Genomic DNA, 57,671 nt, shown 5'->3' on the forward strand with positions numbered 1-57,671 from the left:
TGCATAGCGAGACTGCTTCCATAGAGGACTTGAGTACATCATTGCGCGTAATATCTCAGGCAATGTTCACACACTACCACCAGAAAGTCATCATCCTGATAGATGAATATGACGTCCCTATGCAGGCGGCTTATCAAAATGATTACTATGATGAGATGGTTGGTTTTCTAAGAAGTCTCTTTTCTTCATCTCTCAAGACCAATGATGCACTAGAGAAAGGCATCATGACAGGCTGTCTAAGAATATCCAAAGAAAGCATTTTTACAGGCCTCAATAACTTCTCATCCTACTCAATCCTTGACAATATCGCCAATGAGTATTTTGGCTTCACCACAGAAGAGGTTGAGCAGCTCTTATCTGACTATCAGTTATCTCAGAGCATGAATGAGGTCAGGGAATGGTATGATGGATACAGGTTTGGAGATCTTGAGATCTATAATCCATGGAGCACCCTAAGCTATGTGAAGTACAGGATAAGGGATGTCTCCTTCAGGCCTGTATCCTTCTGGGCCAATACGAGCAGCAATAGTATTGTTGTGCAGTATATCCAGAGTGGTGACAGGGGGCTAAGAAACGAGTTTGAGCAGCTCATGAACGGTCAGTCCATCATCAAGGACATCAAGGCGGAGCTGACATACCGTGAGATGGACAACATCAACAATATCTACAGCTTCCTGCTGCTTACAGGCTATCTCAAGGCCATCAATCACCTGGGTGACCACCGCTATGAACTCGTCATCCCAAACAGGGAAGTCTATGAAATCTATAAGCAGTCTTTCATGAGCTACTTCAGGGACTATGCAAGTGCAAGAAAGAGCACACTCTATCAGGAACTCATTTCAGGAAATGAAGGAAGCGTGAATGAGATACTCAATGACATATTAATGAGAAGCATCAGCTACTATGACAACCAGGAAAGCTTCTATCATGGATTCCTGGTAGGGCTGCTGAATGATCATGAAGTCGTCTCCAACCGAGAGGCAGGAGAGGGCAGGTTTGACTTGTGCATCTTGCCTGATTCGATACTTGGTACTGTAGTCATTATTGAATGCAAGCATTCAAAGGGTATTAGGGATCTTAGAGATGATGCACTTATTGGGGCAAGACAAATACAAAAGAATCAGTATCTTAAAGAAGCACTTAATGACGGCTATAAGAATGTGATAGGCTATGGTATATCCTTCAATAAGAAACAATGTTATGTCGTAAAGACGGATGAACAATGAGCACTTCGGTGCTCTTTTTAGCTTTTTCAAAATATATTGATTTATGTGTCGTATTTCAATATAGTCATCTTGTGGTAGAAATAGATACGATAGAAACACAATGGCTTAAGTGTCATCTATAGCTTGCGCAAGTGACTCTTGACAGTAAAAACATTGGGGCAACGACTGCTTTCTTGTAGAAAACAGACCTCCATCCTATAGTGAAAGCGCAAGGAGGAAATGAAATGGAATTCAGTGAATCAATAAAACAATTAAGAAAAGACAACAAGCTTACCCAGGAACAACTTGCTAGTAAACTTCATGTCACAAGACAAGCAATCTCAAACTGGGAGAACAACAAGAATCTCCCTGACATTGAAATACTTATTGAGATTGCTACAACATTTCATATCTCCTTGGATCAGTTAATACTTGGAGGTAATGATATGAATAAAATGACTGAAAAATTAATTGAAGATGGTAATACAGGAAGAAGTGCAAAGATGAATCTTATCGTAACAGTTATTGGTGGATTCTTAATGCTTGGCGGACTTGCCTGTTTCATTATCAAGTCACTATCTGTTGAATACATTGATGCACAGGGCATTCTTCACGAGAACTTCTTCTTAATACCAGTTGGGCTTGCATTCTTGGCAACAGGTATATTGGTGATTGTTGTCACCCTTACCGCCTATCTCTACAACAAGAAACGCTTATCAAAGTAAAAGAAAACTGTGGGATATACAATATATCTCACAGCTTTTTTAAGTATAACTCAATATGGTATTATAGCTTTTATAAGAAAAAAAGATGCCGAAGCATCTTGAAATTTCCATGGCTGGGGTAGTAGGATTCGAACCTACGAATGGCAGATTCAGAGTCTGCTGCCTTACCGCTTGGCTATACCCCAATCGCAGTGCTTTATTAATATAACGCAGGTTGGGACGTTATGCAAGTAGAAATTTGAAAAGTTCTTCATAATGCATTAAAATAAGTCATAATGAATGAGAAATGAGGTTGTTTTATGTCAAGGGTAGGAGTTATTTTTGTATCAGTACATCATGAAAATACATTAAAAATACTTCAAGCTATGAAAAAAGAGATAGAGATGGATTTGATACCTATTAATTATGTAAAGAGTGCTGATCTTTCACAATATGACTATTTAGGATTTGCATCTGGTATATATTATAATAAGTTATCACCTGCTTTACTTAAACAAATACATAAACTAGATTTAAAAGACAAGAAGACATTTATTGTCTATACTTGTGGGAGTCATTATAAGAAATATGAAGCTGAAGCAGAAGATATGCTTAAAGCGAAAAGTACATATCTTGGAACATTCTATTGTAGGGGATATGATACATTTGGGCCATTGAAGTTTATTGGTGGTATCGCAAAAAAACATCCTAATATCAAAGATGAAAGATTAGCACAGGCATTTATAAGTGACATTGTCTTACGATAAAACGACAGCATGACATGAATATCATAAATGTGGAGATTTGGGTTGAGATAATTCTTAAAAAATGTCACAATAAAGTATATCGAAATAATTTAGGGAGGGGATTATATTGAGTAAATCGAAGCTTTTTTCATTATTACTTACTGCTACTTTAGTTCTTCCACTTACATATACACAAGTTTCTAGCGTTAAAGCTACTAACTTTTCAGGCAAAGAATCAAAATATTATAAATTATGTTCTTCATCAACATTAAGTTCTGGAGATAAGAAAACATGTAAAGAATTCAATAGTTATTTAAAAGATCAATCATCGAATCTTAAAGATCAGATTGCGGATGCAAAGAAAGCTATTGAAGATACACAAAAGAGTGTTGATGATATCGTTAAGTCATTAGATTCTATTAATACTCAGATTGCTGATAACACTAATAAAATTAATTATGTATCAACAGCAATCACAAATACACAAAATGAAATCGATATAAAGAAAGAAGAATTAAAAGCAAGATTATATTCTGTACAGAGTCAATTAAATACAAATATGTATGCTGATTACTTATTAGGGGCATCTTCTTTTGGAGAATTCTTCTCTAGAGCTGCAACTCTAGGTGATCTCACAAGTTATGAAAATGACTTAGTAAATGAAATTCATGCAAAAGAAGAAGAACTTAAAGCAGAACAAGCAACACTTAATTCTGCCAAAGAAGCATTAGCTGTACAAAAACAAGCAGCTACAAAACAACAAGCAGAATTAGTAGCTAAAGTAACAGGACAAAAAGCTGCATTAGATGCCACACAACAACAATTAAATCAAAATACAGATAGTATTGAAGTTATTGCCAAGAACATGGCAGATATCGAAAAAGCTGATAAATTAGCAGAAGTCAAGGGTGTTACACAAGCTGTTGAAGACCATCCAGCTCAACAACAACAACCAGCAGCGCAGCAGCCTGCTTCAAAACCAGCTCAGTCAAATACAACTTCAAATTCTAATTCTAATAAGAATACAAATACTAATAACCAATCATCATCAAATAATGCTGCTGCACCAGCACCTACACCTGCTCCTAGTCAGCCTGCTACATCAGGCAATCAGTCAAAAGGTATGGCAATTGCGAATACCGCATTAAGTAAACAAGGATCAAATTATGTATGGGGTGCTTCTGGACCTAATACATTTGACTGTTCAGGTTTAGTATGGTGGGCACATAAGCAGAATGGTGTTAACTTTGGTCGTTGTTCGACAAAAGTACTTGTCGGTATGGGTCAATCCGTAGCTCGTGGTAATCTACAGGCTGGTGACATTATTCTCTTTAGTAGTAACGGAAAGGCAAGTGGCGTTCACCACGTTGGTATCTATGTTGGTGGTGGTAGAATGGTCCATGCACCTAGAACTGGTGAAACAGTTAAGGTTGTCAATATCACAAGCGGCTACTACAACAACCAGTACTACACGGCAAGAAGACTTTATTAATGAATACTAAGGCATAAGTTCTCACTTATGTCTTTTTTTATGTCTTGATAATAAAGTGTTATATGACTATAAAAGTTACCAATGGTAATTAAATAGGAGGAACAATGAATAGTACAAAGACAAAAGCATTACTTGATAGCTTCTATATGGCAAGAAGAATACTTGATTTATTGCCAGAGTTACCTGAAGGGGTATTACCTTCTTATATACGTTATTTAGAAGCAATTATTAAACTCAAAGAAAACCAAAACAATGTGAAAATTTCTGAATTAAGTTCGGCTTTGAATTTACCAAGGCCAGGTGTGACACGTACTGTGAATAGTATGGTTGATAAGGGTTATTTGAAGAAGGATATATCATTAGATGATGGTCGTGTTGTATATATTTCTTTGACACAATCTGGTTATGATCTTTTTGAGAAATTTAATAAGATTTATTTTGAAGATCTATCGAAAGACCTCAATAAGATTTCTTTAGAAGATGCGGATATTACTGTTGAGACCATTACAAAGTTTTATCAAGTTATGTGGGAAAGGAGACAAGGTCATCATGAGTAGTAGTGCAGCTGATTTCACGCAAGGAAGTATAGTGAAGAAGTTATCTCTCTTTATGATGCCTATATTAGGGGCATTGGTATTACAAGCAGCCTATGGAGCCGTTGATTTAGTCGTTGTAGGACGTTTTGGGACGACAGCTGGGTTGTCTGCTGTTTCAACAGGTAGTCAGGTGCTCAATTTAGTAACGTTTGTCATTACACAATTATCAATTGGTATGACAGTACTTATTGCCCGCTATCTTGGTGAGAGAAAGGTGAAAGAGATTGGACCAACGATTGGTGGTTCGACAATAATCTTTACACTTATCTCAATAATCTTGTTTATGATCATGTTCTTCTTCTCATTACCAATCTCAGGACTTATGCAAGCACCCCAACAAGCCATTACCCAGACAAGTGCTTATGTGCGTATATGTGGTTCTGGTATATTCTTTATTGTTTTCTATAATCTCTTATCAGCCATCTTTAGAGGATTAGGGGATAGCCGTTCACCATTGCTATTTGTGGGGGTGGCTTGTATTGTAAATATATTTGGTGATTTGTTTTTGGTGGCAGGGATGCATATGGACGCTGCAGGTGCCGCACTTGCGACAGTCTTTGCCCAAGGCATAAGTGTATTATTTGCCCTTGTCTTGTTGGTGAAAAGAAAGAGAGAGTTCACAATCACTAAGTCAGATTTCACAATCAATAGTCAAAGCTTAAGAGCATTCAAAATAGGTGTTCCTCTTGCCTTACAAGAAAGCTTAACCCAGATCTCTTTCTTAGCACTTTGTGCTTTTGTGAATAGATTAGGCTTAGAGGCATCATCAGGATATGGTGTTGCTTGTAAGATTGTTAATTTCACAATGTTAGTGCCAAGTTCATTAATGCAGTCGATGGCATCATTTGTTGCCCAGAATGTCGGTGCAGGAAATGAAAAACGTGCTAAGCAGGCAATGATAACAGGTATGGGTATTGGTTTAGCGATTGGTATTATTGTATTCCTCTTTGTATTCTTCAAAGGCAATCTTCTTACAAGTATCTTCACAAACCAAAAAGCCGTTATCCAACAAGGCTATAAGTATCTTAAAGGCTTCGCATTTGAAACAGTTGTAACAGCAGTACTGTTTAGTATGGTTGGATATTTTAACGGACATGATCAAACATTATGGGTTATGATACAAGGATTAATACAAACCTTACTCGTACGTCTTCCTCTTGCTTACTTTATGTCCATCCAGCCCCATGCAAGCCTCACTTATATTGGCTTAGCTGCTCCCGTCGCAACAACATGTGGCATTATCTTAAATGTCGGTTTCTATATCTATCTCAAAAAACATACGATGCAAGCATAGGCATAAGCTTATGCTTTTTTGTGATATGAAAGTAAAATAGATGTGTGTATCACTTTTATTTGACAACTTTAATAAATAAATGAGGAAATATGCGTAAATTAGGTGATTTTTCTTTTCAAATTATGAAAATACTACTATAATGTAGTTATAGAGGCAGGCAATAAGAGAATGTCTTCATTACACCAATACATTCTTATAACCACAAGTCTCTATATCATCTCATGTACAATCATTCTTACAAGGAGGGTTAAACAAAAATCACGGTAAAAGGCATAAAAACACAAATAAAGATGATATATAAAAGCCCATCATTCTCTTACTTGTTGTAATCCCCAAATAGACAAGTATTCCTATAAATAATAGAGAATGCATATATCATATAAACAAATGACAGCGCTTACCTAATTCAAACAGTTCTCATGTTGATTTCAGATACTGTTTATCAATGTCCATAATAGAAGATGGAATCTGTAATAGTCTATTTGTGTTTTCTTTGTATTACATCTTGTCATATTGTAATACTGATATGTCCTTATTCACGAAACAAAGACGCCTCATAAAGTCAGAATATCCCTTAAGGATACCCCACTTCATAGTATAAAGACCTGATGTACTATAATGAAAATGTGCTTTGTCATTGGGAATGCCAAAGCAGTCATCCCACTACCTGCTTTGACATGACAAGGTATGATTGTTGTCGAATATCATGATTTGTAGTATATATCCATTATAGATAACATAAAGGTCTTCCAACACTTGGAAGAATATTGACAAAGATGAGTATATTGTTGTTGATCAAAGATAAAGCATTCCTCCCCAATAATGTTATTATTGGTAGTTTCTTAGTAGGCTACATGGTGAACAATGATATGTGGTATTAGGTCGAGCATTTGTTCGGCCTTTTTGCATGTGACTTGTTTTTCGTCAAATAAATGTATATCATAGTGGCAATAGAGGAAACGCATGATGAAAAAAATAGTAATATACTGTATGACATTGGCGTTGTTAGTGGGCTGTAGTCATAAGACTGCAGAGACAAAAAAGCCAAAAGAAACATCTATACAGTTAAAGACATATACATATCAAACATCATCAATAGTTGGAGATAACCAGCCTTATCGCTTTATTGAAGTTGTAAGAGATGTAAAGAGTAATAATAAAAATGTAGAAGTTAAAAAGACAAGTTCGACAGACTATAGCTTAATAGCGAAAAAAGTAGGCAAAAGTACTATTCAGTTTATTTTCAATAAAAGCATCTACAAAGTGACAATGCAGATTTATGACAAGGATAATCAAGCTTTGTTTTCAAAGATGCCTGCTCAGTTACAGGAGTATGGTAATAAATATCCTGAAGTGAGAGCATTTGTCTTAGGCTATTTACCACAAAAGCATAATGATACTTCAACACCGGATATTTCCTGGGAGATTGATGCTTATTTAAAATATCATCAAGTGCCTTATTTCTATCAATATGATGAGCGTTGGGGTTATCGTGAATATGGACAGAATTATATGGCCATTAGTGGTTGTGGGCCTACTGCTATGAGTATGGTTTATACCTATCTTACACAAAAGACGGATATGAATCCTTTAACCATGGCTGATTGGGCTAATAAAGAAGGCTATTATAAACTTGGTTATGGGACCAACTATAACTTCTTTACACAGGGAGCTGCTAAGTTAGGGCTTAAGTGTGAACTTATTCAAAATAATGCGAAGGGCTTGGATGAAGCTTTACAGGCGAATAGACTTGTGGTGATGAATGTTAAGGAGGGTGATTTTACCAAGAGTGGGCATTATATTCTCATTGTAGGTAAGCAGGATGGTAAGCTGGTTATTCATGATCCTAATAGTCGCCTTCATTCACATCAGTTATGGGATGAGAATAGAGTCATCGCTCAAAATAAACAGATGTTTGCCTATTATCTATAGACACGGAGATGATCTCTGTGTCTATTTTTATGATGTTTGTGGTATGATGAATGGGAGGTGAAATGTGATGTTGTTGAAGGAAATGAATAGTTATTATAAGTTTCATAAAGAGCGCTTAAAACAATGGCTTATTGAAAATAAGTATCTTGATCAAGATTATGATGGGGATATTTATGATCTTGTCTTTGATAGTAGTTTTATGAATGTGCTTGAAGAAAATAAAGCTATGATTAAAACAACACCAATACGTAAGAAATATCAAAATATTGATCAATATGAACCACCATATATGATACCTATGACCTATTCCATTCTTGATCTTGATGACTGTGTCATCTTAGATACAGAAACAACAGGTTTATATAAGGATGATGAAGTGATTGAATTATCAGTAATTGATATGTTGGGAAATGAAATCTATCATTCACTCTATCATCCCCAGAAAAGAATTGGTCAAGCGGCAAGTCGTGTCAATGGCATCACCAATCCCATGCTCAAAGATGAACCTTATTTCGTCAATGAGTGGGAAGCTATAAAAGAAGCCGTTGGGCATAGAAGAATTATTGGGCATAATATAGCATTTGATTATCGCATTACCTTATCAACAGCTTTGCGTTATCATATACCTGAAAGTGAAGTCAAAATGCTTTTTAGGAATATGGTTGATTCAAGACTTATTGCCAAGAGATATATCAAGAATGTCGATAACTACAAACTCAGTACACTTTGTGAAATGTTTGGTATCACTGATCCCCAGAAACACCGTGCAACATATGATTGCCTCATGACATTAGAGTTTCTCCGGGCGCTCGAAAGCTATTTACTCAACAATGATCAATATAATGGATATAGGAAGGAAAGGAAGAATATGCCAGATTTAGAACAAGCCATTCTCTATGGATATAAGGCCGGTAAGTCGATTGAAGATCTTTCCATCTTCTATGGCATCAGCCGTCTTGATATAGCGAAAATGGTCAAAGAACATCACTTAGAGATACACGTTGATCCTGAAGTAAGACAAAAACTTGAAATCCTCCAACAAGCTTACAGTGATCAGGATGATGAACTGCTCATTCAATTCTGTTTAAAGTATGCTTCACGAGAAGATATCTATTTAATTTTAGGTAAATAAAAGCCAATTCTCATATTGAGAACTGGCTATTTCTTTACACGAATACTTGTGATAACAGGTTGTTTGTCTTTAGCGACAGTTCCATTATCATCTAAAACAGGCGTATTCCAGGCAATCTTGTCAACGACATCCATACCTTTGGTCACTTTACCAAAAGCGGCATATTGGCCATCAAGAGATGTATCATCATCCTGCATTATAAAGAACTGGGAACTTGCGGAATTATAATCAGAACTACGCGCCATAGAGATTGTCCCTCTTGTATGCGAAAGAGTATTATCAACACCATTCTGACTAAATTCACCTTTGATTGTCTTCTTGCTGCCACCAGTACCATCACCCTTAGGATCACCACCCTGAATCATAAAGGTATCAATAATACGATGGAATGTTAGCCCATCATAGAACTTATCATTCACCAAACTAATAAAATTATCAACCGTAATAGGTGCCTGAGTACGATCAAGCTTAACAGTTATATCACCATAATTCTTCACCTTAATCACAACAACAGGATGATTATTTACAGAAGCCTTTTTCTTAGAACTACAAGCAGTTGTCATAACAAGCATTAAACATGTAAAGAGAATTGTAAGTATACGTTTCATAGCCTTCCTCCATAAACACTATTATGTCATATTTTACAATTATCATCTAGAAAAAAGAATTCCAACAAGGTATCCTAGTTGTGGTGATATTATGAAAAAGAAAACAAAGATAGGGTTATTGTGGGAACTCTTTCTCAATACGCTCTACTTATCAGCTTTTACATTTGGTGGAGGATATGTCATTGTTTCAATGATGAAGACAAGATTTTGTGATCAGCTTCACTATATTGATGAAGAAGAAATACTTAATCTTGTTGCGATTGCCCAGTCCGCACCTGGTGCTATCGCCGTTAATGGAGCGATTGTCCTGGGGTATAAAATGGCCGGCATTCCAGGCATATTTGTCTGTGCATTAGGGACAATTATTCCACCTTTTGTGATTATCTATGTGATTTCTATTTTTTATAATGCCTTTATCACAAATATTTTCATCAAGAATATGCTTGTAGGAATGCGTGCTGGTGTGGGGGCTTTGATTGTCTCTGTTGTCTATGATATGGGTAAGGGTGTTATGAAGGATCATCGGCTAAGAAATGCCTTGATTATGATAGGGGCATTTGTATTGAATTATTATGGTCATGTGAATATTGCTTATATTGTGATTGGTTGTATTGTCTTGAGTTTGGTGGATACATTTCTTATTAAGAAGGTGAAAGTATGATATTGTGGGAATTATTTGTGGCTTTCTTTAAAGTAGGCATACTCTCATTTGGTGGTGGTTATGCCTCAATGCCCATTATGATCGAACAGGCCATTACAAAACATCACTGGATTAATATGTCTACTTTTACTGACCTCTTTACAATCTCACAAATGACACCTGGTCCTATAGCTATTAATGGTTCTACCTTTGTCGGAGAAGCAGCGGCCGGGATGCCTGGGGCTATTATTGCGACTATTGGTTGTGTATTGCCATCAGCAATCATCGTCAGTTTTCTAGCTTATCTCTATGTGCGTTATAAAGATCTTACGATTATGGATAATGCCTTAGCTTTCTTAAGACCAGCTGTAGTCGCCATGATAGCGATCAGTGGGATCACAATCTTGTTGGAAGCATTCTTTATAAAGAGTACAATATCTTTAACAGCGATTAAATATCATGCGATTGTCATTTTTGTGATTTGTTTAGTGTTGTTGAGAAAATATAAATGGAATCCTGTGCTAGTGATGTTTCTAGCTGGATTATCTGAAGTCATCATACAATACATATTTTAATAATGAGTGAGGGTAATATGGAAGAAAGTAAGAAAGAAGGATTAGTATTTGCGGTTGATGTCGGGGCGCTCATGCTTTATGCAGGGGCTGAAGTCTATCGTGTCAATGATACAATTATACACATGTTGAAAGCTTTAGAAATAGAAGACGTTGAAGTCTATGTTCTCTCCAATGGCATCTTTGCCTCAACAAACGAACAAAGTATTGTCCGTAATGTTACATTGGGACCGATACATTTAGGAAAAGTCTCAGCTATTAATCAGCTCTCAAGAGACCTTAGTGCCCACAAAATCAATCTAGAAGAAGCTAAACAACGCTTCGAAGAGATCAAACATATCCCTACAGCCAAAGATTATGTCTTAATTCTTGCAAGTGGTGTAGGGTCAGGTGCCTTTGCATATATCTTTGGCGGTAATGCCTTCGATGGCCTTTTTGGCTTTATCAACGGTGTCTTACTTGAAGCATTCTTTCTGGCCAGTGTGATGCGTACACGCAGTCGCTTCATCCGCAATATTTTTGGGGCAGCCTTTGTCACTATTCTGACAATTATCTATATTAAGGTCTTCACCAATCTTCATATGGGAAAGATTATTATTGGTTCAATTATGCCCTTAGTACCTGGTATCGCTTTAACAACAAGTATTCGTGATCTCTTTTATGGTGATTATCTCTCTGGGGCTATTCATCTATTGGATGCTTTATTAACAGCGATATGTATTGCGGTTGGGGTAGGGACAGTGATGAGTCTCTTTAGAATGTTGGGAGGATTATTATGATTATTCAGTTCTTGGTGGCAATGGTTGCCACAGCAGCGTTCTCAATATTATATAGCGTTCCAAGAAAGAATATACTAGCTGGAGCTGTTGCAGGTGGAGTAGGATGGATTATCTACTTCACGCTAGAAAAAGTCGGGGCAGATACCATTGTCTATGCCTTCACTTCAGCCTTCTTCCTAGGTGTCATTTCAAGAATCTGTGCGGTGCTCTTTAAAACACCTGTGACGCTCTATCTCCTACCTGGTATCTTTCCCATTGTCCCAGGTGCCGGGATCTACTATACAGCCTATTACTTCTTTATGAATGATATGGCTTCATTCACAAGAAATGGTCTAGAAACAGCTAAAATAGCTTTGGCAATAAGCTTTGGGATTATCTTTGCCCTCTCCATACCCCATGAGATATTTGGCTTATTACGCAAACTACAAAGAGAAGAAAAATAGCGGTGGAATCATAGGATTTCATCGCTTTATTTATTATATTCAAGAAAAAGTCATCTCTATTCAAATATATTATTATTTTCATTTTACTCTTATTTGACATTTAAAGAAGAAAAAAGTATATTAGGTAGGCTAGAGGCAGAAAGGAGAGATTATGGTTCATCAATATTACATAGAATACGTCTTAATTAATATCATGTGCTTAGTCATATCCATCATTATTGCCTCAAGAGTCAATAGTGATGTTGGTAATGATTTAGAAGTCTATTGGTATCATTTTATTATTTCAATGGTCATTCTTTTCATTATGACTGATGTCACATCATTCATTCTTAAGCATCAAGTCATACATCTCATAAATGGCTTTATCTTTAAATATATACGTTGCATTATATCAGTCATCATAGCTTATGGCTGGTTTCGTTTCACACTAGTCAAAGTAAATCGTAAACTAGCCGAAACAACAATCATAAAATATACATCCTTCATCCCAGTCATCATAACAGCTATCATCGTATGTTGCACTGATGCCATCTACAAACTCACAACAGATAACCATGTTATTCATGGTGACTATTATAGGCTACAATGGGTTATACCAGGGATGTATTTCCTGATGATTGTCATAACTGTCATCGAAGCCGCAAGAAAAACCAAATCACTAACCAAGAAAAAAGAATACTATTCACTATTGCTTATTGGATTAGGGCCATCATCAGGAGCCATAGTCTCCTTTTTCATGGATAGCTTGCCCGTAGTCGTACCAGCAACACTTGCCAGCATGTTGATGATCTTCATGAATCTGCAAGATGGCCGCATTCATACCGATGTCCTGACATCACTCTATAATCGCCGTGCAACAGATGAGTATTTGATTGAACGACTCGCTAAAGCTAAAATGAAACCCTTTATCATCTATATGATTGATGTCGATAACTTCAAAAACATCAATGATACACTCGGACATAAAAATGGCGATCTCGTGCTTCAAATCGTTGCTGAAGCGATGCGATTTACTACAAAACATTATGATGGCTTTATTGCTCGTTGGGGTGGGGATGAATTCATAATCGTGCTTGATGAAGAAAAAGTAGATCAGGCTGAAAATATCATTAATCTCATGAACTACTTCTTCAAATACTATCTCTTCCAGCATCATCTCAGTGAGGATTTCTCATTATCCATAGGTTATAAAAAATGCCAACAAGAACTAAAACTTGCTGAACTGTATCATCAAGTTGATCAAGAAATGTATCAACAGAAAGAGGCAAAGAAATGATTCATTACATCTTATCCTATTTAATTGTTGATATATCTTGTGGATTATTTGCGTTAATACTATTGAATCATGTTGGATATGATTATGGGAATACATATTCAATACGTACATTTAAGCTGATGTTGATGTTTTTTATAGGTTATTTGGTATGTGATGCAGTATGGGTCTTAAGTCAATTTCATTATCTCCCTGTAATACTTAATCGCATAAGTGTGATTGGGGCGATGATTACGATATGTTTGTTTATTTATAGTTGTTTTATATATGGAACAATACAAATGGATTTACAATATATTGGAGTATTCAACTTTCATTTCTTAACATCCTTTAGCTACAACGTACTCTTTGTCTTCATATTGACTTCAGTTAAGACAGGTTGGTTATTTAGTTTTGATGAACATGGATTAGTAAATTTCCATTATAGCTTCATCATTATCTTTATTGTCAACTGTAGCTATCTACTCATAATTTCAGCCAAGGCTGCTTTTCGTGCCTATAAAGCTAAGAATGATGATGACAGAAGAACATACCTATCACTTACATCCTTTATGTTGATACCAGTATTAAGTGGATATTTCTATTTCAAAGACCAATATCTTCCCATTCAGCCACCAATTATTATTTGTATCCTCACGCTCATCTTCACGCTAAGACAGGACCATCGTATCTATAGTGACGCTTTAACCAAGCTCAACAACCGCCGTAAATTACGCAAATACTGTGATGAACGATTAGAAGATGCGCAATATAAGCCATTCTATTTCTGCATGATTGATATCGATGACTTCAAAAGCATCAATGACACTTACGGACATCATATCGGTGATGAAGCCCTCAAGATCCTCAGTCTTGCCTTAAGTCAATTGAGTCGCAATAAGCATTGTTTTGTCGCTAGATGGGGTGGTGATGAATTTGCGATTATCATCGACAAACAATTCTTCACCAGCCCACAACATATCTGTGAAGAAATCCAACAAACCTTCTATAAAGAAAACACCAACCCAGTCCTTAAAGACCTTACAATTTCCCTAGGCACTTATTATGTCAACAACAATCAACTCACCCTTGAAGAACTTTATAAATCAAGTGATCACAACATGTATATTCAAAAGAGAGCCTATCATAACAAGAAATAGTATCATGACTATTTCTTTTTTGTTATGATGGGTAGGGTGAAGAAAATGTTGAAAAGAATTATGCATTTGGTGTTCTGTCTATTAATGGCACTAACCATTCTTACAGGCTGTACAACACCAATAAAAACAACCAAGCCAACACATCAAGAAACTGTTTCAATTGATGTCAATGGCAGCTATACAACCAAACATGATGTTGCGCTCTATCTCCATACCTACCATAAACTACCAAGAAACTTCATTACCAAAAATGAAGCACGAGAACTTGGCTGGCATTCAGGAGGGCTGGATCGCTTTAAAGAATCGGCATGCATTGGGGGAGATTACTATGGGAACTATGAAAAACGACTTCCAACAGATCAAACCTATCATGAATGCGATATCGATACAATGCATCAAGACAGCCGAGGGACTAAGCGCCTCGTCTACGGCAATCACTTCGATATCTATTATACCGAAGACCATTACAATAGCTTTATCAAACTCTATTCAGGAGAAAAATCATGAACACATACTATCTTGATCTATCAAGCTGTAAAGAGAAGCAAGATCTCTATAAACGCTTTCTCGCCTTACCAGCAGATATCCATCCCGATAACCTCGATGCACTCTATGACATGTTGACAAGTATAAGTGAGAAGACAAAACTCATTATCAATAACTATGCAGGCTATCAAGCTCTCTACCCAGAATACTTCAACGCCTTTATGGAATTATGCCATGATGCCCACAACAATAATCCACTCTTAGATATACAATTTCTCTAATAAGTATATATTTCATACAAAATGAATATGAGTATTTGAGAGCGCTTTAAAAATGTGCTAAAATAACCTATAGTTTTGATTGGTAGGAGGGTATAAAGGAGTGAAAAGAGAAGAAGCTGAACGCATCATAATGGATACAACAATGAAGCTCATTGCGAAAAATGGCTTAGCATCCTTCTCCATGCGTCAGATTACAGATGAATGTGGAATCAATGAATCATTAATGTATCGCTATTTTGAAACAAGAGAGAACCTGCTTAGACAATGTTATGAGGTACTTTATCAAAAGATTATAGATGTACATAAAGACGTAGATTTAGAAAAACTACGTCAGGGAGATGTGCTTGAAGCTTTTCATAAGATGTATATAGAGATGATTGACTTATTGATCAGTGAAGACTATCGTACATTATTCTATTATGAATATTGTGAATACTTAAATGTAAAAGCAAATCATGATGCCTTTAAGAAGAACGCGGTACTTAAAGATATCATGAAGGCATTAAAGACATCCGTCCCTACATCTATTACTGATAAAGAGGGTCGTATTATTATTTATTATGTTGTTGATGTAACAAGTTGTTTTGCGAAAAGAATTATTCGTAATAATTTACCTAATAATGAAGAAACAAAAGAATATGTTTGGTGTATATTAAAAGCAGGTTTAATGAATTTATTAAAGTAGAAGGAGATTATTATGGAATTTGATATGAATGTATTTGATTGTTTTGTGAATCAGGCATTATTAGGTGTAGGGGACAAGGAACACTTTAATGCCATGACGATAGGATGGGGAGCACTGGGCACAATGTGGAGTAAGCCATGTTGTACAGTCTATGTCCGTCATAGCCGTTATACACATGAATTACTAGAAGACAATGATATCTTCACAGTTTCATTCTTCGAGCCAAAATACAAAAAGAACATGGTTGTCTATGGACAAAAGAGTGGTAGAGATACAGACAAAGAAGCAATCTCAGGCTTTACATTAGAAAAGAAAGGTGAAGGTGTAGGCTTTAAAGAGGCAAAAAAGACACTTGTATGCCGTAAGCTTTATAAACAAACACTGGATACAAAACTCATGCCACAGGATATTGTTGAAAAGCATTATCCAGATGGCAATGTCCATGATATGTATATAGCTGAAGTGCTAGAGATTATAGATTGACCTGGGTAAAACCAGGTTTTTTTTGGTTTTATAGGTTTTTGGTGAAATGGCATTGTGGGTAGTGATCGCAGCCAATAAACTTCCCATGCTTACCCGTTCTCACCACAAGTCTTCCGCCACATTTAGGACAAATATCACCTGGTTGTAATCCATTAATTGCAGCTTTCCTATTTTGAATATTTGTGATATGTTCATTTCTTGTCTCTTCTTGATCAATATTATAGGACTTAATTTCAAGTGTGAGATGAAGCATCTGGACATGTGTAAGAACAGGTTGTGTAGAGAGTGCTTGAATGGTAGATAAAAGATTGAAGAAATAGACGACATGCTCGTGTTGGAGATTGAGTTTAAGTGTTGCGTTATTTGAAAAGGTAATAATGGAATAGAAGGGTATTCCTTCTTTTCCTATAAGTGCTTCTAAGTTCTTGATATGGCCATAGTTCTGATGAATGGGATTCATGAAATGATGCTTCGTTGTCTTAAAAGTTTCTGTCCATTGATGATCTCTTTCTGATCCATAAATCCATCCACTATAATTCTTTACTTCAATCACAAAAATACCATATTGTGAAACAACAACATGATCAATTTGCGTAGTACCATTAGGTGATTTAAGAAGAATGTTATTGAGTACCATATAATATTCAGGATCTAATGAACTGAGAATATGGGCAACTCTTTCTTCCCCATGCTTACCTTTTCTCTTAGGGGCTGAACGCCTCCTCTCAATACATACTACGATATAAATGAAGATAACGATAATACCAATACTCATACCCATAATAAAAACAACTCCTCATACAACAATACTATAACAAGGAGTTGTCTTAATCTAGATAAAGTCTTAAACGAATCACATTGATTTCTTTAATATACAATTCAACCAACGATTATCTCTTTGAAGATTATCACCAGTTATCTTTGTCTCAACAAGATGAAAATCACCAATATATTCCATAATAGATTCTTCTGTTAAATCAATATAATAACGATCATCACGCATACCTACATAATCCCCATATTTAAAAGATACATACATAATACCATCATCCTTTAGAATCTTAAAACATCCAAGAAAGACTTCTTTTAAGTTGTCTTTATGAATATGAAGGAGTGATGCGCAAGCAAAGATTGCATCAAAGCTATTATAGAGCTCTTCATGTTTAATAATATCAAGTGCATCTATATTCAGCTTATTTACATTCTTGGGAACATTATTGAGGAAGGCTTTAACTGGGTCTAAGGCTGTTACGTTGTAGTTATTGATAAAATGCTTTGTATCACGACCTGAACCACATCCTAAATCTAGGATATGTGCATGAGGTTGAAGATATTTTTCAAACATCTCATATGTTTTTGTCATATTCGTATTTATTGTTTTTTTACTATATTCTAAAGCATGTTCTTTATAGTATTGAAGGGTCTTATTCATTTTATAAACCACCTTTATCTTGATAATAGTCTTCTAGGAAGTGTTGTTCTTTGTTTTTTATGCGCTCTTTATAAGCACTGTCCATCTGTGACCAAAGTGTAGGATTAAATTCAACAATATTGAGATCCTTAGAGTACATGACAAAACGCTTACGTTCAAACTTTTCAAATGGGTTATCTAGAAGACTTTTTTTGATCTTTGTGTCGTTATTTAAATAGTCTAGAGTATAGGCACAGTTCGCTTTATCGACAGGAAGTTGTCTATTTATACGATTGAGATAGAATTGTCTATATTCTTCGACAAGTGCATCGAGGTGTACTTCACCTTCTTTATCTGCCAATTTCAACATCGCCAGCATGAAGACAAGTTTAAATGAGAAGGTTAATGTATTCTCGTCAATAAAGTCTTCAAAGTCTTGTAAGAGTGTTTCATCATTATGTATTTTAAGATGCTTATCTGTACGTATATGTTCAATATCACTTGGGGAAAAATAAGGCATGATACGATTACCAATCGGTAAAGCTAAAGATGAATATTCTTTATGACTTCTCACCCATGATCTTAATGTTTGTGTACCAATATATAGTTCTCTAGCTGCCTGTTCGAGAGAAAGATAGTCTTTGTATTTCTCTTCAAATGTCTGTATATTAACTTCCTTCATAGCGATTTCCTGCTCAGATAAACCAAGAATCTTTAAATAGTCATTATTTGTCTTTTTTAGACCCATAAATGGTGAGTAAGTAGAGAGATGGAAGAGGGAATTGAAATTCCAGGGTGTTAGTTTTCCTTCATAATTATCCACTACATCAATCACATACAGACATTCTTTACCAGGATAATGACGAACACCACGCCCTAATTGTTGGAGATAAAGGACTTTGGATAAAGTAGGCCTTGCCATTACAACGATTTCTGTTTGAGGCGAATCCCAGCCTTCACTGATTTGTTGGCAGGAAGTGAGAAATTGTATTTTCTTGTTTTTATAGTCTTCAAAGATCTGGTCATTGTCCTTATTTCCACCATAGACAGCTCTTGTAGTTAAGCCCGCATTATTAAACATCTCTGCAATCTTCTTGGCATGTTGGATATTGACACAAAAGACAATCCCTTGTTTATAGAAATTATCTCTAGGCGCAAAGTACTTTTTGATAGTTTTGGTAATCAATTCATTTCTTGAATCAATAACCAAACTTCTTTCCAAATCAGCATAATTATAATCTTTACCATTATATCTCACTTCACTAAGATTAATATTACTTTCTACTCTAAAACACCGAATGTTGGTAATGATATTCTTCTTAACAGCTTCTTCTAAAGACATATATTTATCATATTCACCAAATATTTCTTGAAGCTTCTTCATATCTAAACGTTCATCAGTAGCAGTTAAACCAATAAGATACTTTGGCTCAAAATATGTCAATGTCTTATGACAATTCACTGCTTGAGCATGATGTGCTTCATCAAAACAAATATAATCATAATAATCACTAGGTAAGCTATTTCTTGATATAAATGTCTTATTATAATATTCAATAGTTATATCAAGAGGATAATGGATATCTTGAACTCTATTTTCCCAGTCTTCTTTGACTCTTTGAGAAGGCACCATAATCAGTACTTTATGGATCTTTCCTTCACTTGCTAGATTATTAAGATCTTCTAGGACAATCTGTGATTTGCCTGTTCCTGTTGGTAGTACAACAAGTGCGGTCGTATCACCATTAGCACGATGTTCCTTGAGTTCCTCAAGTATTGTTTCTTGGTGTTCATAGAGATGGACTTTACGTTTTTCTTTAATGAGGGTTGTAGGCTTAAAATGGGAAGACTTGCCAAAGTAATGCTTAATACGCTCAATAACACTATTCTTAAATATCAGATTTTCAGCTGAAAAACGATAAACTTTATAATGATATAAAGTAAGCGTATTTTGTTTCTCTAACTGTCTTGCATATTGTTCATTTCCAATAATCACAGGATGGTGATAAGTCACACCATTCTCTTCAATCGCAATATTGCCATTATCTCTTTCTAAGACATAATCAATAGAACCGGTATGACCATTATTGAGAGACACAGGCACCTCTTTACTTAAATAAGCTAAAGCATCATTCCCATAAATATCCGTAAACACATCTTCAAACTTCTTCTCTAAAGGTGTGTTATCTACATGCCCTTTAGAAAATGCATTACCCTTATCTTCTAATTGAATATCATCAACCTTCTTATTAAGCCATTCTTCTATCTGGGAATAAACACTTTCATCGATCTTATTAAAACGATAAAGCTTATCATATAAATCTACATATTTATTCTGCATCTCACAATACTTAGAATAATCAAATATATGATCACCAATCTTCTCACAAAGATTATCATCAATAATTACACAAACATGATCATGTTCATAAACATAAGAATGATGACCATCATCATATCTATAATCTTCTACTTCATGAAGTTTTAAAGCCCTTAATCTTTCCTTATCCATACACTACTCCTATGAACTTATTCTATCATACTGTGAATGAGGTAAGAAGAAAACACCGTCCAGTTAGGAAATGCATATTAAACCTTATTATCTGATTGGTACAATTATCAATCTGTCGATAATGAAACATAGAATGTATTAGATGTTATTTGTAAGTGAATTAAATTAAAACGATGGTTTGTATTTGAGCTTGAATTGGAATTTTTGTAAAAACTGATGAGAATGATTATAGACATTAGATGTGATTATATGTTGTTAACACATACTATAGTTTATGTTAATATACAAACTATAGTATGTATTTCTAATTAGAGTTAGTTGTGTTTCACTGGTGAAACAATATGGAGTGGAGATGATGATAGGTTGTTTGTTGTTGAAATTCATGACTATTTGCATTTTTATGACAATAGTGTTATAATATAGACAACAAAAGAAGAAAGAACACGTAAAAAGGCGATCAGATATATTCTGGTCGCTTTTTACTTAGGAGGAAAAAATTATGTTAAGTGATTATGCAAGAACAACACCTATTTTTAAAATTAATCAACCATTAAGGGAAATTTATCCAGAAATGCATGATATTAGAAGCCTTTTAGTAAAAGCATATGACATTATTGAAGAATGCCTTACTCCTGAAGGTATTTATACAAAGGAACCATTGGATTTAGAAAATTTACCGTTTTTTATTGGTGATCAAGAATATACAAGGAATAGAACATCCATTTATGCATATTGTCATTTTGAAAGTGAATATTTTCAAAATCATGTGATTAAATATCCTCAATACATATTTATTAATCGTTATTTATTGGAAAATACTGTAGATGAAAATGTGTGTTTAGGGATATTGATTCATGAAATCTTACATGCGACGATCTATGATGTGGATAACTATAGTTATGACGATAATGGAAATATAATAGGAGCACATCATGGAATATGGAGGGAAAGGGCAAATCTTATTCATAGTTGTTATCCGGATATTGATGTTCTTTTTGATTATTCGGAAGATGAACTCTATGAGCATGGTGTAAATCGTCATTCGTGTTCGCAAGTCATGTTTGCCTATAGTAATACTAAAAGTGTTGATGATTACATATTTATTGATGATCGCTTTTACCATATAAGGGATCATATTAAGGCGTTTGTTGAGAGTATTGGCATGAGTGATATGTTGAAATAATATGGGGGAGATGAAGAAAAATGATTACAAGACGTAAATGGTTTGAAATCTACGAGGGAAAGTATTTAAGACCCAAAGCAATCATACCAATAAATGATGAAAAGAAGTTATATATCATGACTATAGACAAAAATAAAGTAGTTGTTATTGAGAAATATGATGGTTATGAGATAGAAGATAGGGATGTTCATTTACATAAACTGGATTATACATATGATTGTGTTGGTGAAAATGAATATGAAATTAATTTCTTTATTGTTTATCGAAAGAAGAGATACTTTCTAAGAGATTATTTTGAAAAGAAAGAATAATCATGAATTATGGTTGTTAAAGAAGAGATTGTGTCTTCGGTTAGTGTGATGACTATATTCTGTATTAACGATTATTCTTATGAAAGAAGTAGAAATGAGACTAAAACATGAATTTATTATCCATAGTAACTCTTGTTGCTATGGATATTTTCATTTGACTGAAAATAGTTTCAGAAAAAACGCACTATTTACAAGCGCTTTCATATTAAAACTGAAAATATATTCTAAATATACTTTGCTTATTGATGTGATATAGAGATCGATTATTATTGAACTATAAGATAAGTGTACATAAGTCTTAAGTCTAAAATGAGGAGGAAGGTATTGTGGTTGCTTTCTAAGCAACACGGAATATATCGAAGAGAAAATGTTAGAAGAATTAAAGGGAAAACTTATTGTATCCTGCCAAGCATTACCTGATGAACCTTTGCATTCAAGCTTTATCATGTCGAGAATGGCCTTGGCTGCTTTAGAAGGAGGTGCAGCAGGAATAAGAGCACAATCTAAAGAGGATATTTTAGAAATTCAAAAGACTGTCGATTTGCCTATTATTGGTATTGTCAAAAGAAATTATGATGATTCAGATATCTACATCACTCCAACAAAGAAAGAAATAGATGAATTATTAGAAACGAGAAGTGAAATTATTGCCCTAGATGCAACTTGCCGTAAACGTCCTCATGGAGAAAAAGTAAAAGATCTTGTGGCTTATATTCATGCGAATAATAGACTTGCGATGGCTGATTGTTCGACTTTTGAAGAATGTCTTGAAGCTGAAAAAATAGGGTTTGATATTGTTTCAACAACACTATGTGGTTATACACCATATTCAGCGAATATTGATGGCCCTAACTATGATCTTATTAAGAAATGTGTAGATGAATTAGATGTACCCGTTATTGCTGAAGGAAAGATACATTATCCAAATGAACTGAAAAAGGTCTTAAAAGAATGTCATGCCTATGCTGCAGTAGTAGGCGGTGCAATCACAAGACCAAAAGAAATTACTGAAAGATTTGTGAAAGAAATTCAAGATTAAGTGAATAAATATGCAGTTTCAAAGGGGAATGAAATTTGAATAGTGTACTAGTGGTTTAAGAAATAGCATATTTAGACAAATAAATGAACATGTAAAGAGGGAGGAAAAAAATATGTTCAAAAAGTTACAACAAATTGGTAAAGCTTTCATGTTACCTATTGCCATGTTACCTGCTGCTGGTTTGCTGCTAGGTATTGGTGGTGCCTTTAGTAGTAGTGCTACAATTGCTGCTTATCCTTTTTTAAATATTGGTTGGCTACAAACAATATTCAAAGTTATGAATGCAGCTGGTAGTATTGTCTTTTCTAACTTGTCACTACTTCTATGCGTTGGCTTATGTATTGGTTTAGCTAAGAAAGATAAAGGTGTAGCTGCTCTTGCGGGTGTTGTAGGTTATCTTGTTATGACTGGCACTACATCAGCTATTCTTGCGATTGCTAATCCTAAAGGAAATGCTATTGATACTGGTGTCATTGGTGCTCTTGTAATGGGATTAATTGCCGTTAATCTCCATAATAAATACCATGATATTCAATTACCTGATGTCTTAGGATTCTTTGGTGGATCTCGTTTTGTTCCTATTATTACTGTTGTTTGTGCTATTTTTGTAGGTGCTGCATTCTATATTGTTTGGCCACCAATTCAGCAATTATTATTGGCAGCTGGACATGCTATTTCATCTGCTGGTGTCATTGGTACTTTCTTCTATGGTTTCTTAATGAGATTGTGTGGGGCTGTTGGTTTGCATCATATGATTTATCCAATGTTCTGGTATACAGAATTAGGTGGTGTTGAAAAGGTTGCTGGTAAAGAAGTAGTTGGTGCACAGAAAATCTTCTTTGCCCAGTTAGCAGATCCACATCATACTGGTTTATTTACATCAGGAACTAAATACTTTGCTGGACGTTTTGCTACAATGATGTTTGGTCTACCTGCTGCAGCTCTTGCTATGTATCATTCAGTTGATAAGTCAAAGAGAAAGAAATATGCAGGCTTATTCCTTGGTGTTGCATTAACATCATTTATTACTGGTATTACTGAACCTCTTGAATATATGTTCTTATTTGTATCACCTGTATTATATGTTGTTCATTCATTCTATGATGGTCTTTCATTCTTAGTAGCAGATTTATTAAAAATTCGTATTGGTAATACGTTCTCAGGTGGTTTCATTGATTTCTTCTTGTTTGGTATTATGCAAGGTAATGCTAAGACAAACTGGTTATTAGTTTTACCAGTAGGTGCTGCTTGGGCTTGCTTATATTATTTTACTTTTAGATTTGCGATTGCTAAATTCAATATTGCAACTCCAGGTAGAGGTGGAGATGATATTGTAGTCAATGAACCAACACCAAAAGAAAACAAAAATACAGAACTCGAAGAAAATGCTGTGAAGATTATTGAATATTTAGGTGGTGCTGATAATATTGAAGATGTAGATGCTTGTGCAACAAGATTACGTGTAGGCGTAAAAGATTCTAAAAAAGTACAAAAAGATAAATTTAAAACTTTAGGTGCTATTGGTGTCCTTGAAGTAGATAATGGTATTCAAGCTATCTTTGGTGCAAAAGCAATACTCTATAAAACAGTTATTCTAGATTTATTAGGAATGGATGATTAAATAAGGTAAGTAAAGTAAATGTATATTAATTCGATAATATCAAAACTTGTTGATCAATATGATGATTTCACAGAGACAGAGAAAATCATAGCTGATTATTTCTTAAAGAATAAGAAGATGGATGATTTTTCAATAAGGAATATGAAAAGAAAAATCTTTGTGAGTGAGGCATCCTTGTCTAGGTTTGCCCAGAAAATAGGATTTAGAGGATACCGTGAATTTGTTTATGAATACTCACGTATTTTTACAACCCCACAAGATAAAGATTATTCATCCTCTTCAGTAATCAATGTCTATGAACAAATACTGAATCGATTTAATACAATTATCGATATCGATCAAATCAAACGTCTTATTCAATATTTCAAAGCTTATGATCATATACATGTTATTGGCATCGCAAGCTCCGGGTTAGCAGGCGAAGAAATGAAAAGACGTTTTACAAGATTAGGTGTATTAATGGAGTCTTGTAGTGAAGGCGACTTGATGAAAATTCAATCATTACTCATGACACAACGAAATCTTGTTATTGGGATCAGTATCTCTGGTACGTCGGATGAAATTGTATTTGCGCTTAAACATGCTCATGAGCGTAAAGCTAGAACGGTATTGATTACAGGAAATACTGAGAAAAAAGAATATGTTGATGAACTTGTATGTATTCCTGTTTTGGAAAATCTAGATACTGGTAATATCATTTCACCACAGTTTCCTGTTTTGGTATTTATTGATTTACTTTATAATTCCTATCTCAACGAGAATCAAAACACATTAAAGCTACAGAAAGAAACAGTAGAAATACTGAAGGGGAAATAATATGAAATTCGCATTCAAAAGATGGCTTTCAGCTTTGATAGATTATGTTATTACTGGCGGAGTCGTAAGTTTATTCTATTTTTGCGCTAACGTATTCTTTCTAGAAGGTACAAGTTGGAAGGGAGAACTTATGTTGATATCAGCATTAATTAGTATTCTCTTCTTCACTTGTTATATTCCAACAGTACAAGGACAAACCATTGGTCAAAGATTGATGAAAGTGAAAGTTGTAAACAAGAATAATACAAAGAGAACATATTTACAGAATTTTCTAAGAGAATGTGTTCTTAAATTTGCTTTAGGACCAGTATTTCTTCTCTTTTCTATAGTCTATTTCATCATCAATAACGTCTTCTTACTTAAAGACATAAATGTAGAAATGCCCTACGATACACTTTTAAAAACAAAAGTATTAAATATGGCTTCATAACTATGACTTAGCACTATCAAGTGACCTCTTACAACAGGTAAGGGTCACGAGATAGTGCTTTTTATATACCAACTCATTTCCAATAAGATATCTTTACATCATATTTATGCTTTTTGATGTAGCGAATACATACTATAGTTGTTATAAAAAATAAACTATAGTATGTATTTGGATGTGAAGTATATGTGTTTTGTACTATTGATTATTAGAAGCTTAGTATTGAAATATGATCGTCAGTAGCTCTTTCATGATGTTGATTGTTTAATAGATTTAACATGTTGTTTATTATAAAATATAGGAAAGGGGGAATGTATTTATGAATGATGCTGATTTGACAGCTGTATATGGTGTGCTTTCATTTATGTGGCTATTCGCAATGGCAATAGGGATTATCCAAATTATTGGTGTATGGAAGATGTATAAGAAAGCGGGGATACCAGGTTGGCATTCTCTTATACCTATACTGAATATTTATGACTGGTTGAGAATGGCTGGCTATAATGTAGTGTGGTCATTAATTGGATCAGTGGGCACTATTTTGGGGATTATCTTTGTGGTTGTAGAGAGTGCTTCCAACAATGAAAACACAATGGCAGTCAGTGTAGTCTTAATGGTCATTCTTGGTATTATTGCAGCTGTTCTACAGATTATGGGTTGCTTCAAGATGGCTAAGAGATTTGGCCAGGGGATTGGTATTGGCTTCTTATTCTTGCTTTTTGCGCCTATTATGTGTATGGTAGCAGGATTTACTCATGACTGGACTTATCATCCTAAGATGTAATACTATTAAGTAGAAAACAAATATGAAAAAACAATCAGAGAAATTCTGGTTGTTTTTATATAGAGAAAATAAAGTGCTCATGAAAAACAACACTTATTTTAAATTCCCCAATTCACAACAACAATCTTTTCGTAGAACTATCATTTCAGGAATCTTTTGATATCAATCTTATAATGAACCAAAGGATATCAATTATTATGTTTATTGTTGGTTGCTAATGACTGCTTTTCATGATTACTACATATTATAAAGAGTAGTATAATTGTAGAAGAATGCGAGTTTAATAAAATATGGAGGTAAATCATGAGACAATTAATCATAAGAGCAGATGACCTAGGATATAGTGAAGCTGTTAACTATGGTATTGAGAAGACAGTCAAAGATGGACTTGTTTCATCTGTTGGCCTGATGCCCAATATGCCAGTAGCAGAACATGGCCTAAAGTTGTTAGAAGGTACACATATAGCTTTAGGACAACATACAAACATCTGTTTAGGTAAACCATGTGCGAATCCTGACCTCATTCCCTCATTGCTTGATGAGAATGGTTATTTCCATTCTTCTAAAGCCTTTAGAGAGGCTTATAAAGAAGGCAGGGATATTATTGAGTTAGATGAAGCTGTAATTGAGATTGAAGCACAATATCTACGCTTTAAAGAATTAACAGGACAAGACCCAGATTACTTTGAAGCACATGCTGTAATAAGTGATCATCTTGTGAAGGCTTTAGCTATTGTCGCAAATAAATATCATTTGCCATTTAATGACATCAATCCAATGGTAGAGGAAGGTACATTCAGAGGAAAGCCAATACATACTTTACCATTTGGAGCATTTGCCAAGGAATATGATCCATTATCATGCTTACAAGATGGAATACTTCATCACTTAAGTGAAGAAATGCCCAATGTTGCTATCTTCCATCCTGGCTATCTAGACGACTATATTCTTACGCACTCTTCATTGACTATAAATCGTACTAAAGAAGTCACTATGCTTACAGATATCAAGACACGCGAATGGCTCAACAAGGAAGATATTGAACTTATTAATTATAAACAAGCAAATCTCTAAATAAATGCTAGAATGTGTTCTCTTTCTAAAAGTAGGGGACAAATGGTAAAATTGATGTTATTATCAAATTATTATGGGAGGATGAATATGAAGTTTGCAATAAGAAAATGGTTATCAGCACTTATTGATTTCGTTATTGATATTGCTGTTATGGGATTATTTTATCTAGGAGCAAGAGGTTATGTAGCAGATGGTGATGTTGGTAAAGGAAATATCATGTTAATTTGTGCGCTTTTATCCATTGTATTTTTAACTTGTTATGTACCTTATAAGCAGGGACAAACTGTTGGTCAAGTGATCTTTAAAATCAAAGTCATCAACAAAGATGATTCTAAAAGAACAATCATGCAAATCTTTTTAAGAGAATGTGTGTTGAAATTTCTCTTTGGCCCACTCTTCCTTGTTCTTTCTGCAGTTTATTTCTTAATCAATAATGTCATTGTAGTTAAAGACTACAATGTACCATTACCACATGATGCCTTGCTTAAGACAGAAGTCATTGATCTTTCAAAGAAATAGAATAAATGAAAAAGAAATACTATAAAATATTCATCATACCAATTATATTCATCATCATATTAATCATTGGTATGAATACATCCCATAAACCAACTATCAATAATACCAGATATACAAATAAGACAAAGATGACAAAGAAAGATACAGGCAAGAAAGTGAGTTTTGTTGCTGTTGGTGATAATATTATTCATGATAAAGTCATGGATACAGCTGACTTAGCAGCTGGTAGTGTTGGTGATGGGCAATATGATTTCAAACCTATTTATCAAAATGTCAAAAGTGATATTCAAAATGCAGATATAAGCTTTGTGAACCAGGAGACAATTATTGGTGGAGGTCAATCTGGCTATCCATCTTTCAATTCACCTGATGCTGTCTTTGATGCTTTAAAAGATACTGGTTTTGATGTTGTAAATGGGGCAAGTAATCATGCCATGGATACGGGAGTTGCAAGTATCCAACATATGATACAGCTCTTTAAGAATTCAAATATGAAGCTTTTAGGCCTCTATGAGAATCCACAGGATGCTAATACAATCCCCGTCATTGAACGTAATGGCATCAAGATTGCTTTTTTAAGCTATACCTATGGCTTAAATAATTCTACAGATAGCTCGCATGTTTCTCTCTTTGATCAGACTAAAATTACTAACCAAGTCAATCAGGCAAAAAGCCAGGCTGATTTTGTTGTAGTCAGCGCACACTGGGGTGATGAATATCAAGACAATATTAATACAATGCAAGAAAACTATGCCAAATTGATGACGAACTTAGGTGTAGACCTAGTTGTAGGTACACATCCACATACGATTCAGCCAGCTCATTGGTATACCAATACGGAAGGTCATAAAACACTAGTACTTTATTCATTAGGAAATTTTGTCTCAGGACAGAAAGAAGAAAAGAGTATGTATGAAGGAATGTTTGGCTGTGATTTTGTCATGAAAGATGGCAAGAAATCTATTGAGAATACAAAGTGGATACCACTCATTAATTACTATCAAGCTCATACAAAAACAGCTAATACTATTGATGGTTTTAGTGATGTCCGTGTCTATAAGGCAAGTCAGTTTACACCAGAACTTTCAAATAGTTGTGGACTTACTGGTTATAAGAATATGGTAGTTTCTAAAGAACGCTGTCTAGCACATACAAAACAAGTGATTACAGAAATACCAGTTGTGGAATAAGAGGATCCTGATGGATTCTCTTTTTTAAAACAAAATACACTAAGAGAATTCTTAGTGTATATAACGATAGATAAGAATAAGCTGGATAATCATGAGTAATGGAACAGGGTAACGGAATTTGTTTTTTCTGATCTTGTGATGAAAAGAAAACATGCCTGCAAATCCTCCAAAAGCACCACCAATGATACAAAAAAAGAGAAGTGTTGCTTCAGGAATACGCCATTGATGTGTTTTAGCTTTAAGTTTATCTATGCCAAATAAGATATAAGTGATGATATTAATAATGATGTAATAAATCAATATTGGTTGCATTGTCTTTACTCCTGTTGTCATTATTCTAACGAAATACTGTTTATTTGTCTAATAGGGATTGTTGTTGGTATAATGGAGGTGAAAGAAAGTGGTGATCGTATGAAACATGCCGTATTAATTACAGGTGCATCTAGTGGGATTGGTCAGGCAAGCGCAAGATTGTTTGCGAAAAAGGGTTATGATCTTATTCTTATTGGTAGAAATAAGGATGCGTTGAGAGAATTGGAAGATGAGTTGTCTTTTTGTGATATTGAAGTATTAAGTGTTGTGAAGGATTTGAGTAAGAAGCATGCGGTTGAGGAATTATATGAAATGTTGAAAGATTATCCAATAGAAATCCTTATGAATAATGCAGGCTTTGGGGATTATGGGAAGTTTCTAGAGAGTGATTATCGTAAGAATAGAGATATGATCAAAGTCAATATTCTCGCCCTGACAGAAATGACATATCGCTTTGGCAATCTCATGGTAGAAAGAGGAAAAGGGAAAATCCTTAATGTCGCTTCAGTCGCCGGCTTGTGTCCAGGTCCCTATATGAATGTCTATTATGCTTCAAAGGCTTATGTGCTCTCTTTTAGTGAAGCAATGGCAGAAGAACTCAAAGGTACAGGTGTGACTTGTACATGTCTATGTCCTGGACCTACACAAACCAACTTCTGGCAAAGAGCCAATGTGACAGCTTCACCTATTATGAAAATTTTCAAACCTGATACTGCTGATCATGTTGCTTACAAAGGCATAGAAGGCTTAATGAAGAATAGGATCGTTGTATTTAATAATATATCAGGACAGTTATTGAATTTAGCTGTTAGAGTGATGCCAAGAGCTGTGATAAGAAAAAGTGTCGGATTTATGAATGGGAGACGATAATGAAAGAAGAGCGTGTTGTTCATCCATTAGCACCCATTGTTGATGAAGAATGTGAAATATTGATATTGGGCAGTCTACCGTCAGTAAAGTCACGAGAAGAACATTTTTATTATGCCAACAAACAAAACAGGTTCTGGAAAGTCATCAGTGCTATCTATCATGAAGACTTATCCACAAATAAAGAAAAAGAAGAAGTTCTTCTCAAACACCATATCGCTTTGTGGGATAGTATTCATAGCTGCATCATTAAAGGCAGCAGTGATGCATCTATTAAAGATGTTATTCCCAACGACATACCACAACTCATCAATCATACCCATATCCATACCATCATCTGTAATGGTAAGACAAGTGAAAAGTATTACAAGAAATATCTCGAAGACAAAACACATATTACCCCTATCACTTTACCCTCCACATCATCAGCTAATGCATCCTACTCTCTAGAAAAACTTATTGAACTCTATACGAATGCATTAAAACAGGCTTGAAATCACCATAATTTCCTATATGATAGTAATATGATGTAAGGAGAAAAAATAATGATTGCGAAATACTTATGGATCTTTTTTATTTCAATGGTTCCCATTGTTGAACTACGTGGAGCTATTCCTGTATCACAGGGATTAGGTCTACCAATGGTTACATCTTATATTATATGTATATTAGGAAATATGCTTCCTGTTCCTTTCATTTATTTATTTGCAAGAAGATTACTTGAATGGGGAAAGGATAAGCCTGTTGTTGGAAAGTTCTTTACGTTCTGTCTTGAAAAGGGTGAGAAGGGCGGAAAGAAGCTGACTGAGAAAGCCGGTAGAGGGACTTTTGTCGCACTGATGTTATTTGTAGGTATTCCACTACCTGGTACAGGTGCCTGGACTGGTACACTTGCGGCAAGTATTCTTGATATGGACTTCAAGGAAACAGTTGCGGCTGTCATGCTTGGTGTATTGCTTGCAGGTATTATTATGATGGTGGCAAGTGCAATTGGATTTAGTTTGGTTTAAGGTCACATTTGTGGCCTTTTTCTTTTTGTAATAGAAGCTAGTCTTTAGACGGTTGAGTGTGCGAAATAATAAACAACCTGCTATGCAGGTGGATGACAAGAAAAGTACACAAAAACATCACCGTTCCTTCTATAATGGTAAGTGTTCAAGTTACCGCAAAAAGAAAGGAACGGTGATGTCTCATGGCTCATAAAGCCAATTCACTATCGCATACAAAAGTATAGACGAAAAGAAATATATGGTCAATATCGAAAAGACCTAAAGGAAATCATAAAGGAACTCTGAAGGTAAAAGGGAGTGGAAATAGTAGAAGGACATCTCATGCCGGACCACGTGCATCTTCTTCTCGAGATTCCTTTAAAGCTGAGCGTAAGCTACCTGAAGGGGAAGTCAGCGTTGATGATGTTGGACAGACATGCAAATTTGAAGTACAAGTTTGGAAAAAATTTTTGGCCTAAAGGATTCTATGTGTCGACAGTAGGACTGAATATAGCAACTGTGGAAAAATACATCCGAGAGCAGGAGATGCATGACCAAATGGTGGATAAGCTGAGTGTCAAGGACTATGGGGATCCATTTTCAAACGCACGAAGAGAAAAGAAGAGAAAAAGGAAAAATAAGAGACAAGAAAACAAAGTAGTGAAAAAAGTAAAAAAGAATCCTTTTGAGGGAAAGCAAGCGCCTTTAGACGCGAGCAGGTATTACAGGCTTATAGCCGCAGTTCAAACCACGCCTTTTAGGCGTGGTTTTGATTATAACATAAAAACGAATCAGCCTTACTGATCCGTTTCGATAATATCATGAAAATATGTTTTAAAAGCTGTTACTGTCTCTTGGGAAATATAGTGTTCAAGACGACAGGCATCTTTACGGGCAATATCTTCAGCTACACCAATATGAAGAAGTATTGTTGTGAGTAATTGATGTCTTTCATAAATCATTCTACCAACACTTAAGCCACTAGGGGATAAAGAGATATGTCCCTTTTCATCTATTTCAACCAAGCCTTTCTCTTTGAGTCGTTTCATTTGTTGGGAGATGGTTGGCTTGGAATAATGCATTTCATGAGCTAAATCAATACTGCGTACATAACCATTACGTTCTTTGAGTATTAATATTGTTTCTAGATACATTTCTGTTGATTCACTCATTGTCTTCACCTCACTCTTATTTTATCAATAATAAGTTAGGCAGGTCAAACATTGTGCACTATCGAATTAGTTTTTACTAACTTTAGGCTTGACAGGCCTAGTAAGTTATACTAAACTAACAGTAGTTAGTAAAGACTAATTAGAAAGAGGGCATACATATGTTTCCACTCACAATGGCTAAAGTAGGCGAAAAAGGGCAAATAAAGCGTATAAGTGGCAGGGATGAAGTCAAGGTTCATCTCGCAGAATTAGGCTTTGTTGTGAACAACGAAGTGACTATTGTCAATCGTATGGGGGATAATCTCATTGTTCAAGTTCATGATAGCCGCATAGCGATTGATAGTACATTAGCGAAACGTATCTTTATTTAGGGGGATGTAGAAGATGACTTTAAGAGAAGTACCAATTGGTAGCAGTGTGACAATTAAGAAATTAAATGGTACAGGTGCCACGAAGAGACGCATTATGGATATGGGATTAGTTAAAGGTGTCGAAGTTTTTGTCAGAAAAGTTGCACCTTTAGGTGATCCGATAGAATTAACAGTAAGAGGCTATGAGCTTTCTATTCGTAAAGCGGATGCAGAGCTTATTGATGTAGAGTAGGGGGCAAAAAAGATGATTATTGGTTTAGCAGGCAATCCAAATAGTGGTAAGACAACGCTCTTTAATGATTTAACAGGTTCATCACAATATACTGGTAACTGGCCAGGTGTTACAGTTGAAAAGAAGGACGGTAAGCTTAAAGGCCATCCTGATGTCACAATTCAGGACTTACCAGGCATCTATTCTCTTTCACCTTATACACTAGAAGAAGTTGTTTCTCGACAATATCTTGTCCATGAACAACCAGATGCTATCATCAATATTGTCGATGGTACAAATATCGAACGTAATCTCTATCTCACAACCCAGTTACTAGAATTAGGTTTACCAACCCTTATTGCAATCAACATGGTTGATGTCTTAGAAAAGACAGGCGTGACCATCGATACAAAGAAGCTTGAAAAAGAACTTGGCTGTAAAGTCATGACAATTTCAGCCTTAAAAGGCAAAGGCACAAAAGAAGCAGCTAAAGAAGCCATTCGTCTTGCGAAAGCTCATGAAGTGGGCAAGCGTCCGGAAATCTTCTCTGGCGATTTACTCAAAGCCATTCAAGAAATTGAAGGTAAGCTTGATGGTGATATGAAACGCTGGTTTGCGATTAAGCTCTTTGAACGTGACAATAAAATTATTCAAGACAACAATCTTAATCCCGATTTAAAGACTGTTGTTGAACCTATTATTAATAAGATTGAAGATGAAGAAGACGATGATGCTGAATCTATTATTACATCAGCACGCTATGAATATATTACAAATCTTACAAGACAATGTGTTGTTGCTTCTAAGAAACAAACAAAGAGTTTGTCAGACAAGATTGACAGTATTGTCACAAATCGCTATTTAGCTTTACCTATCTTTGCGATTATTATCTTTATTATGTACTACATCTCAGTAACAACAGTTGGTACATGGATGACGGACTGGACAAATGATGTTCTCTTTGGTGAAATTGTTCCAAATGCATTAACAGCGTTATGTAGTACATTAGGTGTAGCTGACTGGATGCAGCATTTATTAATTGATGGTGTTGTTGGTGGAGTAGGTACTGTACTTGGCTTCGTTCCACAGATTCTCTTGATCTTTGTCTTCTTATCCATCTTAGAAGATACTGGTTATATGGCACGTATTGCCTTTATTATGGATAGACTGTTTAGAAAGTTTGGTCTTTCAGGTAAATCATTTATTCCTATTCTTATTGGTTCAGGTTGTGGTGTTCCAGGTATTATGGCCGCACGTACAATTGAGGATGAAGCAGACCGTAGAATGACCATTATGCTTTGTACATTTATACCTTGTGCAGCTAAGACAGAAATTATTGCGATGATTTCTTCTGTCTTCTTCCATGGCTCAGCATGGATTGCTACTAGCATGTATTTCTTATCTTTAGCAGTTATTGTATTATCAGGTATTGCTTTAAAGAAGACACGTTTCTTTGCCGGAGAAAGTGCACCATTCGTTATGGAATTACCTGCTTATCACTTACCACAGGCTAAGACAGTATTAATGCGTGTTCTTGAAAGAGGTAAGCACTTTATTGTCAAAGCGGGAACAATTATCTTTGCCGTATCAGTTATAACATGGTTCTTAATGAGTTATACACCAACATTACAATATATTGATCCAGAAAGCGCAGCCGTTTCTAAATCTATATTGCGTTATATTGGTGAATTCATTGCTCCTATCTTTGCTCCTCTTGGCTTTGGTAACTGGGAAGGTGGCGTATCCGTACTAATCGCCTTATCAGCCAAAGAACTTGCTGCTTCAACAGTTGTTGTATTAGCTGGTAAAGCAGGTGTCGCAACTCTCTTTACAACAATGGGTGCCTTCTCCTATATGATTTTAAACCTCTTCAATCCACCATGTATTGCAGCTATGGGTACAATCTGGCGTGAAATGGGTTCTCGTTTCTGGGCAATCTTCGCCATCAGCTATCAGCTTGTCTTAGGTTATGTGTTATCATTCATTACATATCAGTTAGGTAGTTTCTTATTCTATGGCGCAAGTCTTGGTATTGGACAAATAGTGGCAATTGGTTTAGTATTAGGTATCATATATATGGTTGTTCGCCCTGGCTATAGAGAACCAGTTGGTGAACTTGTGAATGCATAGAAAGAAGGCATCATTATGGCAACACTCATTATTGCAGTTATTATTGGTATATTCTTTATCTTTGGGATTAAACATATGTTGATGACATCTAAGGAAGGTTGTTGTTCAACAGGTGATCATATTGAAAAGATCAAACCAGAAGATCCCGATAAGAAGCATTATCCTTATACAACATCATTTACTGTACAAGATATGCATTGTGCCAACTGTGCTATAAAAATCAGTAATGCTTTAAATAAACAAAAGGATACAATGGCTTCCATCAATCTCTCAAAAAAAGAAGTCACAGTCTTCACAAAACAAGAACCACATATCAATACAATCACATCAGCTATTCATCAAGCAGGATATAGCTGTCAATTAAAATAAAACGGACCTCCTAGGAGGTCCCTATACAAGAGTACCTCATGATTTACACACACACATACACATATTTCAAACCTTTCCATGGGATACTCTTGTATAGGTAAAGAAAGAAGGGATAGCATGTGGACATTTATTATTTTAGGTATCATTATTGCTTATAGTTTATGGGTGATTGTAAGACAAGTTATGGGTAAGAAGAATGGTGCAAGCTCTTGTGGTGCAAGCTGTTCTGGCTGTGCCTCATCAGCTATGTGTAATAAGGATCTTTATAAAGAGTTCAAGAAAGACCATCCCATCAAAAGCACAAATCCATAAAGATCAGTCACAACAATATTCATTCGATAAAAGACATCAATACAAATATTTGTGTCGATTTAGGTCAGGACAACAGTTTAACTAAGGCTAGGCTGTTGTCTTTTTATATGTAAAAGGGCTAAACCTATATATGCGAAACAATCAACCACATATTATGGGGCAGCGATACAACCTCATAAAATATTCATAATAAACGTAAAAAGACTGTGGGATCGGTATGAACCTGATTCCACAGTTGTATTTTGTGGTACATTATTGTTTCTTAATGAGACTGCTATGATAGGGTCTTTTTTTATTCAATATATCATCATAGAGTTGTTGTTTATAATCAATGAAATCAATAGAGGCTTGAATTTCTTGCTGTTTGAGAAGAAGGGCATCACGCTTATTTGAAAGCATGACTTGACGTTCAGGAATAGTACTTTCTCCTTCTAAACATAAAGCAATATAAGCCTTAATTTCCTTTAAAGACATCCCGCATTTCTTCAAACAAGTAAGACTATTAATCCAGGTAATATCATCATCATCAAAGACACGATAATTATGTTCATCCCTACTCACATTGGGCACAAGACCAACATTACAATAATATTTCAGTGTTTCATAGGACAAATGACATTGTTCACAAGCTTCTCTCATCGAATACATATTTTTTCTCCTTTTCTCTTGACCGGTAGTTACTACCGGAATGTACAATTTTATTGTAAAAGAAAGTCAAGGTGAAGTAAATGAAGAAAACATTATATTTAATGCGTCATGGTCAGACGTTATTCAATGTGGAACATAAGATCCAGGGATGGTGTGATTCACCACTCACAGAACTAGGCATCAAGCAGGCTGAAATCGCCTCCCGTTATTTCGAAGACAACAATATTACTTTTGATCATTGTTATGCAAGTACAAGTGAACGTGCATGTGATACGCTCGAAATTGTCACCAAAAACAAATATCCTTATACAAGACTTAAGGGACTCAAGGAATGGAATTTTGGACGATTTGAAGCGATGGATGAATTCTTAAATCCACAAGCACCTTATGATGACTTCTTTGTCTATTATGGTGGAGAAGGACCAAAACAAGTCCAAGAACGTATGGTTAAGACATTAACAGAAATCATGGAGAAAGATGATCATGAAAGTGTATTGGCTCTTTCTCATGGGGGTTCATGTTATGTCTTTGTGGATGCTTTTGAAGATTATAATGTTGTACATAATCATATGGGTATTAAGAACTGTACAATATTCAAGTTTGAATACGAAGATGGCATCTTTTCATGTGTTGATATGATTGAACCTGATTTTAATGAACTAGAAAAACATTAATATGATGTTATATATAGAGATGAGTAGAAGAAGGTGAAATCAATGAAGAAAACATTATATTTAATGCGTCATGGTCAGACATTATTCAATGTGGAACATAAGATCCAGGGGTGGTGTGATTCACCACTAACAGAACTAGGCATCAAGCAGGCTGAAATCGCCTCCCGTTATTTCGAAGACAACAATATTACTTTTGATCATTGTTATGCAAGTACAAGTGAACGTGCCTGTGATACGCTCGAAATTGTCACCAAAAACAAATATCCTTATACAAGACTAAAGGGACTCAAGGAATGGAATTTTGGACGATTTGAAGCGATGGATGAATTCTTAAATCCTAAACTCCCTTATGGTGACTTCTTTGTCTATTATGGTGGAGAAAACCAACAACAGCTTCAAGAGCGCATGGTTAAGACATTGACAGAAGTCATGGACAAAGAAGATCATCAAGTTGTGTTTGCCGTGTCACATGGTGGTGCCTGTGCAAATTTTGTAAGAGCCTTTGAAGAATATAATATGATGCATTATCGTCGTGGTATAAAGAACTGTACAATATTTAAGTTTGAATATGAAGACGGTATCTTTTCATGTGTTGACATTATTGAACCAGATTTAAGTGAATTAGAAATAAAATAGTTCTTGACCTAAAGCCAACTTTAGGTTCTAGAATAAAAGTGTAAGATTAATTAGATAAAGAAATGAGAGGAGATTGGATATGCAGAATTTTGATTATTGTACACCTACAAGATTAATCTTTGGAGAAGGTGTTGTAGAGAAGCTTCCTGAAGTGATGAAATCATATGGTCATAAGATTCTTTTGACATATGGTGGAGGCAGTATTAAGAAGCTTGGTCTTTATGACAAAGTCAAAGATCTTTTAAGTGATTTTGAGATTGTTGAATTAGCAGGCATTCAGCCTAATCCTAAATATGATCCAAGTGTACTAGAAGGTGTCAAGCTTTGTAAGGAAAATGATGTTGATGTCATTTTATCAGTTGGTGGCGGTAGTGTTCTGGATTGTTCAAAGGCCATTGCTGCTGGTGCTAAATATGATGGTGATCCATGGGATTTGATCTCATATAAGGTCAAAGCTCAGGCAGCACTCCCTATTGTGGATATCATTACTCTTGCCGCAACAGGTAGTGAATATGACTGTGGTGGTGTTATTTCAAGAACAGAGACTAATGACAAGATTGGCTATGTCGATCCATTACTCTATCCAGCCGTTTCTTTCCTAGATCCAACATATACATTCACAGTCTCTAAGAAACAAACAGCAGCAGGCTGTGCTGATGCTATGAATCATATTATGGAACAATATTTCTGTGAAGACTCAACATTACTCAATGATGCTTTCATGGAAGGTGCTCTCAAGAGCCTGATGATCAATGCTAAGAAATGTCTTGAAAATCCAGAAGACTACAAAGCAAGAGCAGAAATGATGCTTGATTGTACTTATGGCTGTAATGGTATTTATGCCCTAGGTAACAGTGAATCTGGATGGCCATGCCATGGTATGGAACATGCTCTTTCTGCTTATTATGATATTACTCATGGTGAGGGTCTTGCGATTATTACCCCAAGATGGATGAAACATATTTTAAATGAAAAGACGGTTGATCGTTTTGTGAAATATGGTGTGAATGTATTTGGTATTGATGCTTCACTTGATGCCTTTGATATAGCGAATAAGGCTATTGATGAAACATATAAATTCTTTGAATCAATCAATATTCCAATGCATTTAAAGGATGTTGGTATTGATGAGAGTCGTATTGATGAAATGGCTCATCATGTAGCTATTAATGAAGGCTTAGAAGAAGCTTGGGCTCCATTAACAGAAAAAGATATTGCTGATATCTTTAAAGCTTCATTATAAAGAAAGAAGGATGATTGTTATGGCTGAAAAAATTGTACAGACAGCGGGCAGAAAAAGCTTAGGAGAATTTGCTCCTGAATTTGCACATTTTAATGATGATATATTGTTTGGTGAAAACTGGAATAATGATGATATTGATCTTAAAACACGTTGTATTATTACTGTTGTTGCATTAATGTCATCAGGGATAACGGATTCTTCTTTGACATATCATCTACAAAATGCGAAAGCACATGGTGTGACAAAGAAAGAAATCGCAGCTGTGATCACACATGTAGCCTTCTATGTAGGTTGGCCTAAAGCTTGGGCAGTCTTCAATCAGGCTAAGGAAGTCTGGAAGGAAGAGGTAGATGAAAACATGAGTGCCTTAGAACAATATCAAGCTACTCTCATGTTCCCTATTGGGGATCCTAATCCTTATGCGAAATACTTCTCAGGTAATAGCTACTTAGCACCTGTTTCCTCATCACAAGTTGGCATTCATAATGTTACATTTGAACCAGGTTGTAAAAACAACTGGCATGTTCATCATGCGAAAAGTGGTGGTGGTCAGATTTTGATCTGTGTTGGTGGAAAAGGTTATTATCAGGAATGGGGCAAGGATCCAGTGTTGATGCAGCCAGGAGATTGTATCAATATTCCTGTTGATGTGAAACATTGGCATGGTGCTGCTGATGATAGCTGGTTCTCTCACTTAGCGATTGAAGTACCAGGTGAGGAAACTTCAACAGAATGGCTTGAAGAAGTGAAATAACAAATAAATTATATGAAAGTGATTCTAAGATTTGGTGGAATCACTTTTTTGTTGGAATAGAGGATATATTTTAAAAAGTAAGTAAGTACACACGGCAAAACATTTCATAACGTAAGTAGCTTGTGTAAAAATATTTCATATATTTTTTTAAAATGAAAGATATTTACGTTGAAAAAGAATACGCTTTCATATATTATATTTCTTAGAAACATATGGTATTTATGTTTTTTCATTTTGATTATAGGAGGCAATATGATCAACGAGAATTGGGAGAGCGAGTTTAAGACTCGTTTATTAGAACATTATGATGAGATGAAGTGGCTTTATACTGAGTTGTATAATGATCCACATGCATTCGATTATTTCTGTGAAATGTTGCATCAGTATTACACAGAAAGAAGTGATTTATTGAAAGAATGGGACGAAGCAAGAATTGCCGTTCCAAACTGGTACCAAGGTAATGAAATGCTTGGTATGTTGATGTATGTTAAGCAGTTTGCAGGTACTCTTAAAGGGGTAAAAGAGCATCTCGATTATGTCCAGGAATGTGGTGTTAACTACTTACACTTAATGCCGCTACTTGAGTCACCAGCTGGTAGAAGTGATGGGGGCTATGCCGTTAGTAACTTTAGAAAAGTACAACCAGAACTTGGGACAATGGAAGACTTATCTGACTTAGCTACTGAATGTCATAAGAAGGGGATGTCTGTATGTCTTGACTTCGTTATGAACCATACTTCAGAAGACCATGAATGGGCTAAGCGTGCACGTGCTGGGGAGAAAGAATACCAGGATCGTTATTTCTTCTTCGATAACTGGAATATTCCAAATGAATTCGAAAAGACAGTACCACAGGTTTTCCCAACAACAGCGCCAGGTAACTTTAGCTGGTGTGAAGAAGCACATAAGGTCGTAATGACAACATTCTATCCATATCAGTGGGACTTAAATTACAACAATCCAACAGTCTTCAATGACATGACTGCAAACATGTTGAATTTATGTAATCATGGCGTTGATATTGTTCGTCTTGATGCTGTGCCATATATCTGGAAGAAGCTTGGGACATCATGTCGTAACTTACCAGAAGTGCATACACTTGTCAGATTAATGCGTATGGCAGCTGAAGTCGTATGTCCAGGGACGTTATTACTTGGTGAAGTTGTTATGGAACCAAGCAAGGTTGTACCATACTTCGGTTCAATTGAAAAACCAGAATGTCATATGCTTTACAATGTTACAACAATGGCATCTACATGGCATACAGTAGCGACAAGAGATGTACGTCTCTTAAAACATCAATTAGGAACAGTTTTTGCCTTACCTAAACAGTATACATTCTTGAATTATTTAAGATGTCATGATGATATTGGCTGGGGTCTTGATTATGATTTCTTAGGCCAGTTTGGTATAAACGAAGTTTTGCATAAGAAATTCTTAAATGACTACTTCACCGGTAAGCTTTGGGAAAGTAATGGACGTGGTGAACTTTATAATGATGATCCAACACTTGGTGATGCAAGACTTTGTGGTACAACAGCTTCTTTATGTGGTGTAGAAGCAGCTGTATATGAAAAGAATGACTGGAAGCTTAACATGTCTCTAGAATTAGATGAAATGTTGCATGCATTCTTATTCACTCAATCAGGTATTCCAGTACTTTATAGTGGTGATGAAATTGGTCAGTTAAATGACTATAGCTATCATGATGATCCATTAAAGTGGGATGACTCAAGATATTTACATCGTGGTGATTTAAACTGGGATCATGTCGCTATGCGTAACGATATGAATACACGTCAAGGCCGTTTATTCCATGCATTACGTAAATTAGAAAAGATTCGTGCTTCTCATCCTGTATTTGAAAGTGATGCAGATGCATGGGTTGTAGAAACATATAATGATCATGTATTAGGTATTGGTCGTTATTTTGATAATGAAAAGCTTATTGCCTTATTCAACTTCTCTGAAGATGAACAAGTTGCATGGATCAATGAAGAGGAAGATTATATTGATTTAATGACAGGTTTACAGAGAGATGCCAAGGGTGTTAACTTAGCTGGACATAGCTTTGCTTGGTTATTACATTCTTATCGTGAAAAAGAATACAACAATGAAGCACCTACTCCTGTTGAAAAAAAAACAAAACCAGTAGATAAGTCAGATGCAGAAGCTAAACCTGCTGAAAAGAAAGCTGAATTGAAGGCGGAAGCTAAACCTGCTGAAAAGAAAGCTGAAGTGAAGGCAGAAGCTAAACCTGCTGAAAAGAAAGCTGAAGTAAAGGCAGAAGCTAAACCTGCTGAAAAGAAAGCTGAAGTCAAGGTAGAAGCTAAGCCTGCCGCAAAAAAGACACAGTCTGCGAAAAAAACAACAAGAAAACCAGCTGCTAAGAAAACACGTAAGACAACGAAGAAAGCCTCTACAAAGAAGGTAACTACAAAATGAAATTAATCTTCGTTGATATTGATGGAACATTAACTGAAGCTGGCAGTAATGTACCACCACAAAGTGCCTTAGATGCCATCAAGGCAACACAGGCAAAGGGAAATAAAGTATTTTTATGCACTGGTCGTAATCTTGCAATGCTTTCACCATTATTGAAATATGGCTTTGATGGTGTTGTAGCGAGTGGTGGTGGTTATGTGACGATTGGTGATGAAGTCATTTATGATCACCCAATGACACAAGAACAAACAGAATTAGCACTTGATGTCTTGAAGAGAAATGGTGTCTTTAGAACAATTGAAGCTAAGGATGCTACATATGGTGATGAAAGCCTGGGAGACTTCTTAAAGGGAACAAGTGAAGGAAATAGTGAGATTGAAAGATGGCGTAAAGCTTTATCGGAAGATCTTGGTATTAGGCCAATGCATGAATACGATGGTAGACCAATTTATAAAGTCGTTATTATGTGTCAAAAAGAATCACAATTAACTGAAGCAAGAGCATTATTAGAGAAGGACTTTAATTTTGCGATTCAGGATGTGGCTGCACACAATTGCCTTAATGGTGATTTAGTCAATCGTGCTTTTGATAAGGGCAAAGGAATTGAACGTGTGGCTGAAAAACTTGGTGTCGATATGAAAGATACTTATGGTTTTGGTGATTCGATGAATGATTTGGAAATGATTCAGACTGTTGGCGTATCCGTAACTATGGCCAATGGTTCAGACAAGCTTAAAGCAATCAGCACTTATGTTGCTGATGATGTAAAGAATGATGGCTTGGCAAAAGCATTCAAACATTTAGGTTTGATTTAGGTTAGAACTATTCAGAAAGAATAGTTGTAATAAAAAAGTGCTACGAAAGGGGAAAATTTATTTATGGCACTTGATTATGCAAAATGTGCTGCCGAGATATGGGCAACTCTTGGTGGCAAAGACAATGTAGCTACTGCAGCTCATTGTGCAACAAGATTAAGACTTGCAATTGTTGATATTGACAAGGTTGACTTGAAAGCACTTGAAAATGTCGAAGGCGTACAGGGCGTATTTAGCTCTAATGGACAGTTACAGGCAATCATCGGGACTGGTACTGTTAATCATGTTTACGATGAATTCTTAAAAGTATCTGGCTTAACTGCTGCAACAAAGGATGATGTAAAAGCAGCAGCAGCTGCATCACAGCCATTACCAAAACGTATGGTAAAGACTTTAGGTGATGTATTTGTACCAATCTTACCAGCAATCGTTGCTTCTGGTTTAATGATGGGTATCGTCGAAGCATTAGGTAAAGCTATTCCTGGCTTCGCAGCTACACCTTGGTATCAGTTCCTTGATATGGCTGCTAATACCGCATTCGCTTACTTACCAGTTATCGTTGCAGTATCTGCTGCAAGAGTATTTGGCGGTAACATCTTCTTAGGCGCTGTTATGGGTCTTATGATGATCCACTCTAATCTTACTAATGGCTGGAATGCTGCTAATGGGTACAAAGTATGGTACATGTTAGGTAAAGGTATTCACTTTGGTAATTACTATTTAGGTCAGATTAACGTGCTTGGTTATCAAGGTCACGTTATCCCAGTTATTATCGCTATTTGGGTAATGTGTAAATTAGAAAAATGGTTACATGACCATGTACCTGCAGTTCTTGATTTATTCATTACACCACTTACTACAGTTCTCTTAACTGCCTTACTTACATTCATGGCTATTGGTCCAATCTTCTCAACACTTGAAACATATGTATTAACAGGTGCTAAATGGTTAATTACAGTTGGTTATGGTGTTGGTGCAGCAGCAATGGGTGCTATCTATCCAGTTACAGTTGTTATGGGCTTACACCATATGTACAACGTTATCGAAGCAGGCTTACTTGCTTCTAAAGATTTCGGCAACTTAAATATTTGGATGCCAATCGCATCTGCAGCTAACTTCGCACAGTTCGGTGCCTGCTTAGCTGTTGGTATTAAGACAAAGAGTTCTAAACGTAGAGCTATTGCCGTTCCTTCTTCACTTTCAGCAGCATTAGGTATTACTGAACCTGCTATCTTCGGTGTTAACTTACGATTAATGAAACCATTCGTATTTGGTATGATCGGTGGTGCAGCTGGTGCATTAGTTGGTGAATGGATGGGCTTAGGTGCTACTGCTTATGGTGTTACTGGTATTCCTGGTTTCTTAACAATCAATAAACCAATCCAGTATTGTATCTTACTTGCAGTAGCTGGTGGTATCGCCTTCGCACTTACATTCACATTATGGCATGAAGATCCTGATGATTGGGATAAACCAGCAGCAGAAGAACTTCCAGCACCTACAACAGTCGCTATTAAAACTGAAAAAGGTGACGTTGTTCAGCCTGTCAATGGTACAATCGTTCCTGCTTCAAAGATTCCTGATCCAATGTTTGCAGCTGAAACTATGGGTCCATCAGTAGGTATTGAACCAGTTGATGGTAATGTCTATGCTCCATTTGATGGTACTGTACAGATGGTCTTCCCTACTAACCATGCAGTTGGTTTATTATCAGATGATGGTGTTGAAGTGCTGATCCATGTTGGTGTTGATACAGTTAATATGGAAGGTGAAGGCTTTGCCGGCTTCGTTACACAGGGCGACAAGGTCACTAAAGGCCAGAAGCTTCTTACATTTGATCGTTCTGCCATTAAAGATGCAGGCTATTCTGATACAGTTGTTCTTATTGTCACAAACAAAGATGCAGTAGGAAAAATTGATAAAGCGGCATAAAAACTAAACAGGGTATCATCGATACCCTGTTTTAAGAAAAGAGGTAAAGAAATGAAAGAATTTACTTATACGATTCAAGATCCACAGGGCATGCATGCAAGACCTGCAGGCAAAATTGCAGCCATTGCTCAAAGCTATCCTGGTAGAGTTACACTCTGGAAAGGTGAAGAAGGTGTCGATGTGAAAAAGCTTCTTCCCCTCATTGGTACAAATCTTAAGCAGGGTGACACTGTTATCATTCGTGTTGAAGGTGAAAATGAAGAACAGGCTGCTGCTTCTATGGAAGCTGCTTTTAAAGAAAATATCTAATCTGAAAGCATCCTTAAATGGGTGCTTTTTTAAAGCCATCTTTTAGAGATGGTTTTATTGTATTTGTAATGTCAAATAAAAGTAAGTTGATATTCTCGAAATATTGCATTCATATGATGCAAATGTTACTATTTTATTACAGGTGTTGTGAGGAGATGAGCGTATGGAGAATGTGTCATCAGGTTGTTATGTGATCGATGAAGACTATAATGTCATCAGTGTCAATGACACCGCAAAAAAGATTTATCCCCAGATAGAAGTGGGAAAGAAGTGCTATCGATGTCTTTCAGATATTGATGAACCATGTGGACCTTGTCCTGTCCATAATGGCATAAAAGGCCCAAGAACATATTGTGATCCTATTCGTAATATTATGGAATCTGTTGATGCTGTTGAAATACCAATAGATGGTCATGGAACATGCCATGCCCTTGTATTCTCTACTGTTGGCAGTGATGCCAAAATTGCTGCAACTCTTCCTACGAGTGTTGATGATTTACGTGATTTAGCATATATAAAAGCATTCACTTCTGACCTTTTGACTGTTTTATTGGTTGATGTGAATAGTAAAAAATGCTTTGTATATCGTGATAATGGTGCACAGCAGAAGCCTGAAGATATCTTTCGTCAATATAACTCATATCATGATTACCTAGAAACATATGTAAAGGAACATGTTATTGAGGAAGATCGTTATACTGTTCTTGAAAATGGTAATTTTGATCATATTGTGGATACATTAAAGAAACGTGAAAGCTTCATGATTCATTTTCGTACTATGCAGGATCATAATATTCATTACTATAATACAAAGATTGTGCGTATTGGTCATGCTGATGATTTTGATAATTTTATTATTGGGATTGGCTGTGAAGATGACAGTGTGGCTATGATGCGAGAAATGAATGAATTAGAGAAGAATCTTTCCCTTGTGGAAGTGGACACTTTAACACATCTCTATACCAAAGAAGCCTTCCGTATTTATGGTGAAAAGATGCGACATGAATATCCTGATATCGATTTTGATTTTTGTGTCCTCAAGGTGGATGATCTCACATCCCTCAATATCCAATATGGCACTATAAAGGTTGATAACTTATTATCGCTTATTGGGCAAGGTTTAATTGCTGCCAAAAATGAATATACTTGCCTTACTTATATGGGATCAGGGGTCTTTGCCTGCTATCGCAAGACAATGAGTTATGATGAACGTAAGAATGGCTGTGCACAGTTTGCGGAACTCATAAAAGAGGAAACAAACATGCGTAATCTTTCTATCAAGTGGTCTGTCTATGTTACACCACGTAAGGAATTAACGGTTGATGAAATTATTGAAAAGACAAACTATGCCTTATCAACAATACGTGCTAATAGTAATCAGGACTATGTTGAATTTGATCAGAAAATGGTTGATCAGATGGAAGAAGAAAAACGTATTGAAAACATCTTTGAAATAGCACTTAAGAATCATGAAATATCAGTATGGTATCAACCTAAATATGATAGTCATACAAAAGAAATCGTTGGTGCAGAAGCGTTAGCTCGTTGGAAACAGAAAGATGGTAAAATGATTTCTCCAGGAGAATTCATACCTATTCTAGAAAAGAGTGGGAAGATTCGTAAGCTGGATGGCTATGTCTTTGAAGAAGTTTGTAAGATGGAAATGAAACTACTTGAAGAAGGTCATGCTTTACCTATTTCAGTCAATTTATCACGTGTAAGTGTCTATGATGATAATGTCGCAGATGCCTATTATGATATCGCTATGAAATATGGCAATATCATCAAACACTTACCAATTGAAATAACTGAAAGTGCAGCAGTAAGTGATGTGAAAATACATAAGCTAGCGCAGGAACTGTCAAAGTATGGCTTTATCTTACATATGGATGACTTTGGAGCTGGTTTTTCTACGCTCGCGGCATTAGAAACACTTCCTTTCACAACGCTCAAGCTAGACAAATCACTTGTTGATTTAATTGGCAAGAAGGATGCTGAAGCATTATTAAAACATACGGTTGCCTATGCGAAAGAAACGGGTAAGTGTGTTGTTGCGGAAGGTGTGGAAAACAAGGGACAATATGATTTTCTTGTACAGATTGGCTGTGATATGATTCAAGGATTCTATTTTGCGAAGCCGATGGATGAAAATATGTTTGAGAAATGTGTGTTAGAAAAGGTGGTTGGTATTCATGAATAATGCATTTGAGCTCAATAGTTTTGAGGATATACCTGAGGAATATGCAGTATTCAAATTGATATATAATGAGAAGAGAGATCGTGTTATTGATACAGAATATGCTTATGTGAATAGGCGTTATTGCAAACTAGGGAATACAACACCAGAATACCTCCTAGGCAAACGTTTTACAGAAATCTATCCTGAAGCAGAATTAAAATGGTTTGATTATTGTTTCAAAGCAGATCAAGAAAAAAAGACAATCAATGATGTCATGTATTCTCCTGAAATAAGTCATTGGCTTTCATTTACGGTTGGTCCAACAAGTACACCGGGCTATATTGCTTATACATTTACTATAGTTGATCATGAACATGAAGAAGATGTCATGAATAAACAAACAAGCTTCACTAATAATATTGTCTTGCGCGTTTCTACAATACTCAGTAGCGACCAGGGCTATAATGAAGCTATGTCAGATGCTTTATTGACATTAAGCAAAGCTATTCATCCTGATCGTCTTTATATTCTTGAGACGGATTTAAAAACTATTAGTAATACTTTTGAATGGTGTAAAGAGGGTATTACAAGTGAGATGGATACTTTGCAGAATCTCAGTTATGATGAATATATGCTGGGTTGGGAAACTTTTCTTGAGCAGGATACAGTGGTTTTTATTCCTAATATTGAGATGTTGAAAGAAGATTATCCGTCTGATTATCAGATTTTAAAACGACAGGGAATCTATCGCTTAATAGCTGCTCCGTTCTATCATAAAGGGAAGCTTACTGGATATCTTGGGGCTGATAATTTTGAATTCTCAGATCTTGTCAATACTCGTATTATTCTAGAGATGACTTCCTATTTTATTGGGGTGAGAATTGCTAATCATCATATGATCCAGAAACTTCACCATCTAAGCAATTATGATAGCTTAACGGGTGTCCATAACCGCAATGCCCTCCAACAAAGACTTGCGGAACTAGAAAAGACAAAAGGATCTCTTGGTGTTGTCTTTGCGGATCTCAATGGCCTTAAAACAATCAATGATCGTTATGGCCATGCGGCTGGTGATATTGCATTATGTAAGGTTGCTTCATTGCTATCAAGACAATTTGGCAGTGCGAATATCTATCGTGAAGGAGGCGATGAGTTCATCGTGCTTCTTCCACTCATGAGTAAACAGGATTTCTTAGAAGCCAAAAAGACCATTCAAAGAAAACTCAGCGAAACAAAAGAGTATGTCGTTGCAGTTGGCTTTGCATTTAGCGAAGATATGTCCAAAATCAATGAAACAGTTGCTTTAGCTGATAATAAGATGTATCAAGATAAAGCTGAATACTATCGTATACATGATCGTCGTAAACGAAGTTAAGTTTATGCATTTTTTAACGCAAAATGATTGTATTTTCATGCAAGATAGTTGATAATAAAGGCACAAAAAGAAATAGGAGGAATTAGTCTATGAAATGGGTTTGTGATGTTTGTGGATTCGTATACGAAGGTGACGAATTACCAGAAGATTATGTATGTCCAGTTTGTGGTGTAGGTGCTGATCAATTCTCACCTGTAGAAGACGACGAATAATAGATTATTGAGTACTAGCTCAGGTTAGTGCTCTTTTTTTGTGCTAAAATAGAGCTATGAAAGAAGGTTGTATTTATGGAAATTAAGAAAATTGTGATTGCTGGAGCGGGGACAATGGGTTATTCCATGGCTGATATTTTTGCGAAATATGGCTATGATGTTGTCCTCTATAATCATCGCCAAGAAACACTCGATAAAGCCAAAACAAAGATTGCTGAGGCACAAAGAGAGAAGATTGCCTACACAACAGATATGCAGGCATTTGGTGATTGTGACTTGATTGTTGAAAATATTATTGAAGACTTTGATAAGAAATTTGCCTTCTATCAAGAACTCAACAACTATGTCAAAGATAACACAATCATCGCTACAAATACTTCTGGGTTATCAATCAATAAGCTCTCAGAAGCTGTAAGCCATCCTGAACGCTTTATTGGCTTCCACTGGTTCAATCCACCAACACTTATTCTTCTTACAGAAATCATCAAGAATGATCATACAAGAGATGATGTCGCTAAGGCTATTTATGATCTTGCCTTATCGATTGATAAGAAGCCAGTTCTTGTCAACAAAGATGTCTTAGGCTTTGCCGCCAATCGATTACAATTAGCTGTCGTCAGAGAAGCATTGAGTTTAGTCGATGCAGGAGTTGTATCTAAAGAAGGTATTGATGATGTCATGAAGTATGGACTAGGCTTCAGATGGGCTTGCTTAGGTCCACTTGAAACATTGGACTTTGGTGGCCTAGATACGTTCTATCATGTCTCTAGCTATCTCATGCCAGACTTAGAAGATTCTCATGAAATTCCTAAAGAGCTAGCAGAACATTATGAACGTGGAGAACTGGGCGTAAAGACGAAAAAAGGCTTCTATGACTATGCGGATGGCAAGGACAAAGCAGCGACAAAAGCTCGTGATGAGAAACTTCAAAAACTCTTTGATGCATTATATAAAGATTAAATATTTAGAATAATACGACACAATTATTCTATATTTATGGTTACAAGAAATAAAAAACAAAAAGTTATTGACACAAGAAAAGAGTTAACGTATTATGTAGCCAAGTTAAAAAAAGCTTCGACCAGGAGAGTAGCTTTTAGGAAGTCTTTAGCGAGGTCATACAGAGTGAAAGGTGACTAGATGAACTAAGAGTGAAGCGCACCTGTGAGTGTTCCTTTGAACTGAGTAGGAGGAAACGTGAACCTGCGTTAAGGGAATGAGTTGGTTCATATATTCATATGAGCAACTAGAGTGGTACCGCGTATATGACGTCTCTAGATTTATTCTAGAGGCGTTTTTTGATTAGGAGGCAATGATATGAAAGTCCGACGAAGAGAGTTAAGTTTTGATTCATAAAAATAAATTAAGAAAAGTAGAGGAAAAAGATTATGGAAAAGAAATTTAATAAAGTTGTTTTAGCTTATTCAGGTGGTTTGGATACATCAATTATCATTGCTTGGTTAAAAGAAAATTATGGTTGTGAAGTTATTGCGGTAGCAGCTGATGTTGGTCAGAAGGATGAACTTGATGGTCTTGAAGACAAAGCACTCAATACAGGTGCTGATAAATTCTATTGCTTAGATTTAAAACATGATTTTGTTTATGACTTCATTTTCCCAGCTATTAAAGCCAATGCGAAATATGAAGATAAATACTTGTTGGGGACTTCTCTCGCAAGACCTATTATCGGCAAGAAGTTAGTAGAGATTGCTAAAAAAGAAGGTGCTGATGCCATCTGTCATGGCTGTACAGGCAAAGGTAATGACCAGGTAAGATTTGAACTTGCGATTAAAGCATTTGCGCCAGATATGCCAATTATTGCCCCTTGGAGAATCTGGGATATCAAATCAAGAGATGATGAAATTGATTATGCGGAAGCAAGAAAAATTCCACTTAAAATCAACAGAGAAACAAACTATTCAAAAGATAAGAACTTATGGCACCTATCTCATGAAGGCTTGGATTTAGAAAATCCAGCTAATGAACCAAAATATGATGAAATTCTTGAATTAGGCGTTTCTCCAGAAAAAGCACCGGACACACCAACATATGTCACAATTACTTTTGAAAAGGGTATTCCTGTAGCGTTGAATGGTGAAAAGATGGATGGTGTCGCTTTAATTGAAAAGCTCAATGAAATTGGTGGTGCGAATGGTATTGGTATTATCGATATGGTTGAAAATAGACTTGTCGGCATGAAGTCTAGAGGTGTCTATGAAACACCAGGTGGTACAATTCTTTATAAAGCTCATGCGGACTTAGAAGAAATCACTCTTGATAAATATACACAGCACTTTAAACAGAAAGTCAGTCTTGAATTAGCTGATATTCTCTATAATGGTTATTGGTATTCACCTTTAACAGAAGCTATTAATGCTTTTGTGGATAAGACACAGGAAAATGTGAATGGTGATGTGAAACTGAAATTGTATAAGGGCAATATTATAGAAGCAGGCATGACTTCACCAACAACACTTTATTCAGAACAAACAGCATCATTTGGAGAAGATGATGATTATAATCAGGCTGATTCAGCAGGCTTCATTAATCTTTATGGTTTACCAATTAAGATGATTGCAAAAGCTAAAGAACATAAGTTATAGGAGGAAAGCATTATGGCATTATGGGCAGGAAGATTTAGTAAAGAAATAGCAGAAGACGTGAATGCGTTTAATTCATCAATATCATTTGATTGCCGTATGTATCGCCAAGATATCAAAGGCTCTCTTGCCCATAGCAAGATGCTTTATAAACAGGGGATTATTGATGAACAAGCTTATACAGAGATCCAACAAGGTCTCAAAGAAATCTTAAAGGATATAGAAGATGGCAAATTACTCTTTGATCCTAATGCTGAAGATATTCATATGTTTATCGAAGCAGAACTGACAAAGAAATATCCAGTTTCAGGCAAGAAGCTTCATACAGGCCGTTCAAGAAATGACCAGGTTGCATTAGACTTAAGACTCTATGTGCATGATGAAATCAAGGAAGTGAAAGAACTTCTTCACCATCTCATCACTACACTTACAAACATTGCCTCAAAGCATACAGAAACAATTATGCCAGGCTATACACATATGCAAAGAGCTCAGCCCATTACCTTTGCCCATCACTTGATGGCCTACGCAGAGATGTTTTTAAGAGACATGGATCGTCTCAACGATATTGATGAACGTACCAATGTCTCACCACTTGGTTGTGGTGCTCTTGCGACAACGACATATCCATTAGATCGTCAGTTTGTGGCAGAAGAACTTGGGATGAATGATATTATGTATAATTCACTTGATGGGGTAAGTGATCGTGATTATGCGATTGAGTTCATCAATGCTTTATCTCTTATCATGATGCATATGTCAAGATTCTCAGAAGAAATCATTCTTTGGTGTAGCTGGGAATTTAAGTTCATCGATCTTGATGACGCCTATGCGACAGGTTCATCCATCATGCCTCAAAAGAAGAATCCAGATATTGCTGAACTTGTCAGAGGTAAGAGTGCAAGAGTCATCAACAGTGTCACTACACTTCTTACAGTCATGAAAGGCATTCCGCTTGCTTATAATAAGGATATGCAGGAAGACAAAGAAACACTCTTTGATGCCTTGGATCAAGTGAAGCTTTGTTTGCCAGTCTTTGATGAAATGTTGGCAACCATGACAGTACATAAAGAGAAAATGAGAGAAGCTGCAGCTAAGGGCTTTATCAATGCGACAGACTGTGCAGACTATCTGACTAAGAAAGGCATGGCCTTTAGAGATGCCTACAAGATAACAGGAAAACTCGTTGCTTACTGTATTGAGAATAATGAAACACTAGAATCATTGCAGCTCTCTGAATTCAAACAGTTCACGGATATGTTTGAAGGTGATATCTACAACGCTATTAGCTTAGAGACATGTGTCAAGAATAGAGCGGTTGTTGGTGGACCAAGTCCAGATATCGAAAAAACAAATATCGTAAGAGTCATTAAGAAAGCTGGTGCATTACTATGATTAAAGCGGGTATTATTGGAGCGAGTGGTTATGCGGGAAGTGAAGCGTTGAGATTCTTGTTGAATCATCCGGATGTGGAAGTTGTGGGTGTAAGTGCACATTCTGATGCCAACAAGACCGTTTCAGAACTCTATCCTTCTTTTTACCAAATATGCGATGTTCCTTTTGTCGAAGATGAGGATGAAGTGATACAGAAGTCAGATGTCATCTTTGCAGGCTTACCAGCGGGCATCAGTGAAGCCTTTGCCCAGAAAGCACTTGATCTAAATAAGAAATTTATTGATTTAGGTGCAGATTTTAGATTGGATAACCCCGACGACTATGCTTTTTGGTATGGCAAGAAGTACGAAAATAGTGCTCTTCACCAAAAACAAGTTTATGGCTTATCAGAAACACATCGTGAAGAAATCAAACATGCTTGTTTAATTGGTAATCCAGGATGCTATCCTACAAGTGTACAGCTTGGTCTTTATCCCATTATGCTTCAACATCTCTATGCCAATAAACATATCATTGTCAATTCAGCATCAGGCGTAACAGGAGCAGGTAAGAAGCTTACGGAAGATACGCATTTCACCAAGACCAATGAATCCTTCCATCCCTATAAGGCTGGCAATCACCGTCATACACCTGAAATAGAACAGGAACTTTCAAAGATGAGTGGTGAAGCTATGCGCATTACTTTTGTCCCACATCTATTACCGGTCAATAGAGGTATTGTTTCAACAATGTATATTGATCTTAAAGAAGATGTGAAACTCGAAGATATTTATAAGCTCTACCAAAATATATATCAAGATGAACAGTTTGTACGTATCTTACCGTTAGGTAAACAAGCTGATCTTAAGTTTGTCACTTATACAAACTATTGTGATATTTCATTACATATGGATGAAAGAAATCATACACTTATTGTCGTTTCAACAATCGATAATATGGTCAAAGGAACAGCAGGCCAAGCGATTCAGAATATGAATTTAATGTTTGGCTTAAAAGAAAATACAGGACTGAATTATGTCGGCCCTTCTTTCTAGGGGGAAATAAGAAATGAGAGATATAACTGGTGGTGTTTGTGCACCTGAAGGATTTGTAGCCAATGGCATACATGCGGGGATGAGAAAAAATAAAGCGAAGAAAGACTTAGCTTTGATTTATTCAAAAGAGCCATGTATTGCAGCTGCAACCTATACACAGAATAAGGTAAAAGGTGCACCATTAATTGTCACCAAGAAACATTTAAAAGATGGTATTGCCCAGGCTATTATTTGTAATAGTGGAAATGCGAATACATGTAATAGTAATGGCGTAGAACTTGCGACAGAGACATCAGAACTCGTTGCTAAGGAACTTGGCATTAAAGAAGAAGATGTCATTGTGGCATCGACAGGTGTCATTGGCCAGCCAATGGTCATTGATCCCTTTAAAGAACATATGCATGAACTTGTGGCAGGCTTAAAGAAGGATGGCTCTGATGATGCAGTGCATGGCATTATGACAACGGATACACAGCCTAAAGAATATGCGGTAGAATTCGTAATTGATGGCCAGATTGCCCATATTGGCGCGATTGCGAAGGGCAGTGGGATGATTCATCCCAACATGGCTACAATGTTGGCATTTGTGACGAGTGATGTTGATATTTCCAAGGAAATGTTGGACATTATGATACATGAAGTTGTCAACGATACATTTAATATGGTCTCTGTGGATGGTGATACATCCACAAATGATATGCTTTGTGTGATGTGTAATGGTCTTGCAGGTAATAAGAAAATTGTCTTTAAAGACCATGATTATCAGGTTATGGAAGATGCGCTTTTCTATATCTGTGAACAACTCTCAAGAGGTATTGCGAAAGATGGAGAAGGTGCGACAAAGCTGTTGACATGCAAGGTTTCCCATGCCAAGTCTGTCTGGAATGCGAAAGCTGTCGCTAAGAGCGTCATTACTTCTTCACTCTTTAAAGCTGCAATGTTTGGCAAGGATGCTAACTGGGGGCGTATTCTTTGTGCGATTGGCTATGCACCAGCAGATGTTGATGTGAACAAGGTTGATGTTCATCTACAATCAACAGTAGGGGATCTCTATGTTTGTCATAATGGTATGGGTGTAGAATTTGATGAAGAATTTGCGACAAAAGTATTAAGTGAAGATGAAATCATTATCGCAATTGATCTCAATGATGGTGACTATTCAGCTACAGCATGGGGCTGTGATCTCACATATGACTATGTCAAAATTAATGGTGACTATCGAACATAGGAGGAAAAGAAAATGGCTACGAATGCAATATTAAAAGCTCAGATTCTTTCAACAGCCATTCCTTATCTCCAAGAATATCGTGGTAAGATTGTTGTGGTGAAATATGGCGGTAATGCGATGATTGATGAAGATCTTATCAACAATGTCATTGATGATGTTTGTCTGATGAATCTTGTAGGCATTAAAGTCGTACTTGTGCATGGAGGTGGTCCTGAAATCTCCCATGCCTTAAAACGCGCCCATATTGAATCCAAATTCATCAACGGTCTTAGATATACTGATGCTGATACAATTGATATTGTTCAGGAAGTATTAGCAGGCAAAGTAAATAAGAATCTTGTCAAAAGAATACAAGCCAAAGCCAATAAAGCTGTTGGACTTTCGGGAATTGATAATATGCTTCTTGAAGCTCAGCCAGTTAGCGAGGAACTAGGTTATGTAGGAGAAATTACAGCTGTGCATAGTGAGTTAGTAGAAGCTTTGTTGGAGAAAGGATATATTCCTGTTATCGCAAGTGTCGGAATGGATGCAAATGGTAATTCCTATAATATTAATGCCGATACGGCAGCAGCTGCCATTGCCGCTAAGCTTAATGCTGAGAACTTGCTTGTCGTATCAGATATTCCTGGTTTGTTGGAGGATAAAGATGATGAATCTTCCCTTATTTCAGAAGTCACAATCAGTGATGTCGATCAGCTTGAAAAAGCTGGCGTGATTGCTGGTGGTATGATTCCAAAGGTAGAATGTATTGTCAATGCGCTTAAGAGCGGTGTGAAGAAGGCTGTTATTATTGATGGACGTTTACCTCATTCTATTCTGATTGAGATTTTTTCTGATGAAGGTTATGGCACATTATTTAAAAGGGGATAACCCCTTTTTTGTCTCTATGTATAAAAAATGTTGTCATTTTCATAGAAATTACGTGATAACACTTTTTTCATATATTGAAATTTACATTGATATCGTTATAATAGAGAAAAAAGGGTGATGATGAGATGAAAAATGCAGCGATATTATTAGCGGATGGTTTTGAAGAAATAGAATGCTTGGGTACTGTTGATATCTTAAGAAGAGCTGGTATTCAGGTTGATATGATATCGATGAATGAAGAACTTGTTGTTGTGAGTGCAAGAAATATCATGGTGCGTGCTGATAAGAATTTCAATCAGATGGCTTCATATGACATGATTATTCTACCTGGTGGTGCAGGAGCATGGAAGCTAAGAGATGATGATCGTGTGATTGCTTTATTGAAGGATTATGATCATGATGAAAAATATATTTCGGCTATTTGTGCAGCACCAATGGCTTTAGGAGCAGCAGGTATTGTTGAAGGAAAAACGGTGACAAGTTATCCTGGTGAAGAGATTGAAAGCTATTTGAATAATACGCATTATGTTGAAGATGAAGTTGTCACTGATGGCCATATTACGACATCACGTGGTCCAGCAACAACATTTGCCTTTGCCTATCGTCTTGTCGACTTGCTTGGTGGCGATAGTGAAGCACTTAAGGAAGGCATGCTTTATAATAAATATTTAAAAAAATAAGGAGAAGATATAAAATCTTCTCCTTTAAAATATACAAAATAAAAAACCTCTCATAAGAGAGGTCATTGTCCAATGGTGACGGATACGGGATTCGAACCCGTGAATGCATGCGTGAAAGGCATGTGAGTTAACCGTTTCTCCAATCCGCCACTAGATGGCGCCTCAAGTAGGACTCGAACCTACGACCCCCTGATTAACAGTCAGATGCTCTAACCAACTGAGCTATTGAGGCATGTCCCCTTGGACCTCACATAATATAACATGGATCAATATCCTTGTCTATAAAAAAGTGAAAAAGTTTATGCAAAAGTTTCAAAGCAAAATGACAAAGAGATCCGAGGAGGATCTCTTTGCCCAAGGGTAAATATTGATAAAATACAACGAGGTAAGAAAAGACAAAACTATTTTGTGATAAATTCTGGATAAGCCTGTGATCCATGTTCACCAATATCAAGACCGCCAAGTTCTTCTTGAGCACTCGCACGTAAGCCCATAGTCTTAGCAATGACCTTGAACATTATGAAGCTTGTAA

At 36.0% G+C, this 57,671-nt stretch carries 62 protein-coding genes, 3 tRNA genes, 1 pseudogene and 1 other annotated feature (1 of these 67 running past the window's edge); of the genes and pseudogenes, 55 read left to right on the forward strand and 11 right to left on the reverse strand.

Features of this window, described 5'->3' with window-relative positions; genetic code table 11:
• Both FYJ79_RS05000 and FYJ79_RS05005 read left to right on the forward strand, forming a co-directional pair.
• On the forward strand, positions 1-1,226 hold a 1,226-nt coding region (locus tag FYJ79_RS05000; protein ID WP_154515080.1), incomplete at its 5' end, for an AAA family ATPase.
• Positions 1,227-1,450: 224 nt separating this feature from the next.
• Complete coding sequence (locus tag FYJ79_RS05005; RefSeq protein WP_154515082.1) at positions 1,451-1,930, forward strand: DUF3955 domain-containing protein; 480 nt, start codon at positions 1,451-1,453, stop codon at positions 1,928-1,930.
• A 110-nt stretch (positions 1,931-2,040) separates the two neighbouring features.
• Here the strand turns inward: FYJ79_RS05005 and FYJ79_RS05010 are convergent.
• Positions 2,041-2,115, reverse strand: a tRNA-Gln gene (locus tag FYJ79_RS05010).
• A gap of 114 nt (positions 2,116-2,229) precedes the next feature.
• On the opposite strand from FYJ79_RS05010, the gene FYJ79_RS05015 reads away from it, so the two are divergent.
• The 6 genes from FYJ79_RS05015 (at position 2,230) to FYJ79_RS05040 (ending at position 9,101) form a co-directional block, all read left to right on the forward strand.
• Complete coding sequence (locus tag FYJ79_RS05015) at positions 2,230-2,676, forward strand: flavodoxin domain-containing protein (protein ID WP_154515084.1); 447 nt, start codon at positions 2,230-2,232, stop codon at positions 2,674-2,676.
• A 106-nt stretch (positions 2,677-2,782) separates the two neighbouring features.
• Entirely contained in the window at positions 2,783-4,147 is a 1,365-nt protein-coding gene (locus FYJ79_RS05020) for a C40 family peptidase (protein WP_154515086.1), read from the forward strand.
• A gap of 104 nt (positions 4,148-4,251) precedes the next feature.
• Positions 4,252-4,704 (forward strand): MarR family winged helix-turn-helix transcriptional regulator, encoded by a 453-nt coding sequence (locus FYJ79_RS05025; RefSeq protein ID WP_154515088.1) that lies wholly within the window; start codon positions 4,252-4,254, stop codon positions 4,702-4,704.
• A complete protein-coding gene (locus FYJ79_RS05030) occupies positions 4,697-6,037 on the forward strand; it encodes an MATE family efflux transporter (RefSeq protein ID WP_154515090.1) in 1,341 nt (446 codons plus the stop codon). Before FYJ79_RS05025 ends, FYJ79_RS05030 begins: the two co-directional genes overlap by 8 nt.
• 963 nt (positions 6,038-7,000) lie before the next feature.
• Positions 7,001-7,969, forward strand: a complete 969-nt coding sequence (locus tag FYJ79_RS05035) for a C39 family peptidase (protein ID WP_154515092.1) — start codon at positions 7,001-7,003, stop codon at positions 7,967-7,969.
• Positions 7,970-8,036: 67 nt separating this feature from the next.
• Positions 8,037-9,101: a 3'-5' exonuclease gene (locus tag FYJ79_RS05040; protein WP_154515094.1), complete on the forward strand. Its 1,065-nt coding sequence runs from the start codon at positions 8,037-8,039 to the stop codon at positions 9,099-9,101.
• Positions 9,102-9,127: 26 nt separating this feature from the next.
• Here the strand turns inward: FYJ79_RS05040 and FYJ79_RS05045 are convergent, their stop codons facing one another.
• Complete coding sequence (locus FYJ79_RS05045) at positions 9,128-9,664, reverse strand: peptidylprolyl isomerase (protein WP_229771340.1); 537 nt, start codon at positions 9,662-9,664, stop codon at positions 9,128-9,130.
• Positions 9,665-9,800: 136 nt separating this feature from the next.
• On the opposite strand from FYJ79_RS05045, the gene FYJ79_RS05050 reads away from it, so the two are divergent.
• From FYJ79_RS05050 to FYJ79_RS05095, 10 genes are all read left to right on the forward strand, one after another.
• Entirely contained in the window at positions 9,801-10,370 is a 570-nt protein-coding gene (locus FYJ79_RS05050; RefSeq protein ID WP_154515098.1) for a chromate transporter, read from the forward strand.
• On the forward strand, positions 10,367-10,924 hold the full coding sequence (locus tag FYJ79_RS05055; RefSeq protein ID WP_154515100.1) for a chromate transporter: 558 nt from the start codon (positions 10,367-10,369) through the stop codon (positions 10,922-10,924). The genes FYJ79_RS05050 and FYJ79_RS05055 overlap by 4 nt, the downstream gene beginning before the upstream one ends.
• A gap of 17 nt (positions 10,925-10,941) precedes the next feature.
• Positions 10,942-11,700, forward strand: coding sequence for a threonine/serine exporter family protein (locus FYJ79_RS05060; RefSeq protein ID WP_154515102.1), 759 nt, complete (start codon positions 10,942-10,944; stop codon positions 11,698-11,700).
• Positions 11,697-12,143, forward strand: coding sequence for a threonine/serine exporter family protein (locus tag FYJ79_RS05065; protein WP_154515104.1), 447 nt, complete (start codon positions 11,697-11,699; stop codon positions 12,141-12,143). Before FYJ79_RS05060 ends, FYJ79_RS05065 begins: the two co-directional genes overlap by 4 nt.
• Before the next feature lie 151 nt (positions 12,144-12,294).
• A complete protein-coding gene (locus FYJ79_RS05070) occupies positions 12,295-13,419 on the forward strand; it encodes a GGDEF domain-containing protein (protein WP_154515106.1) in 1,125 nt (374 codons plus the stop codon).
• Positions 13,416-14,555, forward strand: a complete 1,140-nt coding sequence (locus FYJ79_RS05075; protein WP_154515108.1) for a GGDEF domain-containing protein — start codon at positions 13,416-13,418, stop codon at positions 14,553-14,555. Before FYJ79_RS05070 ends, FYJ79_RS05075 begins: the two co-directional genes overlap by 4 nt.
• 45 nt (positions 14,556-14,600) lie before the next feature.
• Positions 14,601-15,062, forward strand: a complete 462-nt coding sequence (locus FYJ79_RS05080) for a ribonuclease domain-containing protein (RefSeq protein WP_229771337.1) — start codon at positions 14,601-14,603, stop codon at positions 15,060-15,062.
• Positions 15,059-15,322: a barstar family protein gene (locus FYJ79_RS05085; protein ID WP_154515110.1), complete on the forward strand. Its 264-nt coding sequence runs from the start codon at positions 15,059-15,061 to the stop codon at positions 15,320-15,322. Before FYJ79_RS05080 ends, FYJ79_RS05085 begins: the two co-directional genes overlap by 4 nt.
• A gap of 100 nt (positions 15,323-15,422) precedes the next feature.
• Positions 15,423-16,007: a TetR/AcrR family transcriptional regulator gene (locus FYJ79_RS05090; protein ID WP_154515112.1), complete on the forward strand. Its 585-nt coding sequence runs from the start codon at positions 15,423-15,425 to the stop codon at positions 16,005-16,007.
• A gap of 12 nt (positions 16,008-16,019) precedes the next feature.
• Positions 16,020-16,490, forward strand: a complete 471-nt coding sequence (locus tag FYJ79_RS05095; RefSeq protein WP_154515114.1) for a flavin reductase — start codon at positions 16,020-16,022, stop codon at positions 16,488-16,490.
• Between the two features lie 28 nt (positions 16,491-16,518).
• On the opposite strand, the gene FYJ79_RS05100 is transcribed toward FYJ79_RS05095, so the two are convergent.
• The 3 genes from FYJ79_RS05100 to FYJ79_RS05110 all read right to left on the reverse strand — a co-directional run bounded on the left by FYJ79_RS05100 (position 16,519) and on the right by FYJ79_RS05110 (position 20,413).
• Entirely contained in the window at positions 16,519-17,271 is a 753-nt protein-coding gene (locus tag FYJ79_RS05100; RefSeq protein WP_154515232.1) for a nuclease-related domain-containing protein, read from the reverse strand.
• 72 nt (positions 17,272-17,343) lie between these two features.
• Complete coding sequence (locus FYJ79_RS05105) at positions 17,344-17,922, reverse strand: class I SAM-dependent methyltransferase (RefSeq protein ID WP_154515116.1); 579 nt, start codon at positions 17,920-17,922, stop codon at positions 17,344-17,346.
• A gap of 1 nt (position 17,923) precedes the next feature.
• Positions 17,924-20,413: a DEAD/DEAH box helicase gene (locus FYJ79_RS05110; RefSeq protein WP_154515118.1), complete on the reverse strand. Its 2,490-nt coding sequence runs from the start codon at positions 20,411-20,413 to the stop codon at positions 17,924-17,926.
• Between the two features lie 499 nt (positions 20,414-20,912).
• Between FYJ79_RS05110 and FYJ79_RS05115 the strand changes: the two genes are divergently transcribed.
• From FYJ79_RS05115 to FYJ79_RS05160, 10 genes are all read left to right on the forward strand, one after another.
• The gene (locus tag FYJ79_RS05115) at positions 20,913-21,596 is read left to right on the forward strand and encodes a hypothetical protein (RefSeq protein ID WP_154515119.1); all 684 of its coding nucleotides are present in this window, start codon (positions 20,913-20,915) and stop codon (positions 21,594-21,596) included.
• Between the two features lie 20 nt (positions 21,597-21,616).
• Positions 21,617-21,907, forward strand: coding sequence for a hypothetical protein (locus FYJ79_RS05120; RefSeq protein ID WP_154515121.1), 291 nt, complete (start codon positions 21,617-21,619; stop codon positions 21,905-21,907).
• A 367-nt stretch (positions 21,908-22,274) separates the two neighbouring features.
• Entirely contained in the window at positions 22,275-22,946 is a 672-nt protein-coding gene (locus tag FYJ79_RS05125) for an N-acetylmannosamine-6-phosphate 2-epimerase (protein ID WP_154515123.1), read from the forward strand.
• Between the two features lie 112 nt (positions 22,947-23,058).
• The gene (locus tag FYJ79_RS05130; RefSeq protein WP_154515125.1) at positions 23,059-24,567 is read left to right on the forward strand and encodes a PTS transporter subunit EIIC; all 1,509 of its coding nucleotides are present in this window, start codon (positions 23,059-23,061) and stop codon (positions 24,565-24,567) included.
• A gap of 18 nt (positions 24,568-24,585) precedes the next feature.
• Positions 24,586-25,383: a MurR/RpiR family transcriptional regulator gene (locus tag FYJ79_RS05135; RefSeq protein ID WP_154515127.1), complete on the forward strand. Its 798-nt coding sequence runs from the start codon at positions 24,586-24,588 to the stop codon at positions 25,381-25,383.
• Position 25,384: 1 nt separating this feature from the next.
• Positions 25,385-25,813 carry an RDD family protein gene (locus FYJ79_RS05140; RefSeq protein ID WP_154515129.1) on the forward strand — a complete coding sequence of 143 codons (429 nt, stop codon included), beginning with the start codon at positions 25,385-25,387 and terminating at the stop codon, positions 25,811-25,813.
• A 316-nt stretch (positions 25,814-26,129) separates the two neighbouring features.
• On the forward strand, positions 26,130-26,594 hold the full coding sequence (locus FYJ79_RS05145) for a DUF5684 domain-containing protein (protein ID WP_154515131.1): 465 nt from the start codon (positions 26,130-26,132) through the stop codon (positions 26,592-26,594).
• Positions 26,595-26,897: 303 nt separating this feature from the next.
• Entirely contained in the window at positions 26,898-27,668 is a 771-nt protein-coding gene (locus FYJ79_RS05150) for a ChbG/HpnK family deacetylase (protein ID WP_154515133.1), read from the forward strand.
• A gap of 87 nt (positions 27,669-27,755) precedes the next feature.
• Entirely contained in the window at positions 27,756-28,187 is a 432-nt protein-coding gene (locus FYJ79_RS05155) for an RDD family protein (RefSeq protein WP_195837022.1), read from the forward strand.
• 5 nt (positions 28,188-28,192) lie between these two features.
• The gene (locus FYJ79_RS05160; RefSeq protein WP_154515137.1) at positions 28,193-29,377 is read left to right on the forward strand and encodes a CapA family protein; all 1,185 of its coding nucleotides are present in this window, start codon (positions 28,193-28,195) and stop codon (positions 29,375-29,377) included.
• Positions 29,378-29,428: 51 nt separating this feature from the next.
• Here FYJ79_RS05160 and FYJ79_RS05165 read toward each other — a convergent pair whose 3' ends face one another.
• Positions 29,429-29,689 (reverse strand): DUF1294 domain-containing protein, encoded by a 261-nt coding sequence (locus FYJ79_RS05165; protein ID WP_154515139.1) that lies wholly within the window; start codon positions 29,687-29,689, stop codon positions 29,429-29,431.
• Between the two features lie 99 nt (positions 29,690-29,788).
• On the opposite strand from FYJ79_RS05165, the gene FYJ79_RS05170 reads away from it, so the two are divergent.
• The 4 genes and pseudogenes from FYJ79_RS05170 to tnpA form a co-directional block, all read left to right on the forward strand.
• A complete protein-coding gene (locus FYJ79_RS05170; RefSeq protein WP_154515234.1) occupies positions 29,789-30,559 on the forward strand; it encodes an SDR family NAD(P)-dependent oxidoreductase in 771 nt (256 codons plus the stop codon).
• The gene (locus FYJ79_RS05175; protein WP_154515141.1) at positions 30,559-31,050 is read left to right on the forward strand and encodes a DNA-deoxyinosine glycosylase; all 492 of its coding nucleotides are present in this window, start codon (positions 30,559-30,561) and stop codon (positions 31,048-31,050) included. Before FYJ79_RS05170 ends, FYJ79_RS05175 begins: the two co-directional genes overlap by 1 nt.
• A gap of 51 nt (positions 31,051-31,101) precedes the next feature.
• Positions 31,102-31,566, forward strand: a complete 465-nt coding sequence (locus FYJ79_RS05180) for a COG2426 family protein (RefSeq protein ID WP_154515143.1) — start codon at positions 31,102-31,104, stop codon at positions 31,564-31,566.
• Positions 31,567-31,755: 189 nt separating this feature from the next.
• Positions 31,756-32,145 (forward strand): annotated as a pseudogene (gene tnpA / locus FYJ79_RS05185) (IS200/IS605 family transposase); the annotation flags it as partial.
• Positions 32,146-32,342: 197 nt separating this feature from the next.
• Here tnpA and FYJ79_RS05190 read toward each other — a convergent pair.
• Positions 32,343-32,717: a metal-dependent transcriptional regulator gene (locus tag FYJ79_RS05190; protein ID WP_154515145.1), complete on the reverse strand. Its 375-nt coding sequence runs from the start codon at positions 32,715-32,717 to the stop codon at positions 32,343-32,345.
• 158 nt (positions 32,718-32,875) lie between these two features.
• Here FYJ79_RS05190 and FYJ79_RS05195 point away from each other — a divergent pair, with 158 nt between their 5' ends.
• The 5 genes from FYJ79_RS05195 (at position 32,876) to FYJ79_RS05215 (ending at position 36,110) form a co-directional block, all read left to right on the forward strand.
• Positions 32,876-33,088, forward strand: coding sequence for a FeoA family protein (locus FYJ79_RS05195; RefSeq protein WP_154515147.1), 213 nt, complete (start codon positions 32,876-32,878; stop codon positions 33,086-33,088).
• A gap of 13 nt (positions 33,089-33,101) precedes the next feature.
• Positions 33,102-33,320 (forward strand): FeoA family protein, encoded by a 219-nt coding sequence (locus FYJ79_RS05200; protein WP_154515149.1) that lies wholly within the window; start codon positions 33,102-33,104, stop codon positions 33,318-33,320.
• A 12-nt stretch (positions 33,321-33,332) separates the two neighbouring features.
• Entirely contained in the window at positions 33,333-35,429 is a 2,097-nt protein-coding gene (gene feoB, locus FYJ79_RS05205; protein ID WP_154515151.1) for a ferrous iron transport protein B, read from the forward strand.
• Positions 35,430-35,444: 15 nt separating this feature from the next.
• Positions 35,445-35,798: a heavy-metal-associated domain-containing protein gene (locus tag FYJ79_RS05210; RefSeq protein WP_154515153.1), complete on the forward strand. Its 354-nt coding sequence runs from the start codon at positions 35,445-35,447 to the stop codon at positions 35,796-35,798.
• 117 nt (positions 35,799-35,915) lie between these two features.
• Positions 35,916-36,110 (forward strand): FeoB-associated Cys-rich membrane protein, encoded by a 195-nt coding sequence (locus tag FYJ79_RS05215; protein ID WP_154515155.1) that lies wholly within the window; start codon positions 35,916-35,918, stop codon positions 36,108-36,110.
• 252 nt (positions 36,111-36,362) lie between these two features.
• Here the strand turns inward: FYJ79_RS05215 and FYJ79_RS05220 are convergent, their stop codons facing one another.
• The gene (locus tag FYJ79_RS05220) at positions 36,363-36,758 is read right to left on the reverse strand and encodes a MerR family transcriptional regulator (RefSeq protein ID WP_154515157.1); all 396 of its coding nucleotides are present in this window, start codon (positions 36,756-36,758) and stop codon (positions 36,363-36,365) included.
• A gap of 80 nt (positions 36,759-36,838) precedes the next feature.
• Between FYJ79_RS05220 and FYJ79_RS05225 the strand changes: the two genes are divergently transcribed.
• From FYJ79_RS05225 to FYJ79_RS05310, 18 genes are all read left to right on the forward strand, one after another.
• Positions 36,839-37,432, forward strand: coding sequence for a histidine phosphatase family protein (locus FYJ79_RS05225; protein WP_154515159.1), 594 nt, complete (start codon positions 36,839-36,841; stop codon positions 37,430-37,432).
• A gap of 42 nt (positions 37,433-37,474) precedes the next feature.
• A complete protein-coding gene (locus FYJ79_RS05230) occupies positions 37,475-38,068 on the forward strand; it encodes a histidine phosphatase family protein (RefSeq protein WP_154515161.1) in 594 nt (197 codons plus the stop codon).
• A 79-nt stretch (positions 38,069-38,147) separates the two neighbouring features.
• The gene (locus FYJ79_RS05235) at positions 38,148-39,311 is read left to right on the forward strand and encodes an iron-containing alcohol dehydrogenase (protein ID WP_154515163.1); all 1,164 of its coding nucleotides are present in this window, start codon (positions 38,148-38,150) and stop codon (positions 39,309-39,311) included.
• 19 nt (positions 39,312-39,330) lie between these two features.
• A complete protein-coding gene (locus tag FYJ79_RS05240) occupies positions 39,331-40,065 on the forward strand; it encodes a carboxymuconolactone decarboxylase family protein (protein WP_154515165.1) in 735 nt (244 codons plus the stop codon).
• 252 nt (positions 40,066-40,317) lie between these two features.
• Positions 40,318-42,510 (forward strand): alpha-amylase family glycosyl hydrolase, encoded by a 2,193-nt coding sequence (locus FYJ79_RS05245; RefSeq protein WP_154515167.1) that lies wholly within the window; start codon positions 40,318-40,320, stop codon positions 42,508-42,510.
• Positions 42,507-43,325 carry an HAD family hydrolase gene (locus FYJ79_RS05250; protein ID WP_154515169.1) on the forward strand — a complete coding sequence of 273 codons (819 nt, stop codon included), beginning with the start codon at positions 42,507-42,509 and terminating at the stop codon, positions 43,323-43,325. The genes FYJ79_RS05245 and FYJ79_RS05250 overlap by 4 nt, the downstream gene beginning before the upstream one ends.
• 63 nt (positions 43,326-43,388) lie before the next feature.
• Positions 43,389-45,257 (forward strand): PTS beta-glucoside transporter subunit IIBCA, encoded by a 1,869-nt coding sequence (locus FYJ79_RS05255; protein WP_154515171.1) that lies wholly within the window; start codon positions 43,389-43,391, stop codon positions 45,255-45,257.
• Between the two features lie 51 nt (positions 45,258-45,308).
• Complete coding sequence (locus tag FYJ79_RS05260) at positions 45,309-45,566, forward strand: HPr family phosphocarrier protein (RefSeq protein WP_154515173.1); 258 nt, start codon at positions 45,309-45,311, stop codon at positions 45,564-45,566.
• A 163-nt stretch (positions 45,567-45,729) separates the two neighbouring features.
• Positions 45,730-47,766: an EAL domain-containing protein gene (locus FYJ79_RS05265; RefSeq protein WP_154515175.1), complete on the forward strand. Its 2,037-nt coding sequence runs from the start codon at positions 45,730-45,732 to the stop codon at positions 47,764-47,766.
• A complete protein-coding gene (locus tag FYJ79_RS05270; protein WP_154515177.1) occupies positions 47,759-49,120 on the forward strand; it encodes a sensor domain-containing diguanylate cyclase in 1,362 nt (453 codons plus the stop codon). Before FYJ79_RS05265 ends, FYJ79_RS05270 begins: the two co-directional genes overlap by 8 nt.
• 89 nt (positions 49,121-49,209) lie before the next feature.
• Positions 49,210-49,332, forward strand: a complete 123-nt coding sequence (locus FYJ79_RS05275; protein ID WP_033163289.1) for a rubredoxin-like domain-containing protein — start codon at positions 49,210-49,212, stop codon at positions 49,330-49,332.
• A gap of 75 nt (positions 49,333-49,407) precedes the next feature.
• On the forward strand, positions 49,408-50,292 hold the full coding sequence (locus FYJ79_RS05280) for a 3-hydroxyacyl-CoA dehydrogenase family protein (RefSeq protein ID WP_154515179.1): 885 nt from the start codon (positions 49,408-49,410) through the stop codon (positions 50,290-50,292).
• Positions 50,293-50,400: 108 nt separating this feature from the next.
• Positions 50,401-50,611 (forward strand) — a binding site (T-box leader).
• 109 nt (positions 50,612-50,720) lie between these two features.
• Positions 50,721-51,935 carry an argininosuccinate synthase gene (locus tag FYJ79_RS05285; protein ID WP_154515181.1) on the forward strand — a complete coding sequence of 405 codons (1,215 nt, stop codon included), beginning with the start codon at positions 50,721-50,723 and terminating at the stop codon, positions 51,933-51,935.
• Positions 51,936-51,947: 12 nt separating this feature from the next.
• Positions 51,948-53,327, forward strand: coding sequence for an argininosuccinate lyase (argH, locus tag FYJ79_RS05290; protein WP_154515183.1), 1,380 nt, complete (start codon positions 51,948-51,950; stop codon positions 53,325-53,327).
• Positions 53,324-54,361: an N-acetyl-gamma-glutamyl-phosphate reductase gene (gene argC, locus FYJ79_RS05295; protein WP_154515185.1), complete on the forward strand. Its 1,038-nt coding sequence runs from the start codon at positions 53,324-53,326 to the stop codon at positions 54,359-54,361. Before argH ends, argC begins: the two co-directional genes overlap by 4 nt.
• Before the next feature lie 13 nt (positions 54,362-54,374).
• The gene (gene argJ, locus FYJ79_RS05300) at positions 54,375-55,589 is read left to right on the forward strand and encodes a bifunctional ornithine acetyltransferase/N-acetylglutamate synthase (RefSeq protein ID WP_154515187.1); all 1,215 of its coding nucleotides are present in this window, start codon (positions 54,375-54,377) and stop codon (positions 55,587-55,589) included.
• Between the two features lie 12 nt (positions 55,590-55,601).
• Positions 55,602-56,459, forward strand: coding sequence for an acetylglutamate kinase (argB, locus tag FYJ79_RS05305; protein ID WP_154515189.1), 858 nt, complete (start codon positions 55,602-55,604; stop codon positions 56,457-56,459).
• Positions 56,460-56,584: 125 nt separating this feature from the next.
• A complete protein-coding gene (locus tag FYJ79_RS05310) occupies positions 56,585-57,139 on the forward strand; it encodes a DJ-1 family glyoxalase III (RefSeq protein ID WP_154515191.1) in 555 nt (184 codons plus the stop codon).
• Between the two features lie 73 nt (positions 57,140-57,212).
• Here the strand turns inward: FYJ79_RS05310 and FYJ79_RS05315 are convergent.
• The 3 genes from FYJ79_RS05315 to FYJ79_RS05325 form a co-directional block, all read right to left on the reverse strand.
• Positions 57,213-57,288: transfer RNA gene (locus FYJ79_RS05315), tRNA-Glu, on the reverse strand.
• 6 nt (positions 57,289-57,294) lie between these two features.
• Positions 57,295-57,371, reverse strand: a tRNA-Asn gene (locus FYJ79_RS05320).
• A gap of 169 nt (positions 57,372-57,540) precedes the next feature.
• Positions 57,541-57,671: the final stretch of an ammonium transporter gene (locus FYJ79_RS05325; protein WP_154515193.1), read on the reverse strand. 1,117 nt of this gene lie beyond the right edge of the window; only the last 131 of its 1,248 coding nucleotides appear in the window; its start codon lies off the right edge, out of view — the gene reads right to left on this strand; its stop codon occupies positions 57,541-57,543.

This window comes from Sharpea porci (assembly GCF_009695655.1).
GTDB lineage: Bacteria > Bacillota_I > Bacilli_A > Erysipelotrichales > Coprobacillaceae > Sharpea > Sharpea porci.

Coding starts and splice junctions, on each gene's coding strand:
- FYJ79_RS05005 (WP_154515082.1), top strand. CDS start 1,451: ATGGAATTCAGTGAATCAATAAAACAATTAAGAAAAGACAACAAGCTT.
- FYJ79_RS05015 (WP_154515084.1), top strand. CDS start 2,230: ATGTCAAGGGTAGGAGTTATTTTTGTATCAGTACATCATGAAAATACA.
- FYJ79_RS05025 (WP_154515088.1), top strand. CDS start 4,252: ATGAATAGTACAAAGACAAAAGCATTACTTGATAGCTTCTATATGGCA.
- FYJ79_RS05030 (WP_154515090.1), top strand. CDS start 4,697: ATGAGTAGTAGTGCAGCTGATTTCACGCAAGGAAGTATAGTGAAGAAG.
- FYJ79_RS05035 (WP_154515092.1), top strand. CDS start 7,001: ATGATGAAAAAAATAGTAATATACTGTATGACATTGGCGTTGTTAGTG.
- FYJ79_RS05040 (WP_154515094.1), top strand. CDS start 8,037: ATGTTGTTGAAGGAAATGAATAGTTATTATAAGTTTCATAAAGAGCGC.
- FYJ79_RS05045 (WP_229771340.1), bottom strand. CDS start 9,664: ATGACAACTGCTTGTAGTTCTAAGAAAAAGGCTTCTGTAAATAATCAT.
- FYJ79_RS05050 (WP_154515098.1), top strand. CDS start 9,801: ATGAAAAAGAAAACAAAGATAGGGTTATTGTGGGAACTCTTTCTCAAT.
- FYJ79_RS05055 (WP_154515100.1), top strand. CDS start 10,367: ATGATATTGTGGGAATTATTTGTGGCTTTCTTTAAAGTAGGCATACTC.
- FYJ79_RS05060 (WP_154515102.1), top strand. CDS start 10,942: ATGGAAGAAAGTAAGAAAGAAGGATTAGTATTTGCGGTTGATGTCGGG.
- FYJ79_RS05065 (WP_154515104.1), top strand. CDS start 11,697: ATGATTATTCAGTTCTTGGTGGCAATGGTTGCCACAGCAGCGTTCTCA.
- FYJ79_RS05070 (WP_154515106.1), top strand. CDS start 12,295: ATGGTTCATCAATATTACATAGAATACGTCTTAATTAATATCATGTGC.
- FYJ79_RS05075 (WP_154515108.1), top strand. CDS start 13,416: ATGATTCATTACATCTTATCCTATTTAATTGTTGATATATCTTGTGGA.
- FYJ79_RS05080 (WP_229771337.1), top strand. CDS start 14,601: ATGTTGAAAAGAATTATGCATTTGGTGTTCTGTCTATTAATGGCACTA.
- FYJ79_RS05085 (WP_154515110.1), top strand. CDS start 15,059: ATGAACACATACTATCTTGATCTATCAAGCTGTAAAGAGAAGCAAGAT.
- FYJ79_RS05095 (WP_154515114.1), top strand. CDS start 16,020: ATGGAATTTGATATGAATGTATTTGATTGTTTTGTGAATCAGGCATTA.
- FYJ79_RS05100 (WP_154515232.1), bottom strand. CDS start 17,271: ATGGGTATGAGTATTGGTATTATCGTTATCTTCATTTATATCGTAGTA.
- FYJ79_RS05105 (WP_154515116.1), bottom strand. CDS start 17,922: ATGAATAAGACCCTTCAATACTATAAAGAACATGCTTTAGAATATAGT.
- FYJ79_RS05110 (WP_154515118.1), bottom strand. CDS start 20,413: ATGGATAAGGAAAGATTAAGGGCTTTAAAACTTCATGAAGTAGAAGAT.
- FYJ79_RS05115 (WP_154515119.1), top strand. CDS start 20,913: ATGTTAAGTGATTATGCAAGAACAACACCTATTTTTAAAATTAATCAA.
- FYJ79_RS05120 (WP_154515121.1), top strand. CDS start 21,617: ATGATTACAAGACGTAAATGGTTTGAAATCTACGAGGGAAAGTATTTA.
- FYJ79_RS05125 (WP_154515123.1), top strand. CDS start 22,275: ATGTTAGAAGAATTAAAGGGAAAACTTATTGTATCCTGCCAAGCATTA.
- FYJ79_RS05130 (WP_154515125.1), top strand. CDS start 23,059: ATGTTCAAAAAGTTACAACAAATTGGTAAAGCTTTCATGTTACCTATT.
- FYJ79_RS05135 (WP_154515127.1), top strand. CDS start 24,586: ATGTATATTAATTCGATAATATCAAAACTTGTTGATCAATATGATGAT.
- FYJ79_RS05140 (WP_154515129.1), top strand. CDS start 25,385: ATGAAATTCGCATTCAAAAGATGGCTTTCAGCTTTGATAGATTATGTT.
- FYJ79_RS05145 (WP_154515131.1), top strand. CDS start 26,130: ATGAATGATGCTGATTTGACAGCTGTATATGGTGTGCTTTCATTTATG.
- FYJ79_RS05150 (WP_154515133.1), top strand. CDS start 26,898: ATGAGACAATTAATCATAAGAGCAGATGACCTAGGATATAGTGAAGCT.
- FYJ79_RS05155 (WP_195837022.1), top strand. CDS start 27,756: ATGAAGTTTGCAATAAGAAAATGGTTATCAGCACTTATTGATTTCGTT.
- FYJ79_RS05160 (WP_154515137.1), top strand. CDS start 28,193: ATGAAAAAGAAATACTATAAAATATTCATCATACCAATTATATTCATC.
- FYJ79_RS05165 (WP_154515139.1), bottom strand. CDS start 29,689: ATGCAACCAATATTGATTTATTACATCATTATTAATATCATCACTTAT.
- FYJ79_RS05170 (WP_154515234.1), top strand. CDS start 29,789: ATGAAACATGCCGTATTAATTACAGGTGCATCTAGTGGGATTGGTCAG.
- FYJ79_RS05175 (WP_154515141.1), top strand. CDS start 30,559: ATGAAAGAAGAGCGTGTTGTTCATCCATTAGCACCCATTGTTGATGAA.
- FYJ79_RS05180 (WP_154515143.1), top strand. CDS start 31,102: ATGATTGCGAAATACTTATGGATCTTTTTTATTTCAATGGTTCCCATT.
- FYJ79_RS05190 (WP_154515145.1), bottom strand. CDS start 32,717: ATGAGTGAATCAACAGAAATGTATCTAGAAACAATATTAATACTCAAA.
- FYJ79_RS05195 (WP_154515147.1), top strand. CDS start 32,876: ATGTTTCCACTCACAATGGCTAAAGTAGGCGAAAAAGGGCAAATAAAG.
- FYJ79_RS05200 (WP_154515149.1), top strand. CDS start 33,102: ATGACTTTAAGAGAAGTACCAATTGGTAGCAGTGTGACAATTAAGAAA.
- feoB (WP_154515151.1), top strand. CDS start 33,333: ATGATTATTGGTTTAGCAGGCAATCCAAATAGTGGTAAGACAACGCTC.
- FYJ79_RS05210 (WP_154515153.1), top strand. CDS start 35,445: ATGGCAACACTCATTATTGCAGTTATTATTGGTATATTCTTTATCTTT.
- FYJ79_RS05215 (WP_154515155.1), top strand. CDS start 35,916: ATGTGGACATTTATTATTTTAGGTATCATTATTGCTTATAGTTTATGG.
- FYJ79_RS05220 (WP_154515157.1), bottom strand. CDS start 36,758: ATGTATTCGATGAGAGAAGCTTGTGAACAATGTCATTTGTCCTATGAA.
- FYJ79_RS05225 (WP_154515159.1), top strand. CDS start 36,839: ATGAAGAAAACATTATATTTAATGCGTCATGGTCAGACGTTATTCAAT.
- FYJ79_RS05230 (WP_154515161.1), top strand. CDS start 37,475: ATGAAGAAAACATTATATTTAATGCGTCATGGTCAGACATTATTCAAT.
- FYJ79_RS05235 (WP_154515163.1), top strand. CDS start 38,148: ATGCAGAATTTTGATTATTGTACACCTACAAGATTAATCTTTGGAGAA.
- FYJ79_RS05240 (WP_154515165.1), top strand. CDS start 39,331: ATGGCTGAAAAAATTGTACAGACAGCGGGCAGAAAAAGCTTAGGAGAA.
- FYJ79_RS05245 (WP_154515167.1), top strand. CDS start 40,318: ATGATCAACGAGAATTGGGAGAGCGAGTTTAAGACTCGTTTATTAGAA.
- FYJ79_RS05250 (WP_154515169.1), top strand. CDS start 42,507: ATGAAATTAATCTTCGTTGATATTGATGGAACATTAACTGAAGCTGGC.
- FYJ79_RS05255 (WP_154515171.1), top strand. CDS start 43,389: ATGGCACTTGATTATGCAAAATGTGCTGCCGAGATATGGGCAACTCTT.
- FYJ79_RS05260 (WP_154515173.1), top strand. CDS start 45,309: ATGAAAGAATTTACTTATACGATTCAAGATCCACAGGGCATGCATGCA.
- FYJ79_RS05265 (WP_154515175.1), top strand. CDS start 45,730: ATGGAGAATGTGTCATCAGGTTGTTATGTGATCGATGAAGACTATAAT.
- FYJ79_RS05270 (WP_154515177.1), top strand. CDS start 47,759: ATGAATAATGCATTTGAGCTCAATAGTTTTGAGGATATACCTGAGGAA.
- FYJ79_RS05275 (WP_033163289.1), top strand. CDS start 49,210: ATGAAATGGGTTTGTGATGTTTGTGGATTCGTATACGAAGGTGACGAA.
- FYJ79_RS05280 (WP_154515179.1), top strand. CDS start 49,408: ATGGAAATTAAGAAAATTGTGATTGCTGGAGCGGGGACAATGGGTTAT.
- FYJ79_RS05285 (WP_154515181.1), top strand. CDS start 50,721: ATGGAAAAGAAATTTAATAAAGTTGTTTTAGCTTATTCAGGTGGTTTG.
- argH (WP_154515183.1), top strand. CDS start 51,948: ATGGCATTATGGGCAGGAAGATTTAGTAAAGAAATAGCAGAAGACGTG.
- argC (WP_154515185.1), top strand. CDS start 53,324: ATGATTAAAGCGGGTATTATTGGAGCGAGTGGTTATGCGGGAAGTGAA.
- argJ (WP_154515187.1), top strand. CDS start 54,375: ATGAGAGATATAACTGGTGGTGTTTGTGCACCTGAAGGATTTGTAGCC.
- argB (WP_154515189.1), top strand. CDS start 55,602: ATGGCTACGAATGCAATATTAAAAGCTCAGATTCTTTCAACAGCCATT.
- FYJ79_RS05310 (WP_154515191.1), top strand. CDS start 56,585: ATGAAAAATGCAGCGATATTATTAGCGGATGGTTTTGAAGAAATAGAA.